At 55.1% G+C, this 57,671-nt stretch carries 50 protein-coding genes (2 of these 50 only partly in view); 25 read left to right on the top strand and 25 right to left on the bottom strand.

Translation table 11 applies throughout. The annotated features are described in order from the left end of the window. Positions 1–931, bottom strand: the 5' portion of a protein-coding gene (locus TH2_RS10225) for an ABC transporter substrate-binding protein (protein WP_008890348.1). The gene continues 158 nt to the left of window position 1, outside the view; 931 of the gene's 1,089 nt are visible here — the first part of the coding sequence; it begins with the start codon at positions 929–931; the stop codon falls past the left edge of the window. A gap of 141 nt (positions 932–1,072) precedes the next feature. Between TH2_RS10225 and TH2_RS10220 the strand changes: the two genes are divergently transcribed. Further along, entirely contained in the window at positions 1,073–1,696 is a 624-nt protein-coding gene (locus tag TH2_RS10220; protein ID WP_008890347.1) for a TetR/AcrR family transcriptional regulator, read from the top strand. A 16-nt stretch (positions 1,697–1,712) separates the two neighbouring features. On the opposite strand, the gene TH2_RS10215 is transcribed toward TH2_RS10220, so the two are convergent. After that, a complete protein-coding gene (locus tag TH2_RS10215; RefSeq protein ID WP_008890346.1) occupies positions 1,713–2,432 on the bottom strand; it encodes a hypothetical protein in 720 nt (239 codons plus the stop codon). A gap of 216 nt (positions 2,433–2,648) precedes the next feature. Here TH2_RS10215 and TH2_RS10210 point away from each other — a divergent pair, with 216 nt between their 5' ends. The 6 genes from TH2_RS10210 (at position 2,649) to TH2_RS10185 (ending at position 8,726) form a co-directional block, all read left to right on the top strand. Then, positions 2,649–3,644 (top strand): helix-turn-helix domain-containing protein, encoded by a 996-nt coding sequence (locus tag TH2_RS10210; RefSeq protein ID WP_008890345.1) that lies wholly within the window; start codon positions 2,649–2,651, stop codon positions 3,642–3,644. An 82-nt stretch (positions 3,645–3,726) separates the two neighbouring features. After that, positions 3,727–4,575 (top strand): AAA family ATPase, encoded by an 849-nt coding sequence (locus TH2_RS10205; protein ID WP_008890344.1) that lies wholly within the window; start codon positions 3,727–3,729, stop codon positions 4,573–4,575. Between the two features lie 5 nt (positions 4,576–4,580). Beyond that, positions 4,581–5,768 carry a vWA domain-containing protein gene (locus tag TH2_RS10200; protein WP_008890343.1) on the top strand — a complete coding sequence of 396 codons (1,188 nt, stop codon included), beginning with the start codon at positions 4,581–4,583 and terminating at the stop codon, positions 5,766–5,768. Between the two features lie 124 nt (positions 5,769–5,892). Beyond that, entirely contained in the window at positions 5,893–6,963 is a 1,071-nt protein-coding gene (glpQ, locus tag TH2_RS10195) for a glycerophosphodiester phosphodiesterase (RefSeq protein WP_008890342.1), read from the top strand. Between the two features lie 120 nt (positions 6,964–7,083). Next, entirely contained in the window at positions 7,084–7,686 is a 603-nt protein-coding gene (wrbA, locus tag TH2_RS10190) for an NAD(P)H:quinone oxidoreductase (protein ID WP_008890341.1), read from the top strand. Positions 7,687–7,862: 176 nt separating this feature from the next. Then, the gene (locus TH2_RS10185) at positions 7,863–8,726 is read left to right on the top strand and encodes a pirin family protein (protein WP_008890340.1); all 864 of its coding nucleotides are present in this window, start codon (positions 7,863–7,865) and stop codon (positions 8,724–8,726) included. A 113-nt stretch (positions 8,727–8,839) separates the two neighbouring features. On the opposite strand, the gene TH2_RS10180 is transcribed toward TH2_RS10185, so the two are convergent. The 7 genes from TH2_RS10180 to TH2_RS10150 form a co-directional block, all read right to left on the bottom strand. Beyond that, the gene (locus TH2_RS10180; RefSeq protein WP_157194012.1) at positions 8,840–11,455 is read right to left on the bottom strand and encodes a tectonin domain-containing protein; all 2,616 of its coding nucleotides are present in this window, start codon (positions 11,453–11,455) and stop codon (positions 8,840–8,842) included. 22 nt (positions 11,456–11,477) lie between these two features. Next, complete coding sequence (locus tag TH2_RS10175) at positions 11,478–13,394, bottom strand: type II and III secretion system protein (protein ID WP_040823378.1); 1,917 nt, start codon at positions 13,392–13,394, stop codon at positions 11,478–11,480. A 107-nt stretch (positions 13,395–13,501) separates the two neighbouring features. Continuing rightward, on the bottom strand, positions 13,502–15,997 hold the full coding sequence (locus tag TH2_RS10170) for a tectonin domain-containing protein (protein ID WP_157194010.1): 2,496 nt from the start codon (positions 15,995–15,997) through the stop codon (positions 13,502–13,504). 468 nt (positions 15,998–16,465) lie between these two features. Then, positions 16,466–17,446 (bottom strand): AraC family transcriptional regulator, encoded by a 981-nt coding sequence (locus tag TH2_RS20555; RefSeq protein ID WP_051007616.1) that lies wholly within the window; start codon positions 17,444–17,446, stop codon positions 16,466–16,468. Between the two features lie 270 nt (positions 17,447–17,716). After that, positions 17,717–18,367 (bottom strand): TapB family protein, encoded by a 651-nt coding sequence (locus TH2_RS10160; RefSeq protein WP_008890335.1) that lies wholly within the window; start codon positions 18,365–18,367, stop codon positions 17,717–17,719. 97 nt (positions 18,368–18,464) lie between these two features. Beyond that, positions 18,465–19,250: a zf-HC2 domain-containing protein gene (locus tag TH2_RS10155; RefSeq protein WP_008890334.1), complete on the bottom strand. Its 786-nt coding sequence runs from the start codon at positions 19,248–19,250 to the stop codon at positions 18,465–18,467. Next, on the bottom strand, positions 19,247–19,771 hold the full coding sequence (locus TH2_RS10150) for a sigma-70 family RNA polymerase sigma factor (RefSeq protein WP_040823515.1): 525 nt from the start codon (positions 19,769–19,771) through the stop codon (positions 19,247–19,249). Before TH2_RS10150 ends, TH2_RS10155 begins: the two co-directional genes overlap by 4 nt. A 200-nt stretch (positions 19,772–19,971) precedes the next feature. Between TH2_RS10150 and TH2_RS21490 the strand changes: the two genes are divergently transcribed. Then, on the top strand, positions 19,972–20,829 hold the full coding sequence (locus TH2_RS21490) for a hypothetical protein (protein WP_008890332.1): 858 nt from the start codon (positions 19,972–19,974) through the stop codon (positions 20,827–20,829). 196 nt (positions 20,830–21,025) lie between these two features. On the opposite strand, the gene TH2_RS10135 is transcribed toward TH2_RS21490, so the two are convergent. Further along, entirely contained in the window at positions 21,026–22,240 is a 1,215-nt protein-coding gene (locus TH2_RS10135; RefSeq protein WP_008890331.1) for an NADP-dependent isocitrate dehydrogenase, read from the bottom strand. 426 nt (positions 22,241–22,666) lie between these two features. On the opposite strand from TH2_RS10135, the gene TH2_RS21485 reads away from it, so the two are divergent. Next, positions 22,667–22,837, top strand: coding sequence for a hypothetical protein (locus TH2_RS21485; protein ID WP_167549073.1), 171 nt, complete (start codon positions 22,667–22,669; stop codon positions 22,835–22,837). Positions 22,838–22,914: 77 nt separating this feature from the next. On the opposite strand, the gene TH2_RS10130 is transcribed toward TH2_RS21485, so the two are convergent. Next, the gene (locus tag TH2_RS10130; protein ID WP_008890330.1) at positions 22,915–23,556 is read right to left on the bottom strand and encodes a TetR/AcrR family transcriptional regulator; all 642 of its coding nucleotides are present in this window, start codon (positions 23,554–23,556) and stop codon (positions 22,915–22,917) included. A 94-nt stretch (positions 23,557–23,650) separates the two neighbouring features. Here TH2_RS10130 and TH2_RS10125 point away from each other — a divergent pair, with 94 nt between their 5' ends. The 8 genes from TH2_RS10125 to TH2_RS10100 all read left to right on the top strand — a co-directional run bounded on the left by TH2_RS10125 (position 23,651) and on the right by TH2_RS10100 (position 32,223). Continuing rightward, positions 23,651–24,754 (top strand): HlyD family secretion protein, encoded by a 1,104-nt coding sequence (locus TH2_RS10125; protein ID WP_008890329.1) that lies wholly within the window; start codon positions 23,651–23,653, stop codon positions 24,752–24,754. Further along, a complete protein-coding gene (locus tag TH2_RS10120) occupies positions 24,754–26,334 on the top strand; it encodes a DHA2 family efflux MFS transporter permease subunit (protein WP_008890328.1) in 1,581 nt (526 codons plus the stop codon). Before TH2_RS10125 ends, TH2_RS10120 begins: the two co-directional genes overlap by 1 nt. A 313-nt stretch (positions 26,335–26,647) precedes the next feature. After that, positions 26,648–28,060, top strand: coding sequence for a sulfatase-like hydrolase/transferase (locus TH2_RS10115; RefSeq protein ID WP_202949007.1), 1,413 nt, complete (start codon positions 26,648–26,650; stop codon positions 28,058–28,060). Beyond that, positions 27,942–28,235 carry a hypothetical protein gene (locus tag TH2_RS21610; protein ID WP_238538684.1) on the top strand — a complete coding sequence of 98 codons (294 nt, stop codon included), beginning with the start codon at positions 27,942–27,944 and terminating at the stop codon, positions 28,233–28,235. The genes TH2_RS10115 and TH2_RS21610 overlap by 119 nt, the downstream gene beginning before the upstream one ends. Before the next feature lie 148 nt (positions 28,236–28,383). Continuing rightward, the gene (locus tag TH2_RS21605) at positions 28,384–28,857 is read left to right on the top strand and encodes an SUMF1/EgtB/PvdO family nonheme iron enzyme (RefSeq protein ID WP_202949006.1); all 474 of its coding nucleotides are present in this window, start codon (positions 28,384–28,386) and stop codon (positions 28,855–28,857) included. Next, entirely contained in the window at positions 28,739–29,251 is a 513-nt protein-coding gene (locus tag TH2_RS21600; RefSeq protein WP_202949005.1) for a formylglycine-generating enzyme family protein, read from the top strand. Before TH2_RS21605 ends, TH2_RS21600 begins: the two co-directional genes overlap by 119 nt. Before the next feature lie 178 nt (positions 29,252–29,429). Continuing rightward, positions 29,430–30,191, top strand: coding sequence for a transporter (locus TH2_RS10105; protein WP_202949004.1), 762 nt, complete (start codon positions 29,430–29,432; stop codon positions 30,189–30,191). Positions 30,192–30,312: 121 nt separating this feature from the next. Further along, positions 30,313–32,223: an autotransporter outer membrane beta-barrel domain-containing protein gene (locus tag TH2_RS10100; protein ID WP_008890324.1), complete on the top strand. Its 1,911-nt coding sequence runs from the start codon at positions 30,313–30,315 to the stop codon at positions 32,221–32,223. Between the two features lie 77 nt (positions 32,224–32,300). Here the strand turns inward: TH2_RS10100 and TH2_RS10095 are convergent, their stop codons facing one another. The 3 genes from TH2_RS10095 to TH2_RS10085 form a co-directional block, all read right to left on the bottom strand. Further along, positions 32,301–33,371, bottom strand: coding sequence for a cytochrome-c peroxidase (locus tag TH2_RS10095; RefSeq protein WP_008890323.1), 1,071 nt, complete (start codon positions 33,369–33,371; stop codon positions 32,301–32,303). A 326-nt stretch (positions 33,372–33,697) separates the two neighbouring features. Continuing rightward, on the bottom strand, positions 33,698–34,675 hold the full coding sequence (locus TH2_RS10090) for an EamA family transporter (RefSeq protein WP_008890322.1): 978 nt from the start codon (positions 34,673–34,675) through the stop codon (positions 33,698–33,700). Between the two features lie 151 nt (positions 34,676–34,826). Next, positions 34,827–36,491, bottom strand: coding sequence for a GMC family oxidoreductase (locus TH2_RS10085; RefSeq protein WP_008890321.1), 1,665 nt, complete (start codon positions 36,489–36,491; stop codon positions 34,827–34,829). A 215-nt stretch (positions 36,492–36,706) separates the two neighbouring features. On the opposite strand from TH2_RS10085, the gene TH2_RS10080 reads away from it, so the two are divergent. Next, the gene (locus TH2_RS10080; protein WP_008890320.1) at positions 36,707–37,618 is read left to right on the top strand and encodes a LysR family transcriptional regulator; all 912 of its coding nucleotides are present in this window, start codon (positions 36,707–36,709) and stop codon (positions 37,616–37,618) included. 18 nt (positions 37,619–37,636) lie between these two features. Here TH2_RS10080 and TH2_RS10075 read toward each other — a convergent pair whose 3' ends face one another. From TH2_RS10075 to TH2_RS10045, 6 genes are all read right to left on the bottom strand, one after another. Then, positions 37,637–38,485, bottom strand: coding sequence for a carbohydrate ABC transporter permease (locus TH2_RS10075; RefSeq protein WP_008890319.1), 849 nt, complete (start codon positions 38,483–38,485; stop codon positions 37,637–37,639). Continuing rightward, positions 38,482–39,375 carry a carbohydrate ABC transporter permease gene (locus TH2_RS10070; RefSeq protein ID WP_008890318.1) on the bottom strand — a complete coding sequence of 298 codons (894 nt, stop codon included), beginning with the start codon at positions 39,373–39,375 and terminating at the stop codon, positions 38,482–38,484. Before TH2_RS10070 ends, TH2_RS10075 begins: the two co-directional genes overlap by 4 nt. A 97-nt stretch (positions 39,376–39,472) precedes the next feature. Continuing rightward, entirely contained in the window at positions 39,473–40,738 is a 1,266-nt protein-coding gene (locus TH2_RS10065; RefSeq protein WP_008890317.1) for an ABC transporter substrate-binding protein, read from the bottom strand. 16 nt (positions 40,739–40,754) lie between these two features. Continuing rightward, a complete protein-coding gene (locus tag TH2_RS10060) occupies positions 40,755–41,879 on the bottom strand; it encodes an ABC transporter ATP-binding protein (protein WP_040823375.1) in 1,125 nt (374 codons plus the stop codon). Continuing rightward, positions 41,876–42,661: a DeoR/GlpR family DNA-binding transcription regulator gene (locus tag TH2_RS10055; RefSeq protein ID WP_008890315.1), complete on the bottom strand. Its 786-nt coding sequence runs from the start codon at positions 42,659–42,661 to the stop codon at positions 41,876–41,878. Before TH2_RS10055 ends, TH2_RS10060 begins: the two co-directional genes overlap by 4 nt. A 262-nt stretch (positions 42,662–42,923) precedes the next feature. Continuing rightward, the gene (locus TH2_RS10045; RefSeq protein ID WP_008890313.1) at positions 42,924–43,886 is read right to left on the bottom strand and encodes an NAD(P)/FAD-dependent oxidoreductase; all 963 of its coding nucleotides are present in this window, start codon (positions 43,884–43,886) and stop codon (positions 42,924–42,926) included. Positions 43,887–44,037: 151 nt separating this feature from the next. Between TH2_RS10045 and TH2_RS10040 the strand changes: the two genes are divergently transcribed. Continuing rightward, on the top strand, positions 44,038–44,496 hold the full coding sequence (locus TH2_RS10040) for an Rrf2 family transcriptional regulator (RefSeq protein WP_008890312.1): 459 nt from the start codon (positions 44,038–44,040) through the stop codon (positions 44,494–44,496). A 104-nt stretch (positions 44,497–44,600) separates the two neighbouring features. Here TH2_RS10040 and TH2_RS10035 read toward each other — a convergent pair whose 3' ends face one another. Then, a complete protein-coding gene (locus TH2_RS10035) occupies positions 44,601–45,185 on the bottom strand; it encodes an LOG family protein (RefSeq protein ID WP_008890311.1) in 585 nt (194 codons plus the stop codon). 339 nt (positions 45,186–45,524) lie between these two features. Here TH2_RS10035 and TH2_RS10030 point away from each other — a divergent pair, with 339 nt between their 5' ends. The 4 genes from TH2_RS10030 to pssA all read left to right on the top strand — a co-directional run bounded on the left by TH2_RS10030 (position 45,525) and on the right by pssA (position 49,583). Next, on the top strand, positions 45,525–46,502 hold the full coding sequence (locus tag TH2_RS10030; protein ID WP_008890310.1) for a hypothetical protein: 978 nt from the start codon (positions 45,525–45,527) through the stop codon (positions 46,500–46,502). Positions 46,503–46,721: 219 nt separating this feature from the next. Then, positions 46,722–47,846: an Ig-like domain-containing protein gene (locus tag TH2_RS10025; protein ID WP_008890309.1), complete on the top strand. Its 1,125-nt coding sequence runs from the start codon at positions 46,722–46,724 to the stop codon at positions 47,844–47,846. A 154-nt stretch (positions 47,847–48,000) separates the two neighbouring features. Then, positions 48,001–48,723 (top strand): phosphatidylserine decarboxylase, encoded by a 723-nt coding sequence (locus TH2_RS10020; RefSeq protein ID WP_008890308.1) that lies wholly within the window; start codon positions 48,001–48,003, stop codon positions 48,721–48,723. Next, entirely contained in the window at positions 48,723–49,583 is an 861-nt protein-coding gene (gene pssA / locus TH2_RS10015; protein ID WP_008890307.1) for a CDP-diacylglycerol--serine O-phosphatidyltransferase, read from the top strand. The genes TH2_RS10020 and pssA overlap by 1 nt, the downstream gene beginning before the upstream one ends. Positions 49,584–49,637: 54 nt before the next feature. Here pssA and TH2_RS10010 read toward each other — a convergent pair whose 3' ends face one another. The 4 genes from TH2_RS10010 to TH2_RS09995 all read right to left on the bottom strand — a co-directional run bounded on the left by TH2_RS10010 (position 49,638) and on the right by TH2_RS09995 (position 55,908). Continuing rightward, positions 49,638–50,573: a TIGR02285 family protein gene (locus TH2_RS10010; protein WP_008890306.1), complete on the bottom strand. Its 936-nt coding sequence runs from the start codon at positions 50,571–50,573 to the stop codon at positions 49,638–49,640. A gap of 259 nt (positions 50,574–50,832) precedes the next feature. Beyond that, positions 50,833–54,027, bottom strand: a complete 3,195-nt coding sequence (locus tag TH2_RS10005; protein WP_008890305.1) for an efflux RND transporter permease subunit — start codon at positions 54,025–54,027, stop codon at positions 50,833–50,835. Between the two features lie 24 nt (positions 54,028–54,051). Next, positions 54,052–55,239, bottom strand: coding sequence for an efflux RND transporter periplasmic adaptor subunit (locus TH2_RS10000; RefSeq protein WP_008890304.1), 1,188 nt, complete (start codon positions 55,237–55,239; stop codon positions 54,052–54,054). An 84-nt stretch (positions 55,240–55,323) separates the two neighbouring features. Continuing rightward, a complete protein-coding gene (locus TH2_RS09995; protein WP_008890303.1) occupies positions 55,324–55,908 on the bottom strand; it encodes a PadR family transcriptional regulator in 585 nt (194 codons plus the stop codon). Between the two features lie 398 nt (positions 55,909–56,306). On the opposite strand from TH2_RS09995, the gene TH2_RS09990 reads away from it, so the two are divergent. Beyond that, positions 56,307–57,602 carry a helix-turn-helix domain-containing protein gene (locus TH2_RS09990; RefSeq protein ID WP_008890302.1) on the top strand — a complete coding sequence of 432 codons (1,296 nt, stop codon included), beginning with the start codon at positions 56,307–56,309 and terminating at the stop codon, positions 57,600–57,602. A gap of 39 nt (positions 57,603–57,641) precedes the next feature. Next, positions 57,642–57,671 carry the 5' end (the start) of a methyltransferase family protein gene (locus tag TH2_RS09985; RefSeq protein ID WP_008890301.1) on the top strand. 642 nt of this gene lie beyond the right edge of the window, so only the first 30 of its 672 coding nucleotides appear in the window; its start codon is at positions 57,642–57,644; its stop codon lies beyond the right edge, outside the window.

The following is a 57,671-nucleotide window of genomic DNA, read 5'->3' as shown; positions in this document are numbered from 1 at the left end:
TGGCCGGCATCCCCCAATAACAAGACGAGGTCGCAAGACGCGCCTGGCCTTCGGGGCTCATGATGTATTGAACGAATTTAAGCGCAAGGTCAGGCTTTTCAGAATCCTTCATCACACCGATTGACTGTGCCCAGCGCAGGCCACCCTGTTTGGGGATGATCCAATCGAGGTTCGGCTTTTCTTCGGAAAGAACCGCCGTAATCCATTCACCGCCACCAACAAGGATATCGACCTCGCCGGTTGCTAGCGCAGTCTGGGAAGACACAACTTCACCAACCTGTTTGGAGACCTTTTTCATCGCAAACAGCTTTTCCTTGATCGCGGGCATGTCGTCCGCGCCAAGATCAGCCGTATCAATGCCAAGACCCAGCCCCACAAGGCCGATCACCGGCAGGTAATAGTCATAAACCGCGATGCGGCCAGCATATTTGTCCGACCAGATCACCGACATGTCTTCCATGTCCTTGGGATCAACCTTGGTCTTGTCAAACGAAATGGTGTTGTAGCCGAACTTCTCGGTGACGGCATAGGTTTTGCCATCCACCACATTGTTTTCGGCCATCACGACTTCGGGGAAGATATCGGACGTCGGCAGGGCGTCGGCGGGGATTTCGGCCAGAACGCCCATTTCAACCGCGCGATGGACATCAACACCATCAATTACAAACACATCCCAGTCGCCCGGACGGGATTGCTCAATGATAGAAAGACCGGCACCGGTGCCTTCGTACTCCTTGAGATTGACTTTGACGTCGTATTCTCTCTCAAACGGCTCGATCAAGGCCGGATCGGTATGGTCGCACCAGACCAAAGCATTCAATTCTTCGGTTGCTTGTGCGGTTTGCGCCATGGCAACAGCGCCCAGAATAAAGGTCGCAGTGCTACTCAGAAACTTGTTGCGGGTCTTCCCCGTAGAGACGTGACGAGACATAGGCTCTCCCTGATTTCATAGTTGAGGCCTCCCTTGAATTGGGTTTTTCGGCGCTTATCCGGCACCGTTGAAAAAATATTGAACGCGTTCATTTTTTGAGTCAATGTTAATTTTGAACCCGTTCAGTTTTCCGGAGTGACGATGTCAGGACTGCGCGCCCAAAAGAAAGCCGATAAAAACCGCCGTATTCTCGAGGCGGCGACGACGCTGTTTCGCAAAGTCGGATATGACAGTGCGCGCATCGAAGACATTGCCGAAATGGCCGGTGTGTCTGTCGGGACGTTTTATAACTACTTCAAAAACAAGGGCGATATGCTGATGGCCACGGTCTCGATGGAAGTCGAGGAAGTGCTGACAGCAGGGGATGCCATCATCGCGCGCGAGCATGAAGATGTCGCCACGGCCTTGTTTGAATTGATCGGGAAATATTACGACCACTCCCTGACATACCTGTCCAAGGAGATGTGGCGCACGGCGATGTCACTCTCGATTGCGCAGCCCGAAACACCGTTTTCCCAACGCTACACAGCGCTTGATCATCGGCTGTCCAAACAGGTCTGCGATCTGATTCGCGCCTTGCAGGATCGCGGTGTCGTGCGCAAGGATGTCGACTGCGATGCCACAGGCGAGCTTGTCTTTAACAACGTCAACATGATGTTCATCGAGTTTGTCAAAGACGAGGAAATGGACGTCGATGGCCTGAAGGCCAGCGTGGCACGGCAGAATGCCCCGCTGGCTTCCCTGATGTCGGTAAAGACCGACTGATCTTTCAGATAACCAGCTAGTCAAGAAACGTTTTCTCGATCCGGTCTGCATTTGCTGTTGCCCAACGGACCACAGCATCAACGTTTTCTATCTTTTCTTCTGGGAAGAATTTGCGGGTAAGAGAAACATCCTGACCTTTGGCATAGCCGGGCAGCATTTCTTCCGCGCTTTCGCGGTAATCAAAGCCATACTCGACATATAGGAACTTGTTCCTGCGTGTGATCCTGAATGCCGCACTAAGCATGTCGTAAGGGCGATCCACGTTCATCGCTCGTGCATTTGTCATTGCAACTTTTATATAGTCGGCAAAGTTGTCAAATGAACTGATGGTCTTCTTCTTGATGCCAAAGCAGCTTTGCCGCCCAAGATCAACATTGGCATTTGTTTTATGATAGAGCAGGTTGGGTTGCGGGTCACAAAATGAAGACGAATAAAATGAATATCCAAGTCCGACGTCCAGCGGTGTAGACACTGTCACCAGTCCCCGAAGATAGCCATCGCTGTCAATGTGGCCAAGGGCGACGGAACCGAACGTGTGATAAGTGTTGTTTTGGCCGGTGTCTGTCGCAAGAACTTTCCACTCTCCTTCGGGCAAGATGACGTCACCTTGCGGCAGTTCAACCTTCTCGCGGAATACTTTTCCGATTGGAAATTGGGTTTGAAATTGACCGCCAGATGTCGCCACACAGCCGGTCAGAAACAATAGTGCGCTGAAACTCAGTAAAAATTTGCTCATGACTGCCCCTAGTTTTTTATCAGAGTAGAATAGCTTCTAAATTCGAAATAAATACTGTCCAAACGTGCAGGTTTGCGAAGAGGGTCAAAAGGCGCTTGGCATCGGGACGACCACATGCAAGTGTTGGACGCAATAACAACAAAAACAAAGGACTATCGGTGATTTCGGCAGATAGGCCAATCAAAGCGCAGGCAAAAATAGTGGAACGGGCAGAGTATGCAGGAGACCGGTCAGAGCGCGGACGACGCGTTTGATATGTTTTCGGATCGGGACAACGCAGGCGGTATCGGTGAACTGAGGCTTGCCGATGGTGAACTGTTTGAATTGCCCGGTGTGACCGGGCGTCTGGAACGGATCGATTTCGGCAACGGCATCTGTTTGCACCGTGCGGAATTGAATGTCCGTGAGGATTCCAGATTTGATGTTCAAAACGCTTTGCCGCCGGGCTGGCTTGCCGGATCTGTCAATATTCTCGGCGACCTTGATTTTGATTGCCCGGATGGCGGCAAACATACCATGTCGCCCGAGATTGGTTTGATGATGCGCGTCGACCGACCCGGTACACGCTATTTTTTGCCCGGTGGACAAATGATCCGCCATGCGGGCGTTACCATCGGGCTTGATGCGCTGCGTGCCAAGTTTGGCGATGATCTGCCAGCACCACTTGATCCCTATCTGTCCGATGATCAAAGCGTGATTGAAGTCAGGGCGCTTGGGCTTAACAACAAGATCAGAAGCATCGTCAGTGCGATGTTCTCCGCCCAAGCGACCGGCGTTGGGCGCAAGTTCAAGCTTGAAGGTTTATCAACCCTGTTTCTGGCCGAGATGATTGATGCCTATTGCCTGCTGCATCACGATGGCGAAAAGACGCCGGAACCAAGCGTTCTTGAAAAGACGGTAATCGAAGACACGATTGCCAAAATCACTTGCGATCTGGCGGCCGCGGTCTCGGTTGCGCAGTTGGCAGATGCGGGCGGCATGACCGAAAGCCGCCTTAACAGCCTATTCAAGCTTGAGACGGGCAAAAGCTGTGCGGACTTTATCCGCTCCAAGCGGATGGAGCGGGCCCGGGAATTGCTGGCATCGCGTGATTTCACCGTCAAACAGGTCGCAGCAGCGGTTGGCTTTAACCATGTCAGCAACTTTTCACGGTCCTATCGCGACTGGTATGGCGAAAGTCCGGCTCAGGCACTCAAGCGCAACAACGCATAAGCTGTGCGGTGTTTGTGCCCTTGCTCAAATCAGTTGGACGCCCTAGGTTAACGCAAACGTCAACTTGTGTTGCAGGGCAAAAATGAAGTTTCAGGGTACGGAAAATTACGTCGCGACCGAAGATCTGATGGTGGCGGTCAATGCCGCGATCACGTTGCAGCGACCGCTTCTGGTCAAGGGTGAACCGGGCACGGGCAAGACGGTGCTGGCCGAAGAAATCGCAAAATCGCTGGGCAAGAAACTGATCACGTGGTCGATCAAATCCACAACGCGCGCCCAACAGGGCCTTTATGAATATGACGCGGTGTCGCGCCTGCGTGATAGTCAGTTGGGCGACGAGCGTGTCCATGACATCGGCAATTACATCGTCAAGGGCAAGCTGTGGGAGGCGTTTGAAGCCGACGGCGAAGCGCCCGTCCTTCTGATTGACGAGATCGACAAGGCCGATATCGAGTTCCCCAATGACCTGCTTCAGGAACTCGATCGCATGGAGTTCTTTGTTTACGAGACCCAGCAGATGGTCAAAGCCACCAACCGGCCGATTGTAATCATCACCTCAAACAATGAAAAGGAACTGCCAGACGCGTTCCTACGTCGTTGTTTCTTCCATTACATCCGCTTCCCGGATGCAGACACCATGGCCGAAATCATCGAGGTGCATTACCCCGGCATCCAGAAACGTCTGGTGGCTGAGGCATTGAACCTGTTTTACGACATGCGTGATGTGTCGGGGCTCAAGAAAAAGCCGTCAACCTCCGAGCTTCTTGATTGGTTGAAGCTTTTGATGGCCGAAGACCTGCCGCCCGAGGCGCTTCGCGCCAAGGATGCCAAAACCGCCGTGCCCCCGATGCATGGGGCGCTTTTGAAAAACGAGCAGGATGTGCATCTGTTCGAGCGGCTTGCCTTCATGGCACGGCGCGAAGGGCGTTAATCCCGATGTTCACCGGCTTTTTCTATAAGCTGAAAGATGCGCGCGTGCCGGTCAGTTTGCGCGAATATTTGACATTGCTTGAGGCGGTGGAAAAGGGACTGGCCGGATATTCGGTGGAGGATTTCTATTATCTGGCGCGGTCTGCGCTGGTGAAGGATGAACGCCACCTTGATAAGTTCGACCGCGTGTTTTCCGAACATTTCAAGGGCGTGATCGACCTTGCCGAGGGAATGGACGAGGTCGAGAAGACTGAAATCCCTGAAGAGTGGCTGAAAAAGCTTGCCGAGAAATTCCTGACCGATGAAGAAAAGGCCGAGATCGAAGCCCTTGGCGGTTGGGAAAAACTGATGGAGACGCTTAAACAGCGTCTGGAAGAGCAAAAGGGCCGTCATCAGGGCGGCAATAAATGGATCGGTACGGCCGGGACATCGCCGTTTGGCGCTTATGGCTATAACCCCGAAGGGGTGCGGATCGGGCAGGATAAATCCCGCCATCGCCGAGCGGTCAAGGTCTGGGACAAGCGAGAATTCAAGAACCTTGATGACAGTGTCGAAATCGGCACGCGCAATATCAAGGTCGCCTTGCGACGTTTGCGCAAATGGGCAAGGACCGGGGCGGCAGACGAGCTTGACCTGCCCGGAACAATCACATCAACCGCACGCCAAGGCTGGCTTGATGTTCAGATGCGCCCCGAACGCCACAACGCGGTCAAGGTCTTGATGCTGTTTGATGTTGGTGGATCGATGGATGATCACATCAAGGTCTGTGAAGAACTGTTTTCCGCGGTCAAAACCGAATTCAAGCATCTTGAATATTACTACTTCCACAACTGCCCCTATGAAGGGCTTTGGAAAGATAACGCGCGGCGCTGGAACGAACAGGTGTCGACCTGGGATGTGATCAATACCTATGGCGCGGACTATAAATTGGTGATTGTCGGCGATGCCACCATGAGCCCCTATGAAATCACCTATCCGGGCGGGGCGGTGGAATATTGGAATGCTGAGGCAGGGGCGGTTTGGATGGGCCGATTGCTGGATCATTTCGAACATGCCGCCTGGATCAATCCGCAACCGGAAAACTGGTGGCGGCACCATCAATCAATTCAGATCATGCACAAGCTGATGGAAGGCCGGATGTTTCCCCTGACCCTTGATGGTCTTGATCGCATGACCGGGGAACTTAACCGCTAGGTCCGCGTTCATTGCTGTAACAGTTTCATGAAGATTGCATCCAAGACGCGCTGACGCGTTTTTGTGCTGCCAATCCGCGCCTATAGTCCTTTGCTTAAAAGGACACTGGATAAGGATACCCTTGATGCTGATACGCAAAATGATCAAGTCGACATTGCTGGCTGTTTGCGGACTTGCCGCAGCCACATTGATGCCTGTTACAGGTGCAATCAATTCGGCCCATGCACAGGCGCTTGATCAGGAAATGGTGGTGATCGCCCATCGCGGGGCATCGGGGTATTTGCCTGAACATACCCTGCCAGCCAAGGCATTGGCCTATGGCATGGGGGCAGATTACATCGAACAGGATGTTGTTCTGTCCAGGGACGGTGTGCCCGTCGTCCTGCATGACATCCACATCGATACCACCACCGACGTTGCGCAAAAATTCCCGGATCGCAAACGTGAAGACGGGCGTTATTACGCGATTGATTTTACACTGGCCGAACTCAAGACACTGAGCGTGACGGAACGGTTCAAGGCCGATACCGGCAAGCAGGTTTATGCCGATCGCTTTCCGGCTGAGTTTGCCATCTTCAAGATCCCGACCCTTGAAGAAGAGATTAAACTGATCCGCGGACTGAACCACTCCACTGGGCGTAATGTTGGCATCTATCCGGAAATCAAGGACCCGGCATTTCATCGTGCGGAAGGCCAGGACATTGCCAAAACCGTGATCGCGGTGATGGAGACGTGGGGGTATAATAACCCGGACTCAAATGCCTTTGTGCAGTGCTTTGACTGGTCTGAAACCAAGCGTATCCGCCAAGAGCTTAACTATCAGGGCAAGCTGGTGCAGCTTATCGGTGAAAACCGCTGGGGCGCGCCAGAGGGAACCGATTACGATTATCTGAAATCTGACGACGGCATCACCGAGATGGCCAGTGTTGTTGATGGTATCGGGCCGTGGTTGCCGCAAGTTATTGAAGGCCTGAGCGAAAACGGCACTGCGATCATGACACCGACCCTGATTGCCGCCCAGCGTGCGCAATTGAAGGTTCATCCCTATACCCTGCGCGCCGATCAGTTGCCGAAATGGGCGGGGGATATGCAGATCGCGCTCAAGGCCATTTTTGATGATGCCGGAATTGATGGCATTTTCACCGACTTCCCCGATCAGGTCGTGCAGTATCTGGCCCGGAATCCCGACGCTTGATCCTGATGCCTGATCGGGCTCGCATCCGATAACGAACAGACTGTTTCCAAGCTGGCCGTTATCAGGGGTGCATTCTTAAGTCACTATGCAAGCCGACGAAGTTCAACCAAGGAGGATGACGTGGCGAAAGTACTGGTACTTTATTATTCGATGTATGGTCATATCGAAACCATGGCCAACGCCGTTGCCGAGGGCGCACGCGGTGTTTCCGGGACGCATGTTGATGTCAAACGTGTTCCTGAAACCATGCCCGAAGATGTCGCAAAGGGCGCAGGTGCCAAGCTTGATCAGGCTGCCCCGGTTGCCGAGGTTTCCGATCTTCCGGAATATGACGCGATCATCTTTGGTGTGCCGACCCGTTTTGGCAACATGCCAGGCCAGATGCGCACCTTCCTTGACCAGACCGGTGGTCTTTGGGCCGAAGGCAAATTGATCGGCAAGATCGGTTCTGTCTTCACCTCGACCGGCACCCAGCATGGTGGTCATGAAACCACCATCACCTCGACCCATACCACCTTGCTTCATCAGGGCATGGTGATTGTCGGTGTGCCTTACAGCTGTGCTGGCCTGACCAATATGGACGAAATCACCGGTGGTTCGCCTTATGGTGCCGGTACGCTTGCGGGTGCCGATGGTTCACGTACCCCCTCCCAGAACGAGCTTGATGTCGCCAAATTCCAGGGCAAGCACGTGGCAGAACTTGCCGCCAAACTTGCAGGCTGATTTTCAAGTCGTCTGATCTGATCAAGGCAGTGCAGGGTTCCTGCGCTGCCTTTTTTGTTGCGATTTGATAAACAATCAGGTGCCTGATTGGGCCTTGTTTGGCGACAGTTTTGTGCGACCATGCGGGGTATGAAATGTTGTCTGGCAAGAATGCCAACAGGCAGAGGAGTTTTGAAATGTCTGAGTCTGTGAAAAACGCACGCGGTGTTGAACGTATCTTGCGCGCGATGGATACATCTGATGGTGCGGGCGTGTCGCTGCGACGGTCGATTGGGACGCCGCAGCTTGATATGCTTGACCCGTTCCTGATGCTTGATTCACTTTCGACCGACAACCCGGACGAATATATCGCAGGCTTCCCGGAACATCCCCATCGCGGCTTTGAAACCGTGACCTATATGGTCGAAGGGGCGATGCGCCATCAGGACAGCATGGGCAATGAGGGCATTTTGCGTTCGGGGGGTGGACAGTGGATGACCGCCGGTAGCGGGATTGTGCATTCCGAAACGCCTGAGCAGGAAAACGGCCTTTTGCAGGGCTTTCAGCTTTGGATCAATCTGCCGGCCAAGGACAAGATGATCGATCCGCGCTACCAGAATATGGAGCCCGATGAACTGCCGGAAATCTCCCCGGTGGATGGGGCGCAGCTGCGCCTTCTGGCCGGATCGATGCATGGCGCAACCGGCCCGATCAACGGTATTTCGACCGATCCGGTCTTTGTTGATGCCAAACTTGATGCCGGTGCGGAAATCACCGTCCCGCTGCCCGAAGGGCACACCGCGGTGGTGTATGTCTTTATCGGCGATGCGGTTGTTGGCGGCAAAGATGTCCCGACCCATCATCTGGCAATTTTGAAAGACGGTGATGGTGTGACCCTTAAAGGCGGTGCCGAGGGGGGCCGGATGCTGGTGATTGCCGCACGTCCGATCCATGAAGAGGTCGTGCGCTATGGCCCGTTTGTCATGAGCAGCAAACAGGAATTGATGCAGGCGTTTGAAGATTACCAGCGTGGCAATTTTGTCCGCAAGGCTGCGTCCTGACGCCAGAGACCTGATAAAATACGATCTGGACGATCTGGCAAAACGCCCTGAGCCACATGAATGGTCAGGGCGTTTTTCATTTCACTTCGTGATGAATGCGAAGCGAATGAAACCTAGTCCTTGGCGCGTTTAACGTCGGTACTGGAACTGGTATTCGTGATCCAGGGACGGCCATCTGACAACACATCCACCCTGTCGGCAGTTACGTTGTTAACCTTGTCAAACGAGCCGTTTGTCGCATTCCATTTTTTCAAAACGTACGCATTGTTTTCATACAGGGTGACATAGACACTGCCATCCGTCCCGGCACCTATGTCTTCGACAGTTACACTTTGACCCAAAGGGCGGTTTTCAAACCTTGTGCCGGTGTACTGCTGAACAATGTTATTGTTGTCCGCGATCCACAAATCACCTGCACGGCCAATAGCCACCTTGCGCACGTCGTCATTGCTGAATTTGGTAAAGGCATTGGTTCCGGGTTTAAGGTGATAAAGCTTGCCGCTGATGACGACATAAACCGTGCCATCCGGACCAATCGATATATTTTGAATGTTGCCCGACGTTACCGAATAGGTCCGCTGGATCGTTCCCGTTGATGACAGCTTATAGATCGAGTTCGAACTGTTTCCGTTCGTCCAGATGCTGCCATCAGTCGCAACATCAAACTTCTCGACATTCTGGTTAAAGGACAGGGTGACTTGTTCGAGCTTCTTGGTCTTGGTGTTGAACTTCTGGAACTGGTTTGCTCCCTGATTTAAGGGTGCGCCATACAGGTAGAAAACATCATCTTGTCCGACGGCAATTTCATCAATCGTATTGAGGTCCGCGGTGAATGTTTCAAAAGTTATGTTTTTTGAAAACGTAAAGGCGCTTGGGGATGTAACATCCACAACAGCCGCGGTATCGCCACTGCCGGTGGTATCCCCGACGGTTGAGGCCGCAACAAGGCGATCATTCTGTTCGTCACGCTCAAAGAACTTTGATGCAAGCACAACAGTGTCAGTTGTAACAACCCAGGGATAGCCATTGGGGCCGACCGCGACACTTTCCGCGATGTGACCCGGCGTTTGAACGACTTCAAAGGTTTTGCCATCCGCGCCCAAACGCATCAGGAATTGATTGGCGGAAACGACATAAACGCTGCCATCCGGACCGATCGAGATACTTTTGGCCTTTTGCGATAAAACCTCACACGGTGATTGTTCGCACTGCTGGACAAGGTTGTCAGACCGAATTGTCCATGGGGTTCCGTCCGGGGCGACTGCAACCAAGATGCCCTGACCGGGAATGCGATCAAACCGTGTCATGGCCTCATTAAGCTTGGATAGGCTTCCGCTGGCATCGGCAATGACAACCGATCCGTCCCCGCCAATCGCAATGTCTGAACCGGTTGCACCGGGGATTTGCTTCCACAGTTTTCCGGTATGACGAAATACCCGGCCCAAGGTGGAAATTCCCCAAGGGTCGCCATTTGCATCGACTGCCAAACGCACCAGTGTTCCCGGAAAATCTTCAAAGCTTTTGCGGCTGTTGGACCAGCGGAAAACACTTCCGGCCGCGTTCAAAGCAAACACACTTCCATCCCGACCGATTGCCAAAGCCGTGGCGTTCTCGCGGGTGTTGGTAAAGGTAATGTCCTCAGTCGTTGTTACGGTCGTCGGATCAAGACCGGGATCGTCCCCGGTTGACGGGGCCACGGTTCGGCTAGTGCCTTGCGCACCTGCACCTGCAGTTGGTGTCACGGGTGACGCGGAGGCGCCAGTTGCTACCGCGACTGGTGCCGTTGATGGTGCTGCTTGTGCTGCGGGTGGTGCAACAGCTGCTGCTGGGGGCAGGGGCGGGGCTGTGACATCCGGGGCAATTGCCGCGGGCGCACTATCAACAGGGGCGACGGCATCGGGCGCGCGAATTTCCGGTGCCCGGCCTTCTTCGGTTTTGATTTTTTCCGGTGCAACCAGCAATGTCGTTGCCATGATGGCACCACCGGCGACAACCGCCCACGGCCCACCATCGGGTGTGGCGGCGGTGGCTGTCGCACCAGTGACACCGGCGACAATACGCCAACTGCGTTGTGTTGCATTCCAGGTCCTGATCTGACCTTCGGCATCGACAATTACAACCGTACCGTTACCGGCAATCGCAATGTCGAGGGCACGACCGGGCATGGTGGTCCAGGTCTTACCGTCATAGGACCGAATGCCGCCATCGCGCGCCACCGCCCATGGATTTCCCGTCCTGTCGAGTGCAATGCGATACGCACTGCCGTCGATCGGCCGCCATTCACTGCGCAAGGGGTACCATTTTTTGATTTCGCCACTGACTTTGGCAATAAAGACATTGCCTTGCGTATCGGCGGCAACATCGGCAACGTCGGTGTCCTTGTTTTCCCACCACAGCCCGTTATAGCGATAAACTACGCCGTCGGCGCTGATTGCCCAGGGGCGATTTCCCTCGGCTGCGGAAATACGCACAAAATTGCCCGACATTTTGCGCCAACGCTGTTCTATCGCATCCCAGCGCCACGGCGTGCCATCCGGGGCAACGGCATAGGCCTGCCCGTCACTGTTGATCGAGATATCAACAGCCGTGCCGGGCAAACGGGTCCAGTTTGATGATGGGGCGCTATCTTGCGCGTGTGCGCCGGTGATCGGATGAACTGTCGTAAAGGCAACACAGTACAAAACCAGACAGAACCGCATGATGAGCGGTGTCATTGGACGATTTCGCATCGCAGTCTCCGAATACAAAAAGCTATAGACCAAGCAACCGGTCACGCACCATCGCGATATGTTGCTGGCCGTTCTCGTCGTTCTGCCAAGACTGAATTTTCACATCTCCATTCCTGAACTCTTCGAAGAATTCGCGCCCCTGAAGCTTTTCAATGACTTCGCTGAAGGTTGCACGCGGCGTAAACCAATCCTTGTGACGGTTTTCCAGACGTTCGATGTCCCGTTCAAGATCCGACATTTCTTCGATCATGACGTCACGGTCTTCCTGAGCCCGACGGGCATAAAGCGGACGGCGTGGCGTCATCAGGATCAATACAGATCGTTCGAACTGGCGTTCAATGCGCTGTGAGAACAACAAATTGACAATCGGTATATCCATCAAGCCCGGTACGCCATCGGCTGATTTGGATGTTTCGCGTTCGCTGAGGCCACCCAAAACAAGCGTCTCGCCAAACTTCATGGTGACGGTCGAATTGACATTGGTTTTGGTGGTATCGAGACGGAATTCAAACACAACCGAATTGGACGGGTCGGTCAGGAAGGTACGTTCCGCAACCACGTGCAATCGGATCATGTCATCGGGCAGTATTTCCGGCGTGACGGCCAGTTTGACGCCAACCTCTTTTTGTACCGAAACACTGTCGCCATTGCCGCCGGAAACGGCAGCGGCCAGAATTTCCGTGCCTGAGAAGAACTCCGACGTTTGCCCGGTCTGGGCCACCAAGCTCGGTTTGGCCAGAACCTGATTGTCGGCATCGGCGGAGTTGGCAATATTGAGCGAGTACGTCACAGCAGGAATACTGATGGCCCGGGTAATTGTTTGCGTACTTTGTTCCAGCCCGGTGTTCAGATAATCCTTGGTCCGTGTTGATTCATAGCCAAATCCGGACGTTCCGCTGAGCGGGTCGCCGAACTGCAACTGCAACCCGTTCAACAGGTTGATGCCGCGCGAATTACGGACATCTTCCTGTGTGCCGATCAGGACCACATCCACGACCACCATGCCGGTATCTGCAAAGCCCTGTTGTGCAGGGTTTGCCGCACCATATGGATCTTGCTGCTGAGCGGCATAGGGATCCGGCGCTGCTGCTGCGCCGTAAGGATTGCTGGAACCGTAAGGATCTTGGGCGCCGTATGGATTTGCCGAGCCATAAGGATCGGTGCTGCCATAGGGATCATTTCCATACTGCGCCAACATGACCTTGGCGTCACTGTCATAAAACGACTGCCACCCTTGAACGCGACGTTCGAGATATTCGATGTTTTCCGGTCCCAGAACCGCCTTGCGATAGGCTGCCAAAAATGCCGACGCGCCTGTTCGGTCGTCCATTGCTGCCAAAGACAATGCCGCAGCTTTGAGCACTTCGGGCTGTTGTTTGGCCTCGGGTGCCACATCCATCAAACGTTTTAACGCGGCTTCCGCGGTTAGGGGATCACGCGCGTAGTATGACGCCGAAGCCAGACTATACAGTACCGCCGGGTCATCACCGCGATGAAGGGCGACCGCGGCAAAATAGGCCTGCGCAAGGCCATAGCGCCGTTGGTCCATATACAAAAGGCCCAACTGGTAACTGGCCGACAGGTTACCCGGATCGAATTTAAGCGCCTGTTTGTAGCCTTGCTCTGCCAGATCAAACTTGCTGGCGTCGCCCTGCACCCCCATCAGGTGGTAGGTCAAGCCATTGAGAAACTGCAAATCCGGATTGGTAACATCAAGCTTCAAGGCCAGATTGATCAGGCGTGATGCTTCATCCATTTTCCGGGCTTCCAGGGCCAGATTGCTTGCGTGCACCAGTTCCGAAACAGCATCCGCCTCGACCCCGGAATTAACAACAAACTGATTGTCCGTTCTGGTTGGTGTGTTGTTTAAAGACAGTGTTTGGCACCCTGCCAAAGTCACCAAGGCACAAACCGCAACCGTGCTGCGAAGAGACGTCATAAACAACCGCATCAAATACCTATTCCTGATGTTTCTTGTGCACGCTAGGTGCATAAATTCGGCGTGCGGGCGGGTTGGGGCCCCGATGAGCCCCAACCCGTGACCGGCTACTGCATTTGATAGATTTTATTGTTTTTGGTCAGCCGCCATACCTGACCATCGCCAGCACCAATCGCACGAGAGTCCGTTTCGTCTACAATCGGATCCCAGTCTTGCTTGGCGGCATTAAACAGGTAGGTTTTGCCGTCCGTGCCAATGATCAACGCCGCACCCGGGATATCGACCGCGATATCAACAGCCGCGCCCGGAAGCTTTTGCCACTTCTTGTTGTTGTCATGGACAAAGATATCGCCATTTTTGTTTACGACCCACGGTCGACCATTCTGATCAATGTCGATCCGTGTTGCCGTTCCCGGAAGTTTTTGCCAGCGGTTCCCATTCCGGACATGGATGGTGTTGTCAACGGCGGTAATCCAAACCCCGTTGGCACTGGCGCCAATATCTTGTGCCGCCGGGCCGGGGATTTGCCGCCATTTTGTTCCTGATTGGGCGAATATCAGGCCCGCATCGTTGACGACCCATGCGTCTTTATCTGAAACAGCGATACGGACTGCCGCACCGGCCATTTTGATCCATCTTTTTGCCGTCTTGGCGCGCTTGAAGATTTCATAGCCGCCACCGGCTTTGCTTACACCGATGACATAGGTGGTTCCATCCGTGCCGATCGCAACATCGGTGGCGTCCCCCGGGATCAAGTCCCAATTCGTTGCACGACCAGCAGCGCCGGCTGTACCGGTCGATTCAATCTGGCTTAACGTGATCGTATCATTATTCGTATTATTTTGGCCGCCATCGACAACACTATCGGTTTCGAAGTTCCCGACAACAACATTGCCGTTGTCCAACGTCACGCTGTAATCGTCGGTACCCGTTGCCTTTTCAGCCGGCATCAATTGTGCCCAGATCCGTGTGTTCGGCTTGACGGGCTCCTGGGTCATCAGGGCCCAGTTGCCTGCGACTTCGTTTCGGCCATCATCCGTTTTGAGCAGACGGGCGAGATTGACCGGACGCTGTGCGACCGCGACTGCGTCTTTGACGATTGCTTCTTGTTTGTTCTGTTCCAGCGCAATTTCGGTTGCGAAAGACGCAATGACAGAAGCGGCGGTCAAAACCACCAGTGGCGCGACTGCAGCGCCAGCGAACCCAGCGCTACTCACAACGACGCCTTGCGAAATCTCCTTGAAACGATAAGGCAGGATTTGCAGAGCAATTCGGGACGCAGCCTGGGCAAATGCTGGGGACACTGCCTCAGCTGTAAAGCCAGCAAGATAGATCAAACCGATACCCGCAGCGGGCCCGAGGTGCATTACTTCCTTGGCTGCCAAGGTAGTATCTGGCGGTTTTACACCGGTATCATATGCCGAAGCCAAATTGGTTCCGCGCGATTTTCGCCAGGCCTCTCTGCCGCGCTGCCAGCTCTCCCAGACATTGCTCATCTCTGACGCCGTTAGCTTGCGGGAGTCTTGAACATAGGTTGCCAGATAGTTGACCATGTCTTGTTCGGGCTTGGTTTTGGCGCCGCGTTTGATGACGTCATACAGGTAATTGTAAACCGCGCCTTTGAGCTCCAGTGAAGCTTCTGGCTCGTTTTTAATCTGTTTCCAAACGCCGACGCGATACTCCTCGGCGTCGTTGTTGTTCATCTTGGAGTCTGTGATGAACTTTTCGATCGTGGCTTCAATTCTAGTGCGTTCGGTGATGACTTGGGCGACAATTTCGTGCGCACCAGGCAAGCCAAACAGTCCGTTTGGCGTCCGTTTGGCCGACTCCCAACGCATATTTGTGTATTCGCAGGCTTTATTCGTTTTGACGCTGTGAACAGATCTTACAGACCCATCCGGACATGACCAGCAAGTGCCGCCATCGACAAAGTCGAAATGTTCGCCAGCTTTACAGGTCAGCGCAGTTATTTTTTCTGCAGCCACCAGGCTTTCATTGCGGAAACAGGCATTGTGCGCGCTGACCGCAGCCGCCGTACGGCGATATCCGTCAGGGCAGGTATAACAACTGCCATTCAGATCCGGGAACGAACCTTCTGGGCAAACCCGGTCAATGAATTCGGCCCGACGTGCTGATTCAAAGATTTTACCGCAAGCATCCCATTCATTCACGGCTGACAAGGTACGGCCAAATCCGGCTGGGCATGACCAGCATTCACCGCCATTACGAAGATCTTTGAAAGATCCTCTCGGGCAGGATTTGTGTGCGCCGACGCGGGTTGCGCGTTTATATTCTGCTGAAACCTGCTTTGAACATGCCTTCGGCGTGTCCACCGCAAAACCGGTTCGATTGTAACCACTTGGGCATGAGAAACAGGACCAGGTGCCGATATCGAAGAAGGATCCCCGCGGGCATTCACCAACAGCCTTGCCTGTTTTCGTTGCCGATGCAAAGCCGCAAGCCCCCAAAAGGGTGTTTGTGCGCAAATCCATTGCGCCACAAAGAGCGCGCCCTGTTCCTGTAAAGGCAGCTTGCGTCTGCTGCGCCTTTACCTCTGAAGTGCTTGCCAGAATACTGACGAACCCTGCAATCAGGACGATCAACGCCCGCCAGAGTATGCAGCCAGACTTAATACGGCTTCCCATCGATCTTTCCTCAACCAAACAACGCTTGTTATGTAAATTTTCCGCCCGCCGGCCATTCAGCAGGCAGGTTCACTGGGCACATCCCATGAGGTGTGCCGCGTGGACTGCGTTGGGGATGAGAAGAAGTATGGAAATCGTAACCGCTTACCTTGCAGCCGATCAATCAGCGACACACCAAGTCTCTTCGGAGCAAGGTCATCGCTTTGATTGTCGTTGGGTGGACAGTCCTGACCAATTTCAGGACTGTCCTGTTATCAGAGTGTTCCCCCACTCTCCGTCATGTCTGAAAACAAAGGCATGACGGCCCATTCCCCGCACGGAGAATTGAGCAGCGACGCCGATAAGGATACATGTAATTGGATGGTATGGTACGTTTGCTGCGCTTAGTGGATACTGAGGGCGCTTTTCGGATGTCGGGGGCGAATTTCAGCCGTGTTTGCGGATTGTCTCAGACGGAAGTTCGCCGAATTCCCGATGATAATCCTGCGCAAATCGGCCCATATGGGTGAAGCCCCATTGCCTTGCGATTTCAGAGACGGTTTTTCCGTATGGTTCCGCCATCAAAATGGCCCGGACGCGTTTCAAACGCACAACACGTAAATAAGCCATCGGCGTGATGCCAAAGGCGTCCATGAAACCTTTTTGCAGCCCGCGATAGCCGCATCCGGCCGCAGCCGAAATATCGGCAAGTCCCAGTTTCTTGTCCGCATGGGCGTGAATGTAATCACGTGCACGTTTAATGTAATAGGGCACAACTTCGGTGACGGTGCGGCCATTCACAATGTCCTGATAACTGTTGGGCAACAGGCTCAGACATTGTGCGACCAGGATGTCTTTCATCTGGGTCGTGACGATCGGGTTATGCAATTCACGCAAAGGCCCGTCGAGCGCTTCGGCGACATAGTGGACTGTATTGCAGAAAACGTTCCAGCCCGGTGTGGTGGGATCAATCACAGGGTCGAACCGCAATCCATTTAATTCAACATCTTCGCCAACCACCGAACGGGTATAGTTTTTGAGTTTGTCTTTCGATAAACGAAGGACAAAGGCGCTAAAGTTATCTTCTGTGGCGCTGACTGGTGCGGCCAAATCACGCATGAACCCCGCATTGGGGAAGAATTCCAATTCTTGCCCGCAATGCTGCGCCACACCCGCACCAGACGTGACAATATATAACAGCAGGCCATCATCATCTTCTTCGGAGGATTCGACCGTCAGTCTTGAATTTCCGAATGCGACATGCATCAGACTGATGTCATCACACTCCACGGCGGCGACGCGGGCGTTAAACTCTGCGTTGTGCCCTTTGACATCCAGATCGTGTCGTGACGCAAGGTTTTTGATCGACTCCCGGACCTCATCAAGGTCGCCCGAAGATAGTATCGTGTGATTTTGAAGATAGGTCATTGCCGTCCCCCCGACGTGCATACCCGGAAAATTGTCCATTTAGCGGATCATGGAGCCCTGTGGGCGTCTGTTTCCGGCAAATGAAGACAAACAGATGATACGCGCTCGTTGTGGGATAATCTATTGCTGATTGAGATATCTGGCGGGCAGTGGGTCCTGGTGATCGTTCGGGACAAAATCAGCAAGTAAGAACAAAAATCCCCCGCCAAAATATGGGCGGGGGAATTCCGAGGTCGCAGTTTTGACTTTTATCCAGCGGACTGGTTCACGTCATTGCGTGGCCAGATCCGGTACATCATCCTCAAGTACCCAGCCATCATTTGTGCGGCAGGCCGATTTGATTTGGCTGCTGGTACGGTTGCGTGCGGTGAGTTCCTGACGATAGGTCCTGCACCAGACGCCTTTATCCGTCTGCACGGTTTTGAGCGGGGTCACCGCGATATCAAGTGCACCGATGGATGCTGTTTTCGCATCGCCGGAATTATTGGTTTCAAGCGATTGCTGAACAGTTCTTGCCAAAAGGTCCTGTGCGGATTTTGCAATTTTTGCCGGGGCAGGGCCATATGTCACCAGTTCCTCGCTATGGTCCTCGCCGGAATTCCATGAACGGTCACGTTTGACATAAAAGCCGATTTCCGGCGCGTACCACCATTTGGTTGTCTGCATCCACCACTGTTTGTAATAGCGTGAACACTCGATAACGTAGGTGTCAAACGTGCCTGCGGGCACCTCGACCGTTTCGGTTGCGGGTACCGTGCAGGTCAGCCATTGGTCATATTCGTTTACTTCACCGGTGACAGGATCCGTATTGGATGACCGGGTCGAAATACGAACGTGGTCGCCATATTCCAACGGCCAGATATCTTCCGAGCCAGCCTTGAGCGTCGTAGAACCCGATCGTTTCTGATCCTGCTTATTCATTTTGTCAGGTCGTTAACGTCCTGGTTCTTATCGCTTGGTTGTTGCGGTTAAAAAAACACCGACAGCGACGAGGAGCCCCTCATCGCTGTCGATTTACTCAAAGCTTTTGTTTGGGCAGTGTGTCATCAGAGCTGCCAAGGTCCGGCAGATCGACACCCGGGATCAGCCGGTAAACTGTTTCCCACTGGCCATCCTCTGTGCGGCAAGCCCGGCCAAAGAACCCGTCCGGGCCACTTTCAAGGCGGTCAGCCGGGAACGTGACATGATATTCCCGGCAGAAACGCGTCCCCTGACGGAAGGTTCTGAGCGGTTCAATCTTGATGGTGCCGGCACTGTTCTCCGCTGCCCCCAGCGAGACTTGGCGAATATCGCCGCTCAGCGTTTCTTCCAGCGTCATGCTGATTTGTTCATCAAGCAAAGGGTTGTTGACCGGCGAATAGGAAAACATCTGTGCATCGTTTGATGCCAGGGTGCCAACAGCCGCATCACGGACATTTTCGTTAAACCAGTTGCCGCCAACAAACGCCAGCAGCACAGCAGCCGCCGCACCAATTCCAGTCCAGATCGGTGTATTGTTGTTTGCAACGGTGCGCGGCCGTGCATCGACGTCGCTTTTGGGAACGAAGTGTTTTGTCGGTGTCTTTTTCTGATCAAGGATATCTTCGATGTCCTGGGACAGCTGCGGATAAACCCGATCGGCCAGAAGGCGCTCAGATTGATTGCGCAAAACGACCGATTGTCCCGCCATGATGTTGAACTGACGGGTCATGGCCGGGCATTTGGCAATTCTGTCTTCCAGCTCGCGACATTCCGTCGGGGCCAGTTCGCCATCAATATAGGCAGACAGCAAAACGTAGTCGCGATCTTCAAGTTGTTTGCTCATGACGAACCTCTGTAAATGCTGTCCTTGTTTATTGTCTCGCCGTCATCATCGTGCAGAGCGGCAAGTGTTCTTCTGGCTCTGGCGACGCGGCTCATGACCGTGCCATCAGGAATGCCCAAAATGTCGCCGGCTTCGCGATAGCTGTATCCTTCGATCAGGACCAGCGTCAGGGCGGCCCGCTGTTCCTCGGCAAGGGACGCAAGTGCTGCCTGCAAGAACATCCTGTCGGTGCCACCGTGATTTATGCCCGGAACGGCACTGTCACGTGCATCTTCAAACGAAACCACATTTCCCTGGCGTTGATCGCGGCGTTTTTCGTCGATCCAGCTTGTCTGGATGATCCGGTACAGCCAGCTATCAAGCCTTGTGCCTTGCTCGAACTGTTCGATCCGTTCAACCGCCTTTGCATATGCCGTTTGCACCAGATCCTCTGCCGCGACAGCATCGCGCGTCAGCGATCGCGCAAACCGCAATGCGCGTGGCAGAAGATCTGCAAGCTCTTGTCTTAAAGCAGTGTCCAAACCAGACGTCCCATTCATGATCGCAGGCGCAATTTTTCAGTCTTGTTGAACATATAACGACGGGGCCTTCTTGTTTCTTCCCTCGGCCCCGAAAAAAATATTGTGAAAAATAATTTCGACAGCCGGGAAGAAAATTCGAACTCCGTGCGTTGTCCTGTCAAATGAACGCGAAATTCACTGCTAAGGAAGTGGAGCTGACAATGTTGACCATTAATAAGAAAAGTCTGCGCAGCAGGATTACGACAGCGGGCATTCTCGGGTTTGGCGCCTTTGCGTTGGTGGTAACGCCCCTCTCGCTTGACCTTTCCCAGTTTGACGTCGCAGGCAAAAGTGCCTTTGCGCAAGGTCAAGGTAATGGCGGCGGCAACGGTGGTGGTAACGGCGGCGGCAACGGTGGCGGCAACGGTGGCGGCAATGGCGGCCCCGGTGGCGGTGGCGGTAACGGAAATGATGGCCCTGGCGGCGGTAACGGTGGCGGCAATGGCGGCGGAAATGGCCGCAGCGGCCCGGACGGCCCGGGGAACAGTGGTAACGCCGGTGGTGGTAATGGCGGCGGCAAAGGTAATGGTGCCGAAGCACAAGGCAAAGGTGCCGCCGCGCGTTCCAATGCCAAGGGTCTGGGTATGCAGGCCGGGGGCGTTGGACGTGGTGCATCCTCTGCAAGAGAAGGTGTAACTGGTGAAAAAGGCATGCCGCCGGGTATTGCAAATGCACCGGGGCTTGCAGGTGCTTTGCCGCCGGGGATCCAGCGGGTGTTTGGCGCGCCGACCGGTCCGGATGTCGATCCGGATGTCGAACGCGACATCATTACCAAGGGCTGGAAAGAGCTGACCGGGCCTGGCGCAGGTGATGACAGTGATACGCCAGATGATGGCGAGCCGGATACCGGTGATACCGGTGGTGACACCGGGGATACAGGTGATACCGGAGACACTGGAGACACCGGCGACACCACGGGTGAAACAGGTGACGCCGGAGATACAGGTGACACGGGTGGTGACACCGGTGACGGAGCAGATAGTGGTGACACCGCCGATACTGGTGACACTGCTGCTTAAGACATCCCAGTTCAAAGCAGCTGATCCTGCTTTGACCGCCGCGGCCTGAGCCTGGGCCGTAGCAACTTGCAGCCCCGCCTGGCCCCCCGCCGGCGGGGTTCTTTTTGTCCGGATTTCAGTATTGATAAAAGAAAACCCCTGTCGGTTTCCCGACAGGGGTTTTCCTGATTGGCAAACTGCCGCTTGATCAGATGGATCAGGCCATTGCAGCTTTCAGACCTTCGTCCAGTTTGTCGAGGAACTGGTTGGTGGTCAGCCATTTCTGGTTCGGGCCGATCAGCAGTGCCAGATCCTTGGTCATGAAGCCGGCTTCGACAGTGTCGACGCAGACTTTCTCAAGGGTTTCAGCAAACTTGACGACTTCCGGGGTATCGTCGAATTCACCACGGTACTTAAGGCCCTGGGACCAAGCAAAGATCGACGCAATCGGGTTGGTCGAGGTTTCTTTGCCCTGCTGGTGCTGACGATAGTGACGGGTCACGGTGCCGTGTGCCGCTTCTGCTTCGACGGTCTGCCCATCCGGGGTCATCAGAACAGAGGTCATCAGACCGAGCGAGCCAAAGCCCTGTGCCACGGTGTCGGACTGAACGTCGCCGTCATAGTTCTTACAAGCCCAAACGAAACCACCATTCCATTTCATCGCACATGCAACCATGTCGTCGATCAGACGGTGTTCGTAGGTGATGCCAGCTGCTTCGAACTTGTCTTTGAATTCTTCCTGGAAGACTTCTTCGAACAGGTCCTTAAAGCGGCCGTCATAGGCTTTCATGATGGTGTTCTTGGTCGACAGGTAAACCGGCCAACCGAGCGACAGACCATAGTTCATGCAAGCACGTGCGAAGCCCTTGATGCTGTCATCAAGGTTGTACATCGACATCGCAACGCCCGAAGACGGGAAGTCGAAGACTTCGTGTTCGATGGGCTCGCCGCCGTCTGCCGGCTGGAACTTGATGGTCAGCTTGCCTGCGCCCGGAACCTTGAAGTCGGTCGCACGGTACTGGTCACCAAATGCGTGACGGCCGATAACGATCGGCTGGGTCCAACCCGGAACCAGACGCGGAACGTTCGAGCAGATGATCGGCTGACGGAAAACGGTACCGCCAATGATGTTACGGATGGTGCCGTTCGGCGACTTCCACATCTTTTTCAGGCCGAATTCTTCAACGCGTTGCTCATCCGGGGTGATGGTCGCGCATTTAACACCGACGCGGTGTTCCTTGATGGCATTTGCTGCATCAATGGTGATCTGGTCGTCGGTCTCGTCACGTTTCTGAACCGAAAGATCGTAATATTTCAGGTCAATGTCGAGATACGGCAGGATCAGTTTGTTTTTGATGAAGTCCCAGATGATCCGGGTCATCTCATCGCCGTCAAGTTCGACGATCGGATTCTTAACTTGAATCTTGCTCATAGAATACTCCCTTGCTGGCCGCGGCCGATATACAGCGCGGCTGCCATTCAAGATGGTTAAATCTCTGTCTTCCGGCGCGCGAGGGAGCGCCCTGGCCGCGTCGGGAGTGCGCAACATACAGTAAGCCACCCAAAAATCAAAGAGGGCTGGGATACAACAATGTGATGAGGGGCACGAAACCCGGAAAACCGCGCCTTCCAATCGCCTGGTCGGGCGATTTTTGTTGCCAAAAAGATCAATAATCCTGATCGTTTAGACAAATTCGACGAAAAGTTCGAAAAAACGTCCTACTGGCTTTGCGGGGTTGATTTTTCTGATCCGGATCAATGACCGGACGGTCAGTTAACCGATATCGTGATGCTATTGCCGGTGCACAGGGGGAGACTCCGGTCACCGGAACTCCATCAAAGGGGAACTGTCATGGACATGACGACGACTGAAAACATCGCTGTTCTGGTGATCTGTGTGATTGGCTTTTGCCTGCTTGGGTTTGGCTTTACCAACCGTGATCGCAACTGGGGCGTGGTGATGATGTGGATCGGCATTCTGACCATGCTTGGTCCGATTGCCTGGCGGTTGCTGACCCTGTTTAATTAACGGGCGTTGCAAAGGCACGGAAACGGGGTCGGGGGACCATGTTTTGTGCCGATATTTGCCCGCGATTTACAAGAAAATCAGGACGTCATCTTTGCGGGATCAAACCCGTAACCCCGTAAAAACATGTCGACAGCCGCAATAACATGTTCATGCAGGTCACTGGCCTGCGGTTCCCAGCCAACATAGGTCATCTGACGAAAATCGTAATCGGCCTTAAGTAGGCTTGTGAAAAATACCGCTGCCTGGGCGGCATTGCCCTTGGGGAAATTGCCCAACGCCATCTGGTGTTCGAAATAATCGGTAATGATCCGCCGCCCGGTCATCAGGCCGCTTTCATAAAAGACTTTCCCCAGATGCGGAAAACGCGGCACTTCCGAAAGATACAGACGCAAATAGCGAATGGTTTCAGACGTCGTCAGCATCGTCATCAGGGTTTCACCAAACTCGATCAGGGCATCGCGCAACGGCTTTTGCGCCAGATCGAGATCGGCCAGCATGGATGTGACTCGGCCCGTGCAATCGCGGATGACCGCTTCAAACACCCCGTCCTTGTTGCCAAACAGCTCGTAAATCGTGCGGCGCGATCCGCCGGCCTCGGCCGTGATCATTTCCAGTGTCGTGCCCGCAAGCCCATGTTCGCAAAACAATTCGCGCGCCGCTTCGATCATGGCTTCGCGACGTTTCAGGGTTCTGGGATCAATCTTTTTACTGTCTGCCACAGGGGTTTTCCGATTCCGGACTTGACGTTTGGTACTGGTTAGTACCATAAGTTCGTAAATGGTACTGATCAATACCAAAAGGAAAAATCAGGCAATGAGTGTGAAGAAGATCATCCTGCCCCTGATCGCAGCGGCGATTATCGGTGGCGGTGGATATTACGGGTACTACTGGATGACCGAAGGTCAGTACCATGAAAGTACCGATAACGCCTATCTGCAGGCCGATGAGGTCGCCGTATCGCCCAAGGTATCAGGCTATGTCGGGGATTTGCGGGTGGCGGAAAACCAGCCGGTGCGCAAGGGTGATTTGCTTTTGACCATCAAGGATGCGGATTTCCGCCTTGAATTGGCTGAGGCCAATGCCGCCCTTGAGGCGCGCCGGTCTGCAGTTCGCACCATGGAAGAACAAATCGCGCTTCAGGATGCCGCGATCCAACAGGCGGCTGCCAATGTCGATATTGCGCGCGTCGAACTGGAACGCACCAGCGATGACTTCAATCGTTATGACGATCTGGTCAAAAAGGGTGCGGCCAGCCGTCAGAGATTTGATTATGCCAAGGCAGATCGCGAGAGCGCACAGGCACAGGTGGCCGCGGCCAACGCCACTTTGGCGGTTGAGAAAGGCCGCCTTGGGGTGTTGCAGGCCCAGAAAATCGAGGCCGAGCGTGCTGTAAGGCAGGCCGAAGCGGCACGCGATCTGGCACAGCAGGCGCTTGATGACACCCGCATTTACGCGCCGTTTGATGGTGTTGTCGGCAACCGTTCGGTCCAGACCGGTGCCTTGGTCCAGCCGGGCGAGCAGCTTCTGGTGCTGGTGCCGCTGCCGGGCACCTATATCGTTGCCAATTTCAAGGAAACCCAGATCAGCCACATGGCACCGGGCCAGAAGGTCGCGGTTGAGGTCGATGCCTTCCCCGATGCCGAGATCATCGGTCATATCGCAAGTTTTGCCCCGGCAACGGGCGCGCAGTTCAGCCTGTTGCCACCGGAAAATGCCACCGGGAACTTCACCAAAATCACCCAGCGTGTCCCGGTTCGGATTGAACTTGATGACAGCAAATGGACCAAGGCATTGCGACCGGGCCTGTCGGTGGTGGTCAATGTGGATACCCGCAATGCCAATGGCGAGGAAGAAACCGCCGGTGTTGGTCTTGCGCAAGGGATCGTCCCGACGGCGGAACTTTCGGAGCTTAATTGATGGCAACCGCCAACCCGGCATCACCGACCCAATCTGAAACACGTCCGATGGAAACCGCCCAGTTTGTTGGCTGGGTGGCGATGGTTGTCGGCATGTTTCTGGCGATCCTTGATATTCAGATTGTCGCCAGTTCGCTTGAAAACATTCAGGCGGGATTATCGGCAAGCCCCGATGAGATCGGCTGGGTTCAGACCAGTTATCTGATTGCCGAAGTGGTAATGATCCCGCTGTCGGGGTTCCTGTCGCGCCTGATGTCAACGCGCTGGCTGTTCGTGATTTCTGCAATTGGCTTTACCGTGATGTCGGTGGCGTCCGCCTTTGCCTGGTCGATTGAAAGCATGATCTGGTTTCGCGCCATGCAGGGCTTTTTGGGCGGGGCGATGATCCCGACCGTGTTTGCCACGACCTACATCATTTTCCCGCCTGACAAACGCAATGCCGCCTCGGTGATGACCGGGTTGATTGCGACCATGGCACCAACCATCGGCCCGACCCTTGGCGGGTTTTTGACCCAGTCGCTGTCCTGGCACTGGCTGTTTTTGATCAACGTTATTCCCGGACTGATGATTGCCGCCGTTGTTGCCATGACACTGCGCGTGGATCGCGGTGATATCGGCCTGCTTAAGGGATTTGATCTGCGCGGTCTTTTGTCGATGGCGGTGTTTTTGGGCAGTCTTGAATATGTCCTTGATGAAGGGCCCAAGGATGACTGGTTTGACGAAACCGCGATCATTTATGGCACCATCACATGCGCCCTTGCCGGGATCTATTTCTTCTGGCGGATGTTTACCTATGACAAGCCGATTGTGGATCTGAAATCCTTTGCTGATCGCAATTTCACCATGGGCTGCGTGTTCAGCTTTACGCTGGGCGTCGGGCTTTATGGCAGTGTTTATCTGATGCCGCTGATGCTGGGACGCGTTCGGGGCTATGACAGTCTTGAAATCGGGATTGTTATGGCCGTCACCGGCATTACCCAGTTCCTGTCCGCACCGATTGCCGGGAAGATGACGGCGAAATATCCACCGCGCGTGGTACTGGGCATCGGGCTTGCGTTGTTTGCCACTGGTCTTGCCATGCATGGTTTTAACACCAGCGAAGTTTCGTTTAACGAGCTGATCTGGCCGCAGGTCGTGCGTGGTGCAGCACTAATGTTTTGCATGTTGCCGGTGACCAATCTGGCGCTGGGCACCTTGCCACCCGAAAAGATCAAAAATGCCAGCGGGCTTTATAATCTAATGCGGAACCTTGGCGGGGCGATTGGCATGGCGGCGATCAATACGCTGCTTGATAAGCGGATCGATTATCATTTTTCGATCCTGTCAGATCATATCAACCCGGCCAGTACGGCGTTCAAGGATTATCTTGCCACACTTACCGCCCGGTTTGGCGAGATGGGCCTTGCCGATCCGCATGCCGCAGCAATGAAATTCATCGTCAATATCGTCAACCGTGAAGCCTCAATCATATCGTTCAACGATGTCTATCTGGCGATGGCGGCGGCCTTCCTGATTGCCTTCCTTTTACTGCCACTTGCCAAGCCGCCGCGGGCTGAGCCAGGCGTGGATGCCGCGCATTAAACGCTATTGAACAGGCGCGCCAAGGACACAAGAACAAGGTCGCACACAGTTCCCCCCGACCCCGGCAAGCATATGCTTGCGTGCGACCTTACCGGCCCCTATGCAGGGGCCGGTTCCTTATGGCGATGCGCATGTGTGTCCCATTTCACAAACAAGTTATTCAACCCAAAGTTTTTATGGGGTACTATCAGTACCTCAAAGCAAGCCTTACAGGTTTAAGCGCAACCCGGGTTTCGGCGACGTGACCTGATTGGATCCCCGGAAATTCTCTTGCCGACATTGCTTGTGAAAGCGCGAAGGATAGGAGCAGATAATGAAGACGTTTCTGGTTGCGGCGGTGGCGGCGATTTCCCTGAATTTCATCTGGTCTCCAGCATCTGCGCAGGACGCGGAAAGGCCCAATATCCTTGTGATCTGGGGCGATGACATCGGCTGGCAGAACCTGTCTTCCTATGGGCTTGGCACCATGGGGTACACGACCCCCAATATTGACCGGATCGCCAATGAAGGCATTCGGTTTACCGACCACTATGCACAACCGAGCTGCACGGCCGGGCGTGCAGCCTTTATCACCGGGCAATATCCGATCCGGTCGGGCATGACGACGGTCGGCCAGCCAGGCGCGGTCCTTGGCCTGCAAAAGGAAAGCCCAACACTGGCGGAGCTTCTGAAAGAAGAGGGCTATCGCACCGGGCAGTTTGGCAAAAACCATCTGGGCGACCGCAACGAACATTTGCCAACGGTCCATGGCTTTGACGAGTTCTTTGGCAATCTTTATCACCTCAACACGCAGGAAGAAGCCGAGCAGCGCGATTATCAGCGTTTTGCCGAACAGTTTGCCGGATCGCTTGAGGAATATGACGCCCGCTTTGGTACCCGCGGGGTGTTGCACAGCTTTGCCACCGAAGAAGACAACGGTACGGTGGATCCGCGCTTTGGCCGGGTTGGCAAACAGATCATTCAGGATACCGGTCCGCTCACCCAGGAACGGATGAAGGATTTTGACGGGGCGGAAATTATCCCGGCCGCGATCAATTTCATGACGGCTGCCAAGGACGCCAATGAGCCGTTCTTTGTCTGGCTTAATACCAGCCGCATGCACCTTTACACCCGCCTGAATGACCAGTGGCGTTACGCCGCCGAGGAATATACATCCGAGGCCGATTATCACGGCAGCGGCATGTTGCAGCATGACCACGATATCGGCGGTGTGCTTGACTGGCTTGATGCGCAGGGTTTGGCGGAAAACACCATCGTCTGGTATTCGACCGATAATGGGCCTGAGCATGCATCCTGGCCGCATGGTGCGACGACCCCGTTCCGCGGCGAGAAGATGACCACCTATGAAGGTGGCGTGCGGGTGCCGTCCATGATCCGCTGGCCGGGACATCTGCCCGAAGCCAAAACCCTGAACGGCATTCAGGGCCATCAGGACATGTTCACATCCCTTGCCGTTGCTGCCGGGATTGATGATCCTGCCGAACGCGTGATGGAAGAAAAAAAACCAGTATATCGATGGGGTGAACAACCTGCCTTACTGGCAGGGCGAAACCGACCAGTCGGCACGCGATCACATCTTCTATTATTTCGAAAGCCAGCTGACGGCTGTGCGCGTCGGACCCTGGAAACTGCACTTCGCGCTCAAGGAAGATTACTACGACAACATGACGCCGCGGAACTTCCCGATGATCTTCAATCTGCGGATGGATCCGTTCGAAAGTTATAGCAGCATCGATTCCTATGGCCACCTTGCCCAGAAGGTTTCATGGTTGATGCAGCCTGTCAGTGTGCTGATGACCCAGCATCTTCAAACGCTTGGCGAATATCCGCCTGTGCAGGGCGGGGCATCGTTTGACATGTCGAACATGGTGCAGGATTTCCTTGCCAAGGGACGCCAATAGGATGACGGGACTGACGGTCTTTGGGAGATATATTTGTCCGGGCAATCTCCCGATCCTGTCTTTGGCGGTTGCAGGCCTTTTTGCAGCACCCGCCGCCAGTGCTGCGAACCTGCCTGAGTTTGTCGAACTGTCGGGTGGAACCTTCCTGATGGGGGAAGACCGCATTTATCGGGAAGAAACCGAAATCCATCAGGTGACGGTTTCGCCCTTTGCGATCAGCCGAACCGAAATCACCAATGCGCAGTTTCGCGAATTTGTTGAGGAAACCGGATATGTGACGTCCGTGGAAAAGCCGCTTGATCCGGCGGACTATCCCGGTGTGCCCGAAGAACTGCTTCAACCCGGATCGATGGTTTTTGCCCAACCCGCAGGTGCTGTGGATATGGGGGATATCGGAAACTGGTGGCGGTATATCGCCGGGGCAAACTGGCAACATCCAACCGGACCCGAAAGCAACATCGATGGCCTGGATGATCATCCGGTAACACAGGTGTCCATCGAAGATGCGCGCGCGTGCCTATGCCAAATGGGCCGGTGGCAGGCTTGCGACCGAGGCCGAATGGGAATTCGCCGCGCGTGGCGGTCTGTCGCGCAAGGCCTATGTCTGGGGCGACACATATGACCCCGCCCAGGGCTGGAAAGCCAATAGTTGGCAAGGCCAGTTCCCGACGGACGACCTGGCCGATGACGGTTATCACGGAACTGCACCCGTTGGGCAATTTACGGCAAATGGGTATGGTCTTTACGACATGGCCGGAAATGTCTGGGAACATGTCAACGACTGGTGGGTGCCGGGCCATCCCGCCAGTGCCCAGACGGACCCAAGTGGCCCGCCGATGAAACTTGCCGTACGTTTTGCCAGCAGTGCAACCGGCCCGATGACCGTTGTTAAGGGTGGTTCATGGTTGTGCGCGCCAAATTTCTGCCTGCGGTATCGTCCGGCGGCCCGACAACCGGCCGAGGGGCATATCGGTTCCAACCATATCGGATTTCGCATCGTCAGGGATATCCAATGATCCTCCCTTTCGCCTGACGGCGGATTGGCTGTCAGGACATGCTGTTTGATCTGTGCATCGGTTGTCGCCGCGACATGCGCCCCATCAACTGAGAAAGGAACAGACCATGCTTTTCGTAAGATTTCTAAAATTTTGCGTCCGCCAGCGGGTCTTTGCCAGTACGTTCTGGGGTGCCATCTTGTTGATTCAGCTCCCGGCGGTTGCACAAAGTGACAATTCCGATCTTGCAAAACAACTTGCCAATCCGGTGGCCAATCTGATCAGCGTCCCGTTCCAGGGCAATTATGACAGCGGGTATGGATCGGCAGACGGGGAAAAATACCTGATCAATGTGCAGCCGGTCATGCCGATGCGCCTGAATGATGACTGGAACCTGATTTCGCGCACCATTCTGCCGTTGGTGCATCAGAACGATATCAACGGCAATAGTGGCACCGATACCGGCATTGGCGATACGGTTCAAAGCTTCTTCTTTTCGCCGGTTGAGCCTACCGAAAGTGGCCTGATCTGGGGTGTTGGTCCGGCATTGTTACTGCCAACTGCCAGTGAAAGCAGTCTTGGCGTTGATCAATGGGGTGCCGGGCCAACGGCTGTCGGTTTGTTCGCCGATGGCCCATGGACCTATGGCATGTTGACCAATCATATCTGGGGCGCGGACGAAGGGTCTGCTGCCTCGGCGACCAACGCCAGTTTTTTCCAGCCCTTTATCAATTACACCACGCCGAATGCCTGGACTTTCGCGCTGAATACCGAAAGCACCTATAACTGGACGGCCGAACAATGGTCGGTGCCGGTCAATGGTATCGTTTCCAAGCTGACCAGCATCGGCGATCAGAAAATCAGTGTCGGGGCGGGTGTACGTTATTGGGTCGATAGTCCGGATGCGGGGCCCGATGGGTGGGGCGCGCGACTGATTTTGACATTCCTGTTTCCGAAATAACCGGTGGATACAAACACAGCTTTGGGACCGCTTTGAACAGCATAAATGCTGTGGGGAAATAGTCGGATCAAACCGACAGGTGCTGCGCGTGCAACTTGGATACCATTATGGGGGGGCTGATATGGGACGGTCAGTTGTTGGCCAGTTTGCTGGTCATTGGGCGATTGCGGGTGTTGGGGCGTTATTTGCAACGGCGTCGCTGTCGGAGGCGCGGGCTGCCAATTGTGCCGCAGGTGGTGGGCTGATTTTTGTGGGGAAAACAGCCGATAATTCCAATTCAGTGTGGCTGTCAGGCACCAGTTCCGGGGCGTTTCGCCTTGATGCACAAGGGGCAACCAAGGATAGCTGGAATCAGGCGCGGCGCGGTTTGCATCTCACATTGTCGGATGTTGTGTCGACCGGCAATGGCGGCACGCACCATCTTTATGACAATAGCGGTGGGGGCTGTCTGCTTGATAGCCAGAACCAGAAAGGCGGGGTGAACCTGCCGCCCATCGGACGGTTGTTTCCTGATTTTCTGACACCCGAGGTGCCGACGGTTGTTGATCCGCCCGTGGCGATCAAGCCCCCGATCGGGATTTTGCCGCCCCAAACGATCACACCGGAAATCCCCATCGCCGTGATCCCGCCAATCGGTATCCTGCCGCCGACCGGCATCACGCCCGAGGTCCCGATTGCCGTCAAACCGCCCATCGGCATTTTGCCACCCGATCTGATTACGCCGGAACTCCCGATTGGTGTAACGCCGCCCATCGGCACCCTGCCGCCAACCGGGATCACCCCGGAACTTCCCATCGACACAAAACCGCCCATCGGTGTGTTGCCCCCGGAACCGATTACACCGGAACTGCCGATTGGTGTCACGCCCCCCATCGGCACCTTGCCGCCAACCGGGATTACCCCGGAACTTCCCATCGGCACAAAACCACCCATCGGGGTGCTGCCCCCGGAACCGATTACGCCAGAGGTTCCAGCCATCACCCCGCCATCGCCAAACGTGCCCGAAACAGTTGCCAATGCGCAGCTTTCAAAGCGCCCTGACGCATATCTTGCGGACAGTACCTGTGCGATCCTTGAAGGGAATGGGTATCTTTATCTCGATGAAAGCGGGGCGATTTTTACCGCGCCCTGCACCTTGGTCCGTCAGGGTGGGTATGAGGGGATCACGGTGGCATCCTTGCTTGAACAGTCGGACGTGCCATTGACGCCGGGGCGCGATTTCATTCGGGAACCGTTGTGGAACTTCTGGTCGGAAACGCGCGGATTTTATGCCCAGGATCGTCGCCATAATCTTGATACCGAAGGTTACAGCGGTTCGTTCCTGTTCGGGGTTGATCGCGAAATTGCCGAGGATACGGTTGCCGGTATTTCCGCATCATTTGAAACCAGCGGGTCTGATGGATATGACGGTGGGCTGGAAACTGCGGCCTATGGCTTTTCGGTCGGGCCGTATTTTGCCCATCGGCTGTCGCCACAATGGGCGGTGCAGGGATCGCTTGGCTATATGTTGTTGCAAAACGATCTTGAGGTTGTCGTGCTCGAAGGGAATTACTTTTCCCATCAACTTTCCGCTGCGGCCGCGATCAACGGGCAGTATCGCTATGAAGAATGGATCTTGCGCCCGCGCTTTGGCCTTTCCTATGCCGAAACCTTTGTCGAGGACTATGATCTGAGCGGTACGATCAACACCACGCCGGTGACAGTCAATATCGGCTCGGATCATTTTGGCTATGGTTCTGCGGAAATATCGGGCGAGGCCAGCCGGTATGTCGATCTTGGCGATGACCTTTTGGGAATGCCCTATGGCGAGCTTGGGCTGCATATCGCACTCGATCGTCCCAATGACGGCAAGATCCTGTCGGGTGATCTGCGACTTGAAGATACATCGCCTTTGACCGGCACCATCCGCGGCGGGATGCGGTTTTTCTATGAGGACCGGATCGCCTTTGACGTCGGGGCCGGGTATCTCAGTATCGGGCAGAACGGGCTTGATATCTGGGAGGCAAAGGCACGCGTATCCTTTGCCTTTTGACGGTGACAAAAAATGCCCGCCACCCAAGGCGGGGTGACGGGCACCGGATCAACTTGATATTGCGCGCGGATGCAATATCAGTTGGCAATCATCGCGGCCGGTTTTGGCGTGTCCGTGCTGCTGACCGGCAGGATCGGGTAGGTGACCTGCGGTTCCTGACCTGTCAGGGTTTGAAGGAATGCGGTGATCGCCTTAACTTCATCCTCAAACAGCTCAGTGCCCAGTTGTGAGCTGCTCATGATCGCAACTGCCTGTTCCAGATCCCAGACCTTGCCAGAATGGAAATATGGCGCGGTCAGCGCGATGTTGCGCAGCGGACCGGCACGGAACACATAGTCATCACTTGCGGTCTGGGTGACTGCAAAGCGACCCTTGTCATCAGGGGGCAGGACTTCAGAGCCCGGCTTTTCAACAACACCGAACGGATAATAACCCGTACCGCCGACATTCACCCCGTTGTGGCAGGATGCACAGCCGGTATCGATGAACAGTTCCAGACCGGTCATCTCGGTTTCGGTCATGATGGTGTCGTTGCCTTCAAGGAACTGGTCAAACCGGGAGGCCGGGGTGATCAGGGTGGCCTCGAATGCCTCGATCGCCTTTGCCATATTGTCAAAGGTCACCGGATCATCTTCGCCCGGGAATGCCGTCTTGAAATGGTCGACATATTCCGGGATGGATTTTAGTACGGTGACGACACGTTCCGGCGTGCTGGCCATTTCAACACCGGCCTGAACCGGGCCTTTGGCCTGTGCCTTAAGATCTTCGGCGCGACCATCCCAGAACTGGGCTTCGTTGAAGACGGCGTTCAGAACGGTTGGCGCGTTACGCGGGCCTTTCTGCCAGCCATGTCCGATGGAGGTTTCCAGATTGTCGTCCCCGCCCATGCCAAGGTTGTGGCAGGTGTTGCATGAAATGATTGCACTGGCCGACAGACGCGGTTCAAAGAACAGCATCTTGCCCAGTTCGACCTTTTCACGGGTGACGGCATTGCCTTCGATGGCGGGAACCATCGACGGAATGACTTCGAAATAGTCCAGCGCACTTTCACGAAGTTCGGCTGGTTCTGCCGCGATTGCCGCACCGCCAAGGGCACATGCCGCAACGGTGGACAGAAGGGCTTTGGAAAACAGGCGTCGGGATGTCATTTCTCTCTCCCATTTTTGGTGGTTCGGGTACTAGACCAAAAACGGGCTTGTAAAACTGTGACATACATCAACTTGTTAATTAAATAACGTTGTATATCAATGGTTTAAATTGAATTTCAATAATGAGAATTCGCAAATGCACCTTGGCGATCCGTGCGGGCACAAAGAAAACGCCCGGGTGGGAGGCCCGGGCGTTTCAGCCTTTCGGGGGGACACCGAAAGGCGCAAGATGCCGGGGGACATAGCGACCGGGGAAGGTCATATGTTCTCTCCGATGGAGGGGAGAGATGCATCCTGCAGGGAGATCGTGGTCTTATCTTCTTTGGTCAGGTCGTGCTTTGGGTTGCGGGCGTATTTGCCGTCGCAGCAATCCGTTTGGTTTTTGCAGCGTGGCGGTGTTTTGAAGCTGTTATCTGGATAATCCCGATCATCACCAAAAGGGAAGAGATCCAGAACACACTGTCATGAGTTGGCGTCGGTGTGAGGTCGAATTTGGCGGCCAGCATCTCAAGCCCCAAAAGGACAAAGGGCAGGATGCTTGTCGACAGGATGTATTTCTCAACCCCGGCAATCTTGATGGATCGAAGGGTTAAAACCATTGCCGGTCCACGGAACAGAATGCCGATCATAAGTCCGGCAATCAGGGTTTCGGTGCCAAACAGCCCATCGGTCGAGATATAGGGTATCGCAACCGGACTTATGAATTCGACCACTGGCGGGGCAATCAAAAAGACCGAGGCCGTAATCAACAACAACACCCCGGTAAAGCGCAGATGCGCCCACGTGTCCTTGACCTGATTATCGGGATGAAGTTCCGCCAGAACCGAGGACGAAATTGCCGTAACTTCGGATGCGAGCATCAAAAGCACGGCCGGGTTGGCAAACCCGCCGGGCAAATGCCAGGCCAGCCACAGGGCACCGGATATCAGGATTGCATGGCCAAACCATTCCGAACGCCCCGGTGCGCGCCCAAGGATGAAGGCCGCGGCAAGGGCTGCCATCGGCATGCCGGTTTGCGACAAAATGCCGCTTTCAGGTGCGCTGATATATAAAAGGGATGCGGTCCAACTGACCCCGGTCAACACGCGCAGGAACCCATAGGCCCAGTTGATTGGCAGGGCGAATTGCCGCCACGGAATGCGGCGCCCCGGTGCAAGAAGGACAAGTGCCATCCCGCCAAAGACAAGCTGCCAGCAGGTCATGGCATAGGCATCAACCGCAAAGCTGGTCAGCGCAATGCGGTTGCTGACCAACATCAGGGCCCAGACGAGTGTGGTGCTAAAAAGCAGGAGCAATACGGGCATATGAAGAATTTTTAAAAGTTATGATCTTCAGCCATGTTGCACTAAACACGACAAAAGCGCGACAGGAATTTCGGTATCAATATCTGAATTTATTTCATGAAAACAAAAGTGTGGTTCTCAGTTGTTCGGAAAGGCCGCGCCCAGATCGCACTTATTGGTCAGACAGGATCCATCCGGCGGCCTTTTCAGCAATCATCAGGGTCGGTGAATTGGTGTTGCCGCTGGTGATTTCGGGCATCACGGACGCATCGACAACGCGAAGGCCAGCAACACCCTTAAGGCGCAGATGCGGGTCTAGCACGGCTGATGTGTCATCCTTGCGGCCCATCTTGACGGTGCCGACCGGGTGGAAAATGGTCGTGGCGATGTCGCCGGCCAGCTTGGCGAGCTCTTCATCGCTTTGATATTGCACGCCCGGTTTGAATTCGTCGGGCTGGTATTTCGCCATGGCCGGTTGGGACATGATTTTGCGGACCTGTCGCAAACTGTCGGCGGCGACTTTGCGGTCTTCGTCGGTATCAAGGTAATTGGGCGCAATTTGCGGCGCGTCGCGGAAGTCCGTGGACTTGATCTGAATGCTTCCTCGGCTGGTCGGGTTCAGGTTACAGACCGACACCGTCACGGCAGGAAAGTCATGAAGATCACCGCCAAAGGCCTCAAGGCTCAGCGGCTGGACGTGATATTCAAGATTTGAATATTGCCGCGATGGATCCGACCGTGTGAAGGCGCCCAATTGGCTGGGGGCCATGCTCATCGGTCCGGAACGGCTGAGCAAATATTGCAGGCCGATTTGCGCCTTACCGATCAGGCTGTTGGCAAGGGTGTTGAGCGTGCGCGCGCCATGCACCTTATAGATCGCACGAATTTGCAGGTGGTCTTGCAGGTTCTGTCCGACGCCGGGCGCATCAAGCACGACGTCGATCCCATGCTGCTTAAGGAGTGCTGCCGGACCAATGCCAGACAGTTGCAGGATTTGCGGCGTGTTCACAGCCCCGGCAGACAGCACGACTTCCTTGCTGGCAGTGACGCCAATTGAGGTACCCGCCTTGTTGACGATTGCCCCGGTGCACACCGTTTGGCCATCTTTATTGGTCGCAAAGGTCAGTTTTTCGACCTGTGCTTCGGTCCAGACTGTCAGGTTCTGGCGCGACTTGATCGGGCGGATAAAGGCCTTTGACGTGTTCCAGCGCCAGCCGGACCGTTGGTTGACTTCAAAGTATCCGATGCCGGTATTATCACCATCGTTGAAATCATCGGTTGGCTCGATCCCGGTTTGACCAGCAGCCTCGATGAAGCTGTCAAGAATGTCCCAGCGAAGCCGTTGTTTTTCAATGCGCCATTCGCCGCCATGACCATGCATCTCGGAAAACGGTTTGCCACTTTGTGTGTCGGGGGTGTTGTCGTGATCAAGCTTGTAGTGATCTTCATGGCGCTTGAAATCGGCCAGGGAATGCTGCCAATCCCAGGCTTCTTCGCCGGTGATCCTGGCCCAGTTGTCATAGTCACGGGCCTGACCGCGCATATAGATCATGCCGTTGATCGATGAACACCCACCCAGTGCCTTGCCACGCGGATAGCGCAACACACGGCCGTTCAGGCCCTTGTCCGGTTCGGTCTGATACATCCAGTCCGTGCGCGGATTGCCAATGCAATAAAGATAGCCGACCGGGATATGGATCCATGCATAGTTATCTGCCTTGCCGGCCTCAAGCAGCAGCACCTTGTTCTTGGCATCAGCACTCAGCCGATTGGCAAGCAGACTACCGGCAGAACCGGCTCCGATGATCACATAGTCGAAGTTTTCTGTGGTTGTCATCGTTGTGACGCGCCTTCCCTGTTGGTTTCTATCGGTTTGGTCGTCGGCCCGAAGGGCCGCGCAACCAAAGGCCTACAAAGGCAATTCCGATGGCCGCTTGTTCTTTTGATCTGCAAGCGGTCTTCATTCGGTGCGAACACCGAATATGTATTAAGCGGGCAAGCGTCGCATAAATCTAATGACAAAATCCGAATAGCAATATTAGTGTTATTTATATGACTCGTTTTTCGAACATCAACATGTTGCTGGCTTTTGTCACCGTCGCACGCGAAGGAAGCGTTTCGCGTGCCGCATCGGTGCTTAACCTGACGCAACCGGCGATCAGTCACCAGATCAAGCGTCTTGGTGAGGAAACCGGCATTTCGCTGTTTAAGCGGACATCAACCGGTCTGCAAATCACGCCCGACGGGCAGGCGATGCTCAAGAAGGCCGAGCTTGTGCTGGATGCGATGGACGAGTTTCGCCGTAGTGCGCGCAAACGTGCCGGGCGTGTGGGGGGAAAGCTTCGGATCGGAACCATCGTTGATCCGGAATTTATCCGTCTTGGCCGGATGCTAAGCCAGATGCGCATTGATTACCCAGATATCGAAACCGAACTGGTCCATGGCGTCAGTGGGGAGATGCTGACACGCGTCTGTCGCAATCAGATCGATGCCGGGTTTTACCTGAGCGGGCCGGATGTCGATGGTGATATTGCCGCCATCTCGACCGAAGAAATCCACGCAATCAAACTTGCCGACTTTAATTATCGGGTGATTGCCCCGGTCGGTTGGGAAAAAGAAGTCGCGAATGCGGACTGGAAAACACTGGCAAAGCTTCCATGGATCGGCACGACGGACGCATCGGTGCATTCAAGGCTGCTGAGGCGGATTTTTGATCAGTATGATTGCACGCAAAATTGCGTCGCGCGCGTTGATCAGGAAGCCTCGATGCTCGAAATGGTCCGCTCCGGTGTGGGGTTAAGCTTGTGCCGTGATTCCATCGCACTGCATGAAAAGCAGACCTTTGGCCTTGCCGTGTGCAATACAGTTTCCATTCCGGCCTGCCTGAGCCTGATCACCACCGAACGGCGCAAGGAATTGCCTATGATATCGGCGCTGTTCGAGGTGCTTGAAGCAACCTGGTGAATTCCGGATTGCCGGTTTCTATCGAATGCCAGCGCGCAGAAACGCTTGAATGAATTGGCGTTGGAAGATCAGGAATGCCATCAAAAGCGGGGCGATGGTCATGATGGTTGCCGCACTGATGACCGAAATATCCACCCCGGTTTCCGGTGCGCCAAACAGCGACAATCCAACCGTCAGCGGCCGGGTTTCTGGCGAGTTGGTCACAATCAATGGCCAAAGGAAGTTGTTCCAGTGGGTCGCAATGGATACCAGCGCATAGGCCAGATAGACCGGCTTGGCCGCCGGCACATAGACCTTCCACAGAACGCCCATCCAACTGCATCCTTCAATCCGGGCGGCTTCTTCAAGCTCGATCGGTACGGATTTGAACGCCTGCCTCAACAGGAAAATGCCAAACGCACTGGCCATGTAAGGCAGACCGATGCCAAGGGCTGTATCAAACAGGCCAAGCTTGGACACGATGGCGTAGTTTTCGACAATCAACACTTCCGGCAGAATGAAAAGCTGCAAAAGGACGAGGATAAAGACCGTATCGCGGCCCTTGAACTCAAACCGGGCAAAGGCGAACCCGGCAAGGGTACAAAGCACCAGCTGCCCCGCAAGGATCAGGGTCACAAGCACCACGGTATTGGTAAAATACCCACCCCACGGCACGGCACCCCAGACATAGACAAAGTTCTCGAACGTCAGCGGATTGGAAAAATCCAGACCAAGGGCCGTGCCGGATGGTTGCAATGCCGCCCAGGCAGCAAACAGCAGCGGTGAAATCCAGACGATTGCGAGAACCCATGCGCCAAGCGCATCCAGCACCTTGTCGAGATCAGGCAGTTTGAGTGTGGTGTTGGCAGTGACGGTATCTGTTTTCATCGGTAGTGGGTCCGTTTTTCAACCAGTCGGAACTGCGCGACGGCAACAAGGCCAAGAGCCAGCAACACAAGAATGGTCATGGCGGCCGCATGCGGGCTGTCGAAATAGGCAAATGCCATTTCCCAGATCCAGTACAGGATCAGTTTGGACGCGTTGTTTGGCCCGCCCTTGGTCAGGATGAACAGATGGTCGATCAGTTTGACCGAATTGATCATCGCATTGACAAACACAAAGATCGTCGTCGGCATCAAAAGCGGCAGTAACACGCGGCGTGTATAGGTCCAGCGACCAGCACCTTCGATCCGGGCGGCTTCACGCAGATCCGGCGGGATGGTCTGAAGGGCTGCCAGATAAAAGATCATGAAGAACCCGGCTTCCTTCCAGATCGTCACGATAATGACGGATGCCAGGGCCGTTTCCGGCTGTCCCAGCCAGTTGGTTGGCGATGCACCAAAGAAGCCGGTAATCTGGTCAATCACCCCAAGATCGGGCGTATAGAAAAACAGCCACAAATTGGCCGCTGCAATCATCGGCAAAATGGTCGGCGTGAAATAGGCACTGCGCACGAATGACCGTGCCGGGATATGGGCATTGGCCCAAAGCGCCATGACGAGCGCAAAGATGATCGAAACCGGGATGGTGACCCCGGCATAAATCAGGTTGTTGGTCGCAACCGTCCAAAAGGTCGGATCAGCAAACAGATCGCCATAATTTTCAAACCCGGTAAACACCGACGGGCGGCGCGACGTGCCGCGGCTAAACAGGCTGTGCCAAAAGGTCGCAATGGCCGGATAAAAGGCAAACAAACTCATCAGCGCCAATGCCGGTGCGGCCAGCATCCAGCCATAAAGCGCAAGCCTGCGTTTTTGAAGTCGGGCCATTTCATTCATGGTCGGCACGTCCTGCGAAGAAATCAATTAATCAAAGTCATCAAACAAAGGTGCCGAAGCGGGGAATATCCCGCTTCGGCGTGCAGATCGGGCGTTCTTAGTGGAAGGCCCGCAGAAGACGTTCTGCTTCGGCTTGCGCATCGCCAAGGGCTTCTTCCGGGGTCTTTTCACCGGTCAGGGCCGCCTGAATGGCGTTGTTCAGACCTTCGCGGACACGGGCGGTGTCATAGGTGGAAAACTCGGCAACCGAGACTTCAAGCTGATCACGCGCGACCAGTGCTGGCGGGAAGTCCGCAACATAGGCCTTAAGCGCGTCGGTTTCGTAGGCATCCGGGGTGACACCAACATAACCGGTGGCAATCGACCATTCTGCGGCACGTTCTGGTGCGGTCATGTATTTGATCAGCGCCAGCGATGCTTCTTTCTGCTCATCGGTTGAGTCCTTGAACAGATAGAAGTTGCCACCACCGGTCGGCGAGCCCGGCTGCTTGTGTTTCGGCAGCATGGCAACGCCGAAATCAAACTGTGCTTCGCGCTTGACCGCCGACAGGTTGCCTGTCGAATGCCACATCATGGCTGTCTGGCCCTGAACGAAGGCCTGACGCAGGGTTCCCCATTCAATGGTGCCTTCCGGCATGATTTTTTCTTCGGTCGCAAGGCCGCGCCAGAATTCAAGCGCCTCGACAACAGCCGGATCGTTGAAATAGGTCTCGGTGCCATCGGCACTCATCAGTTCCTTGCCATTCTGGATGGCAAAGCACTGGAACATCCAGTACGGATAACCGGTCGAGGGCACCATCAGGCCCCATTTGCCGTCTTTCGAAAGTGCCTTGCCAGTCGTTACCAGTTCTTCCCAGGTTTGCGGCGGCATTTCCGGATCAAGACCGGCTTCGCGGAACATGTCCTTGTTGTAGTACATGACAATGGTCGAACGCTGGAACGGGATGCCCCAGGTTTTGCCATCGACTTCGCCATTGGCCATGAGCGCCGGGTAGAAGCCGTTCAGCCATTCCTTGTCTTCGGCGGTTTTGACGACATCATCAAACGGGACAATCAGGTCCTGTTCGATCAGGTCGTAAACGTCGATTGAAAACATCACGGAAAGCTGTGCCGGATCGCCGCTTTTGATTGCAGAAACCGCACGCAGACGGGTGTCGTCATAGTTGCCGGCATAGATGGCGTTGACTTTGACATCCGGGTTTTCGGCCTCAAAGCCTTCGATCATGCCGTCAATCACGCTGGTCAGCGGGCCGCCAACAGCGACGGGATAATACATGGTCAGTTCAGTGGCAGCAAAGGCCGGGCTCGCCGCCGTTGCCATCAGTCCGGCCGCGAATGCAGCACTGGTTACGATGTTACGCATGAACAAAAGTTCCCTGTTAAAGTGTCGAAGTTGCAGTGTCAGGTTGAGAGGTGATCTTGGTATCTTGCGCTGATGTGCCCGGTACCGTCGGTGTCAGACGATGACCGTGTTCGCCATCAAACCAGTGGGCCGCAGCGCCAACCCAACTGAGCGAGACTTCTGTCCCGGGCGAAATTTCAACGCGACCCGGCAGGCGGGCGGTGGCCCCATCCGTTCCCGGGATCGCAACAAATAGAAATGTCTCGGCCCCCAAAAACTCGCTGCCGGTAACGGTCGCCGGGATGCCCCATGGATGATCGTTCTGCCCGGTCGACAGGATCAGATCTTCGGGGCGGATGCCAAAGGTCAGATTGTTGGCATCAAACCCATCCGGGATGACTGAGGTTGGCAGGGCATTGGCCGGGATCAGGGTCATCGGCGGGCTTCCGACAAATCCGGCGGCAAAGGCGGTGGCGGGTTTCAGGTAAAGGTCGGCGGGGTTTCCGATCTGCTCGATCCGGCCGTCTTTCATCAGGATGACGATGTCGGCCATGCTCATGGCTTCGGTCTGATCATGGGTGACATAGACAACCGTGATGCCAAGGCGTTGTTGCAGGTCGCGGATATCCTTGCGCACCGCATGGCGCAGTTTGGCATCCAGGTTCGATAGCGGCTCATCCATCAGACACAGCGGATGACCGGCAACAATTGCGCGCGCCAATGCAACGCGCTGTCGCTGCCCACCGGAAAGCTGGGCGGGTTTGCGGTCTTCATATCCTTCAAGCCCGGTGACGCGCAGGGCATCGGCCAGACGGGTCTTGATTTCGTCCTTTTTGGTTTTGCGGACCTTAAGGCCAAAGACGATGTTTTCGGCAACACTCAGATGCGGGAACAGGGCATAGGACTGAAACACCATCGACAGGCTGCGTTTGGAGGGCGGCGCACTTGTGACATCCTTGCCATCAATTTCAATTGTCCCGTGATCGGCGATTTCAAGCCCGGCAATCAGGCGTAGCGTCGTCGATTTGCCGCAGCCCGATGGCCCCAGCAGAACGACAAAGCTTCCGCGCGGAATGTCGAGTGACAGGTCATGTACGCCGTTGCCGCCGTTAAACACGCGCGACACAGAACTGATGCGAATAAAGGGAGGCTGGCTAGTCATTCGTAACTTTCGCTTTTGGCAATTTGCAGACGCGCGCGAACGTCCTGACGGTCAAACAACGGATCGAAAACGCCGCCGGGCACGCCATCAACCACGATCAGGTCGGGGTCGGTAATGTGGCCGCCCTTGGCCGGGGCCGGGCGGCCGAATTTGGATTGGTCGGCAACAAGGATGGATCTGCGGCAATTGGCGGCAATTGCCTGACGGAGTGAAACTTCGCGATGGTCGAAATCGGTGAGCGTCCCGTCCGGCTCAACACCGCCGACGCCAAACAGGCCGTAATCGACCTTGTATTTGTTAAACATGGCCTCTGCTTCGGGACTGATGACGTCGCGATCGGGCAGGCGCAGCGTGCCACCCGGAATGACAATCCGGTTGCTGGTGTTGTTGCCCAGCGCCATGGCGGCATTCATGTTGTTGGTAATCACCGTCAGGTGGCGATGATCGACCAGATTAAGCGCAACCAGTTCAAGCGTGCTGCCAATCCCGATCAGGATCGATGCCCCGTCGGGGATCAGGCTTGCGACATGCAGCGATATGGCATGTTTGGCGGCGATATTGGTGACCTGACGACTGTCATAGGACAGGTTCATGCCCGGTTCGCCAGCATATTCAACCCCGCCATGGCGACGGCGCACCAGATTGGCGTCGCTGAGCATATTGACGTCGCGCCGCACGGTTTGCGGGGTAACGTCAAAATATTCGGCCAGTTTGTCGATTGAGACAAAGCTGTCACGGCGCAGGATGTCGATGATGTCGCGCTGTCGCGTAGAAATATTCATTTGATCGTTCAATTTGTTGTTTTGAACATTGAAGCGATCATACGCGGCTTCGTTGTCACTAAGATTTCAGAAGCGTGACATTCATATGAATATTCAGACGGTTACGAACCGCGCGGAAATTATGGGGTTTCCGGGCGATAATCAAATGAACACCGTTCCCGGATCATCCATTTTGCACGGGCGTGTAACAAAAGCACCGCCGCGCGGTATGCGTGGCGGTGCCTGTTCGGATATGATTGAAGTTTGTCCCTGGTTTACGATCTTATCGAAACACTAGCGATTGGTGCGCGCCAAACTCGGCCATGACACCGGCGGCCGACGCCAAGGTTGCATTGTGACGTGCAGTTGCGGCATCACCGGCGGCAAATACCCCCGGCACACTGGTTTCCTGACTGGGATCAACAGCAATGAACGGACCCTGTGGTCCTTCATCAAATCGGCATCCCAGCATCTCGGCAACCGGGTTTGGCATGGAAACGGTTGGACCGGCGAAAATGGTTTGGATATGCAAAGTGCGCCCGTCCGCCAACCGGACACCATCAATGACCGGTGCGTTGCCCAGAATTTCGACAATTGGCGAATGTTCGATGGTGATGCCACGATCACGCATGGCCAGTACCATGTCGTCATCGGGTATATGTTCAGACTGGCTGAAATAGGTGGTCGGACCCCAGTCAGGCAGCATCATGGCTTGATGGCTTGACGCTGGCATGGTCGCGATGACACCGATCTGGCTATCGCGCACTTCATAGCCATGGCAATATGGGCAATGCAAAACCGTTTTGCCCCAGCGTTCGGCAAGGCCGGGAATATCGGGCAGGCTATCGCGTACGCCGGTGGCCAGAATGATACGCCGGGCTTCAAGGGCCCCACCATCTGCAAGTTTCAGTCCAAACAGCGGATCGGATGCATCGCGAAGCGTGCAGGCCATGGCGTCGGTGACCAGCCCGCGACGAAAATCAACAGTTTCATAGCGACAAAGCTGATCAATGGCGGTAGTGCGAATTTCGGCCGGGGTTTTGCCGTCATGACCCAGAACTCCGTGGGCGGTGGTCGCAAAACGGTTACGGGGCTCTCCGGCATCAATCACACATATATCGCACCGGGCGCGCGCAAGCTGCATCGCTGCCGAAAGCCCGGCGAACCCGGCCCCGATAACGGCGACGTCATATTGTTTCTTGCCTGCCGTGGTTGATTGGGCAGCAGAAGGGACATTTGGTGACATTGCATTTCCTCGTCAAACATATGGATGTGCATAATGTAACTTCATAAGTATCGTGATATGAGCGAGTCAAAGGAATTCGAAACTTTTGTTGTTGCGAGATGTGCCAAGTGCTACGAATTGCTGGAAATCAAACCCGCATCAGGAGTTCGCAATGCGTCGTGACAGCCGACTTTCGCGCATGCTGCATGTTCTTATTCATATGGACCGGATAGACGGTGCTGCGACGTCTGATCAAATCGCGCAGATGCTTGGGACAAATCCGGTGGTGGTGCGACGAACCATGGCGGGGCTTCGCGATGATGGGTATGTGCATTCGGAAAAAGGTCACGGTGGTGGCTGGGTTTTGACCAGGCCCTTATCGGAAATCACAATGCTCGATATACATCGCGCCATTGGCAATCCCGCTTTCTTTGCCGTTGGAGTTGCCGTCGATCATCCGGAATGCCTTGTTGAACAGGCGGTTAACTCGGCACTTGGCAGTGCGTTCGAGGCTGCTGAAAAACTGCTGATCGAAAAATTTGCCTCTGTCACATTGGCCGATCTGGCCGATGAATTTGATCAGCGCATGGCAAAGATTGCCGATAAACCAACCTGCGAGCTTTCCCGTTAATCTTCATTCGAGCTGAAGTATCGGTTCTTCCAGTGGCGTGATTACCACAAAAAAGCCCGGTCAGGTGAGGCTGGCCGGGCTTTGGTCAGGCTATTTTGCCGAGATCAGAAAAGCTTTTCGCGCGGGTCAAAGCGCGGGGCCGGTTCGGCGGCAAGCTGTTCAAAGATTTCATCGAGCGTGTTGGCCACGGTATAGAGGTTCTTGTGGCTGGGGCGGGCAAAGCCTTCGTCGATGATGGCGTCAATCATGTCAAAGCACTTGTCCCAATAACCAAGCGCATTGAGGAACACCATCGGCTTGTCATGAATGCCAAGCTGGCGAAGTGTCATGGCTTCGAACGCCTCATCGAGGCTGCCAAGCCCACCGGCAAGGGTGACAAACGCGTCCGAGCGACGGAACATCTCGACCTTGCGTTCATGCATGGATTTGCAAACGATCAGTTCGGAAAGACCCGTATGGCCGACTTCGATATCGTCAAGATGGGCCGGGATGATGCCCACGACCGATCCGCCATTTTGCATAACGCCATCTGCCACGGCCCCCATCAGGCCGATCCGGCCGCCGCCATAAATCAGCGTGATGCCGCGTTCGGCCATCATTTTGCCAAAGGCGATGGCATTTTCCATGTGTTGCGGATTCTTGCCATCCGAAGCACCGCAAAAGACACAGATTGATTTTACTTTTGTCATGGCGACCTGCCTTGTGTTTCTTGTTTCGCAGGTAGCTGGGCGACGCATTTCTGAACGAAACCCCGTACGGAAGGGGACCTTAACCGATCCGATCGCATCTGTGGCAGTAATTTCCGCATAGCAGCATCTGAATTTTATCGATCGTGCCCTGATTTGTTCGCCTTTGGCCGTAATCTTGCCAATTGGCTATGGCATTGACGGCCAAGCTCTGGAAGGCCGAAGATCGCGCGCTTTTTGTCGCAGGGTTAACAAGTTCTGAACCTGATTGTGGGATGGGTAATTCTCACAGCAGGAAACTGCGCTAAGCATATTCATAAGAAGAAGGCAGGACCGCCCAACGTGTTTGTCGATAGTCCATTCATTCTCGCCATTGTGATATCGGGCATTATCGCCGCCGTTCTGATGCTGGCCTTGTGGCTGGGGTTGGAACGTTCCATCGCGCGTCGCCTTGTTCTGGGCGCGATCATTCCGGCGGTTGCCGTGGCCGTGCCCGCGGCCATTGGACTGCCCGAAACCGCGCGCGGTGGCGTGGGCGCAGCACTTTTGATGTTGGTGCTTGGCGGTGTCTGTGGTGCGATCATGGATATTTCGCGACTGTCGGAACGCATATCACTGGGCGTTGCCGGGCTGACCCTGCTTTTGGGCGGCTGGTTGGTGTTGGCTGCACCAATTCGGGGGCTGTCATACCATCCCGGCGCGATCCAGATTTTTGCATGGCTGGCGTTTTTGATTGTCGGCGGATGTTTCCTGTGGGTGACGCGCCCGGATTTCACTGAGGATGACGATGACGCGGCAAAACCCGCCAAGGGCAGGAAAGCCAAAAGTACCAAATCAAAATCCGGCAAATCGACGACAGATGCCAAAGGCGACGTGGAAACAATCGCAAAACCCGGGCCGATTGCGGTTTTAATGACCCTGGCCCTGGGGCAGGGGATCATCGTTCATCTGTTTGGCCTTGGCGATCATGTTGTGTTTCAGGCGGCCTTGACGGTGGCATTGTTTGTCGCGCTGATTTCTGAAAAGGCGGCCCCGCAATACCGTGTGGCGGTGTGGCTTGGCGTTGTTGGTGCGCTGATGTCGGGGGCGGCAAGTGCGATGATCATGGTGCCGGCGTCCTGCCTTGCCTTTGCGGTGTTGCTTCTGGTGGTTTCAGCACGTCAGGCCTCGGTCAGGCTGGCAGCGCATCTGCCCACCGATAACCCGGCACAGGCCGCACTTCTGGGTATGATGATCCGGGTCGGTGTTCTGGCCCTGCCACTGATCATGGCCGCGCTTGTAGCCTATGTCGGGGCGGAGATGGCGGCCAGAAGCCTTTGACCTCAAGGGTGTTTGCTGTGCGCAGTCTTGCTCTCTTCATCTTTGCCTAACGGTTGCGATGTATCGTTTGTAGGTTACGTTATGGAAACTGCACGTACAAAGTAGTACAAGTTTCTAATTAACGTGCTCGCACGGGTTGTTTGAGGGGAATATGGCAAGCAATTTCAGTGTCTTGAGCAGAAGAGTTATAAACATAAACATCGTTCAAGGATATTTCCGGTGAAGCGACCCTATATCCTCGTCATTGTCGGCGTTGTACTGATCATTGCAGCGATTGCGCTGAATTACATGCTGACCAAGAGTGCGGATGAAGAAACCGCACCGGCAGTAACACAGGCGCCTGCGGTTACCACCGAGACGACGCCAAACGAACCGGCGTCTGAACCGGCCACTGACGCACCTGCGATCACCAATCCAAGCTTTGATGTCGTGCGCATCGGCCCGGACGGAAATGCCGTCATTGCAGGCCGCGCCGAACCCAACAGCACTGTTCGCATCCGCGAGGGTGAAGAAGTGATTGGCGAAGCCACGGCCGACGAACGCGGTGAATGGGTCGTTCTGCCAAACAAACCCTTGGCCAGTGGTGATCGGGAATTGTCGCTTGAAGCCGAAGACGCCACCGGGAATGTTTCCAAGGCAGATGACAAGGTCGTTGTCCTGATCCCAGAGGAAAAGGCACCGGCAGCCACCAGTGAACAAAGCGGTGAAAATGGCGAGACGACAGGAACCGCCGGGGCCACCGACAGCGAACCGGCAAGCGAAAAGCAGCCTGTGATCGCGCTTAAGGTGCCATCTGATGGTGACGGTGCCGTTACCGTAATGCAGGGACCGGCACCCGAAGCCGCAGCGAAACAGGAAGAAGGTTCTGATACGCAAGACGCGACCCTTCCGCGTCTGTCGATTGATGTTGTCGACTACGATACCGAGGGCCGCGTTGCAATGTCGGGCAAGGCCGACCTTAATCACACAGTTCGGGTTTACCTTGATAACAACCATGTTGGCACTGCGCCGGCCGATGAAAACGGCAACTGGGCACTGACCACCGGACAGCCGATCGAGCCGGGTAATTACACGCTGCGCGCTGATCAGCTTGACAGTGCCGGCAAGGTGACCGCACGTGTTGAAATTCCGTTCGAACGTGCACGGCCAGACCAAATTCTTGAGCCGGGTTCACGCTATGTCGTTCAGCCGGGCAACAGCCTGTGGCGGATTGCGCGCAGTACTTATGGTGAAGGCCTGAAATACTGGGTGATCTATCATCAGAACCGCAACCAGATCCGCGATCCTGATCTGATTTATCCGGGGCAGATTTTCGCACTGCCGAACGAAGAAAATCAGCAATAAGCATCACTTTTCTTTGCGAGGTGCAAAGCACATGGTAAGTGTGTTTTGCCCCTTTTAAGTTTGGGGCCAAACAGTTTGACGCGGGTTGCGTTGCCCTTTGTCATCACTAGATGGTAGGAAAGCGCCCGCACGGTACCAAGGGTACCAAATTGATATGCCCAACCATGGCAACCAGGGAATTAAGACTTTGAAATCCGTTCTTGTGCCGATCAATCCGGAAGGCTGGAAATTCGTTGCGATCTTTGCAGCGATCACTGTGGGCTTGTTCCTGATTGCGGAACCGCTGGGCTGGATCGGTGTGATCCTGACACTTTGGTGCGCGTATTTCTTCCGCGACCCGGATCGTATTACCCCGACCGACGAAAATCTGGTGATTTCCCCGGCAGATGGCCGCGTTTGCATGATTTCGCAAGCACCACTGCCCAAGGAACTTGAACTTGACGACAAGACCCCGCGTACGCGTGTGTCGATCTTCATGAATGTGTTCAACGTCCATGTGAACCGTTGCCCGGTCAATGGCGAAATCGTTGGCGAGGCCTATGTGCCCGGCAAGTTCGTCAATGCCGAACTCGACAAGGCATCGGAAAACAACGAACGCCAGATCCTTCTTGTCCGTGACAAGGAAGGCCGCGAGTTCGGTGTTGTTCAGATCGCCGGTCTGGTTGCGCGCCGTATTCTGTGTGATGTCGGTACCGGTTCGCAGCTGAAAGCGGGTGAACGTTTCGGCCTGATCCGCTTTGGCTCGCGCGTGGATGTGTATCTGCCCGAAGGTGTCTCGCCGAACGTGATTGTCGGGCAAACGACGATTGCCGGTGAAACCGTCCTTGCTGATGTCTCAGCCAAGGGCAAGGACGCCGCAGTCGGGGAGATCCGATAATGGCAGGCGGCATCGATCCCGTTCGTCGTCCCCGTCGTTTCAAGGCGATGTCGCTGACGCGACTTGTGCCGAACGTTGCGACGATCATGGGGATGTGTGCCGGTCTGACCTCGATCCGCTTTGCGATGCAGGATCGTTGGGAGGCCGCCGTTGCCGCCATTTTGATTGCCGGGATCATTGACGGTCTTGATGGCCGTCTTGCCCGCATGCTCAACGCCTCCAGCCGCTTTGGCGGCGAACTCGACAGCTTGTCCGACTTTGTCTGCTTTGGCGTTGCACCGGCCATGATGCTGTATTTCTGGTCGCTGCATGAATTTGGTGGCATCGGCTGGGCATTGTCGCTTCTGTTTGCGGTTTGCATGATGCTGCGTCTGGCGCGCTTCAACACGCAGATGCTGGGCGAACCTGAACTGCCAACCTGGGCCTACCGGTTCTTTACCGGGGTTCCGGCCCCGGCTGCCGCGGCGCTAGCCATGTGGCCGATTGTTCTGACCTTCCAGTTTGGCGAAGGCATCTTTGACAGCCCCTATATCGTCGCACCCTATGGTGTGATCATTGCGGGCCTGATGGTGTCGCGCCTGCCGACATTCAGCTTCAAGAAGGTCAAGGTACCGCGCGCATGGGTATTGCCGTTGATGTTGGCATTTGGCGCATCGGTAGCGTTTCTGGTGTCGTCGCCGTGGCTGACCCTCTCGGCGATTGCCGCGATCTATTTCATCACCTTCCCGCTGTCTTATCGCTCCTATCGCCGCATGGGGGTTGAGAACCAGCAGCGTCAGGACAAGGAAGATGAAGAAGACGATGATGGTGAACCCGATGACGATCCCGAAGAGGGATTGAACCGCGTCCATCAGAACTGATCATCCGATCAGAAGACCAAAAGAAAAGCCGGCATATGCCGGCTTTTTTGATTTCTATTGCGCGGTCGAGGGGCTGTATTCCAGCCGGGTTTCGAAATGTTCGGCGTGGATGTATTGGTCGCGCGCGGCATTGAACCATTCGCGGTCATTGGGGCCTAGCCAGTTGGCATAAAACTCCGTCCAGGGCATGGTCGGGTTTTCATCGACAATGGCGTTGATTTCGGCAATTGCCTTTTGCCCAGCGGGCGTTTTCGCACAACCAATCGTGGCTTCAAGCAAGGTGGTGTTGCCGGCAATCGGCAGGGCCTTGATTTCAAGCTCGGGCGTTTGGGTGCGGCGGTAATATTCGGCTTCGGATGGGAAATAAAGCGTCCAGTCTATGCGTTTAAGGTCGAGCATCCGAACGAACTTGGTATCCTCGGCAACCTGCATGACCTGATGCGTATCGCGGAACCGGTTCAGGTGGCCATCGACGCGCGAACCATACGCCCGGCCGATGCGCACTGCCGTTGACAGGCTTTCGTCTGCAAGAAGCTGCTCCAGCTCCACATGACCTTCCTTATTCAGATAAGGCGTAAAGCGGTCTTCATCCTCGGCCCGAATGACAATCGAGATCGGCAGATGCAGCAGGATGGTTTTGGCAAAGGTAATATATTCGCGCCGCTCCGGGGTCGGGATCAGCGTTGTCGAGCAGCGCAATGCCCCTTCGCCGTTTTTCATTTCAGCCAGAAGGCGGGCAAGCGGCACATGAAGAACGTCGTGACGATACTGCGGCAGTTGGGCAGCAAACCAGTTCTGGGTATCGGCGGCATAGCCGGTCAGTTTGCCTTGCTTATGGATGAAGGCCGGGGCAAAGGCGGGAACCGCCCAGGTAAAGAATTGATCTTCCGAGCTATTCTGGGCCATCGCGCCATCAGACATCACTGCGCCAAGTGCACAGGCAATGCCAAAGACCTTTGGTCGCGCGTTATGCCAGAGAGCCGATACCATGCAGTTCCTTTGATTCCGGCGGAAATCAGTTGTGACGAATAATGATAAAATACTTCTAAAATCCTTAGGAAAGTGTGTATTCGCCACCTCCGCCCGATCATGTTCGAAGCGAAAAATCATATAGTTATAAAATAATGATATAGCAAGCGCGCTCCATTCACGTTGCAGTATTGCCGGGATAAAAAGTCACCGGCCCCCGGGGAAGGGGGCCGGTGTAACCGCGCGGCGGGGTCGGGGGAAAAAGCGCGCGGCTATGGGGTTAGCTGGTCTGGTCAGTCGGGCCTTTTGGCAGGCCTGCGCTGAACGGTTTTGCGAGGCGCGGCTTGATCTTTCGCATCAGCCCGCCCAGCTTGTGACGCGCCATCAGCGCACAGGGCGTGAAGACCAGCGTAAGTGCCGTGGCAAAGGCCAGACCAAACGCGATGGAGGTCGAAAGTTGCACCCACCATTGCGTGGAAGGTGCGCCAACCGATACATCGCGCGCAGCAAAGTCGATATTGATCTGCAGCACCATCGGCACCAGACCAAGAATGGTCGTCACCGTGGTCAGCATCACCGGACGCAAACGCTGTGCGCCGGTTTGCAGGATGGCTGCTTCGATGCTGCTGGCGGTGTGCTTGAGCCGGTCGAACGTATCGATCAGAACGATGTTGTTGTTCACGACAATCCCGGCCAGCGCGACAATGCCGATCCCGTTCATGACAATCGAAAAGGCCTGCCCGGTCAGCATCAATCCGAGGAACACGCCCGCCGTCGACATGATGATCGCGATCATGATCAGAAGCGAACTTGAGATGCTGTTAAACTGGGTGACCAGAATGATGAACATGATGAACAGTGCCACCGAAAAGGCGTTTTGCAGGAACTCGGCCGACTTCTTCTGTTCTTCATCCTGACCCTTGAACTCGACCGAAATGCGCGGATCGATCGCAAGGGTGCTCATCCATTCTTTGACCTCACCAAGCTTGGTATCGACCAGAACACCTTCCTGCACGTCTGCCTTGACGGTCAGGGTGCGGCGGCTGTCAACACGATGGAGTGTGCCGGTCTTGGGCATGGGCGTGCGTTTGATGAAGTTGGCCATCGGCACCAAACCCTTGTCCGTCACGATCTTGAGGTTTTGCAATTCCTCAAGCGAGCGATATTTTGCCGGGTAGCGTCCGACAATATCGATCTCCTCCGTCGAATCATCCGGGCGATAGGTCGAGAAATTGATGCCATTGGTCACCAGTTTGACGACATTGCCAATCTGTGTGATATCGGCCCCGAATTTCAGCGCCTGTGCACGGTCAACGCTATATTCCCAGTCAATGCCCGGGGGCGATTTGCCGTCTTCGAAGTTGTAAAGACCGCCCATATCCTGAAGGCCCGTCATCAGCATGGTCGCAGTCTGATCAAGCAGTTCCGGATAGAAGGACCGCAACTGGATTTGGATGTCCTTGCCTTGCGGCGGGCCTGCTTCCTGTGCGCGGACCTCGATCTGGATACCGGCCAGATCGGCGGTATCGGCCAGAATGCGCTTTTCGATCTCACTCGCCTTGGGGCGGGTCTGCCAATCGGCATATTCAAGCTGAACGACACCAATCACGTCTTCGGCAGCTTCGTTACCACCTGCACCGGACCCGGAACGGGCATAGACGGTATCAAACCAGTTCTCGCCTTCGTGATGGGTATCAAGGGCCAGAATGCGGTTTTCAACTTCGCGCAGCAGAGTGTCCTGCTGGTAATAGGACATGTTGCCGCGTGCGCGGACCTGAACAATGGCGACTTCGGGTTCAACAGACGGGAAGAACTCAACACCCTTGCCCAGTTGACCAAATGCCGCCCAGACAGAAATCAGAACCACAAAGGCCGCAGGCACAATCAGCCAGTAGAACCGCAGGCAGGTCTTTAGCATCCGGACATAAACGCCGGTGCCGCCTTTGACCTTTTCGATGTCATCGCCATGATCAGCTGCAATGGCTTCCAGGCTTTCATTGTTCTGGCTGCCCGGTTTGCCAAACCATGCGCCAACTGTGGGCACAAAGATCAATGCCATGGCAAGCGACGCGGTCAGGGTGAACAGCACCGTGATCGGCAGGAACTTCATGAATTCGCCAACCACATCCGGCCAGAATGCCAGCGGCAGGAAGGCGGCAAGCGTCGTCGCGGTCGATGCAATGATCGGAAGTGCCATGCGTTTGGCTGCAAGCGGATAGGCTTGTTTGCGATGCAGGCCTTCGATCATTTTGCGGTCGGCATATTCGGTGACCACAATCGCGCCATCAACCAGCATCCCGACGGCAAGAATAAGGCTGAACAGAACAACAATATTGACCGTCATCCCCAGCGCCCACAGCACAAGGATCGCGGTCAGGAACGATCCCGGAATGGCAAGACCGACCAAAAGGCCCGAACGCCAGCCAAGCGACCAGATCACGACCACCATCACCAGCAGGATCGCAAGGATCACGCTGTTTTGCAGATCGGTCAGCATGGTGCGGATGTCAGATGACTTGTCCTGCGAATAGCTGATCGTCAGGTTGGGCGGGAAGGCTTGTTGTGCCTCGGCCGTAGTGGCCTTGATGGCATCAATAACTTCGATGATGTTTTCGCCGACACGCTTGGAAACCTCGATCGCAATTGCCGGTTCCCCATTAAGGCGCGCAAAGCTTTCGGCATCCTTGAAGGTCCGGCGCACATCACCGATATCGCGGAAGCGGATAACGGAATCGCCATCGACCAGAAGCGGCATATCAAGGATATCATTCACGCTTTCAAAGAGGCCGGGGACCTTGATGTTAAAGCGGCCACTGCCGGTATCAACCGCGCCAGCCGCGACCAGCGCGTTGGAGTTCCGCACCAGGGTGACGATATCGACGCCATTGAGGCGATAGGCCTCGATCTTCATCGGATCAATGATGAATTCGACGAGTTCTTCACGCTCGCCCGCCAGATTGGCTTCCAGAACGGCAGGCAGGCCTTCAATCGCGTCTTTGAGGTCACGCGCCATGCGCAGCAGCGCGCGTTCGGGCACGTCCCCCGAAAGGGTCACGACCAGAACCGGGAACAGCGACAGGTTGACCTCGTGCACTTCGGGGTCATCGGTTTCATCGGGCAGTTCGGATTTGGCGATATCGACCCGTTCGCGAACATCTGCCAGCGCCTCGTCAATCTCGACATCGGAATAGAATTCAAGCGTGACCGATGCGCCGTCCTGATAGGCTTGCGATCGCATTTCCTTCACACCTTCGATGGAACGGAGTTCCTGTTCCATTGGGCGCAAAAGAAGGCGTTCGGCATCTTCGGGCGAGACGCCGTCATGATGCATGGTGACGTACAGAACCGGGATCTGAACGTCTGGGTCGGCTTCCTTCGGGATGGTGTTATAGCCAACCCAGCCTGTAACAAGTAGCAGGACCAGAACCAGAATGACGGTGCGCGAACGATTAAGCGCGTGATCAATCAGGGACATTTTTCATCTCCTCATGATACGCGCTTACTGCGCGGCATTTTCCGAAAGGGTGGTGGCAGTATCTTCAGCCCCGGGAACAGCCCCGGGGGCTTCGCTATCCTGCATGATCGGCAGGCCGTCCTTGTCGGTTTCCAGATGGACGACATCGACGGTCGCACCTTCCTTGACCCAGTCATGGCCGACCACGATCAGTTCGAACTCTTCGGGCAGACCGCCGATCCAGATGCGTTCACGTGTACCACCCTGAAGTTCAACGGGGAGGAAATCGACCTTGTTGTCATCAACGATCGAGCGAACACCAAGCTCGCCCGCGTCATTTAGCGTCAGGACAGAAGACGTCACCAGATGGGCACGCTTGGTGCCGACCGGGATTTCAAGCTCTGCCGTCATGCCATCGGGGATGCGCAGATCGGCGTTATCGATCTCCACCTCAACCCGGAAGGTGCGGGTGTCGTTATCTGAAACGCGCGCGGTATAGCGCACGATGCCGTCATGGGTGCTGCCATCAAACAGGGTGACATTGGCAAGCTGGCCAAGATCAATCGCACGGATCGAATGTTCCGGCACCTGGGCCACAACCAGCATCGGGTCACCCTGAATAAGGGTCGCGACCGGATCACCAATGGATAAAAGGTCACCGACCTCGGCCGGGCGTTCTTCGACAATGCCATCAAACGGCGCGCGGATTTCGGTATTGCCGAGCTCCGTGCGTGCGATGGTCAGGTCGGCGCGTGCTTCTTCGAGAAGGGCAAGCGCCTCGGCAACGCCGGTTTTGGAGCGGTAATTTTTCTCAGCCAGGCTTTCAGCCGCCGAATGTTCGAGTTCACGCTGCGCGACAAGGGCGCGGGCCTTGGCAACGCGGGCCTGACGGTCCCCGACTTCAAGGCGGGCAATCAGATCACCCTTTTGGACTGCCTGACCCTTGATCGCGCCGATTTCAATCACGCGCGCTTCGGTTTCAGCACGGATATCAACAGAAATGACCGCCTCGGTGCGCCCGGTAATGCGCAGATGATCGACGTGATCGACCGCGCGGCTGGTAATCGTGCGCACGCTGGCATGCGGTTTCTCCGCCGCACTTTCGTTTGCCGGGTTTGCGGCCGCGCTTTGTTCGTTTTGCGCAGGCGCATCCTCGCCGGTCAAATAGGCACTGCCGATCCATATAACGGTCCCAACGACCAGTAGAATGGCGATCAGGCGTGAAGCATTCATTGTTCTGTTCCCTCAAATCTTCCGCTATCGGAATGCGTCAGTGGCTCTGTTGGGCACGTCTTGCGCACAGCGTTCGGTTTCGTCCTAGGACTTGTTGGTCTTGCGCGCCTTTAACTCATCAAGCAGGCCCTGCTTGTTTTCGCGAATAAACTTCAGCGTCGCATTGCGCATGGCCTGCCCCAGTCCGGCAACGAAACAGCATCCCGGTCTGAGTTCGCCGTTTTCATCGCGGGCATTTGATTTTTGATGCGCCGGTTTGTCGGTGTTTTCCGGATCAATCTGTTGGCTCATCAATTCATGACGGGCAGCAAATTCATCAATCAGCGCCTCGGTCAGTTCAATCGGCATTTCTTCGGCAAAGGTCAGCATGAACAAAATGTCGGAACGATAACGATCCTCGGCCGGTCTGGTCTGCAACAACGTGCGCAGGAATGTGCGACGTCCTTCGGATGTCAGTTGATAGATCTTCTTGTCCGGTCTGTTTTCCTGTTCATGTTCAACAAATGTCACCAGACCGTCCTGAGTCAGTTTGGTCAGGGCCGGATAGATCGAACCAAGGGACGCGATTTGAAAATGGCTGAATGTGCCATCTTCAAACATCTTGCGGATTTCATATCCTGTTGCCTCGCCGCCCATCAGGGCACCCAGACATAAAGTACGTACGTCCATCTTGTGTTCTGTATCCTTATTTACGCATCCGGGACTGAGTATGCCGCGGCGGGGGAAGGTGCCAAAACGACTATATCAATCCGATATATATCGAAATATCATATATCAATTCGATATAGTCAAATAAATATGATGGAACCTTTTGTGACAGCCCTTCAATCTGGACGAAGCATGTTTGGTTCGTGTTACAACATGATTGTTGTGATGATCGGCCACGGGGTCGGGGTATCTGTGGCCATCGGGTGATCACTTTCGCAAACTCGATCCTGGGCGGCGTCCGCCTGTGCATAATCGGACGCCGATAGTGTCCGATTGGGTCTATTGAAACGATATAGTCGATTGGGCCGAACATAGTTCGCCGTCTGAAGAGCCATCTGAAAAATCAGGAGTACGCCGGAATGACCGGTTGGACGCATTATGTAAGTGTTGTGGTCGCAGCCGTTGGCGTGGTGCAGGCGGTGTTCCTGTGTCTGATCCTGCGGTCCGAAGGTTCGCGTGCCTTTGGGGCCAACCGATGGATGATGCTGTTTATTGCCGGTGTTGCGCTTAACCTGATCGAAGATGTCGCCGATCCGCTTGTGTCGGCCGATTTTAACGGCTTCTTTGAGTTGCTTTTCAAACCAATCAATTTCGCCATTGGGCCGGCAATCTATCTGTATTTCCGCGAGATTTCCGGCAATCCGTCCCGCCGTCCGTGGGGGCATTTTGTTTTGCTGCTGGTGGTGTTTAACCTGACTGCTTGGGTTGTGATCCATGGCGGCGGCGGCGCGGTTCTTGGCAGCGGCGCATATACCACAGGTGAACTGGTCGAAGCTTTTTGCTGGGTGGCGATCTTTGTGCAGATCGCGATTTATCTGGTGCTGTTGTGGCGCATTGCATGGCGCTATCAGCGGCAAGCCGAAGAACAGCTTGGCGCCGATCGCAAGGTCATGCAGCGCTGGATCTGTGTTGTGCTGGGCGGGCTGACATTCGTTTTCATCACGGTTGCGGTTGGAAAGATCGTTGGTCTTTACCTGCCAGAAAACCCGGAACTATTTGGCAGCGAGATCGCCCTGGTATTGGTTCTGTTCGCCATGAGCTATGAAATAGCAACGCAGCCGGCGCTGTTTGTGATGCCCGATTGGCCATCAGACGATATGTCCGATGACGTGGATGAAGCAGATGAGTTGCAGAGCGAACGCGCCCCTTCAACAAGTGGAAATTTGCCCCCGAATGCACCTGTGGCCGATGATGGCGCGCCTGATGCTGTTGCCCCGCGTCCGTTGCTTGATCCCGATGGTGTCGACCGGGCGTTGGCGCGCCTTAAAGACATTCAGGCGCGAGGGGATATTCTTCTCGATCCGCTGGTGTCCTTGCCGAAACTGGCGCGTGCGGTTGGCATAACACCCAATCAGCTGTCCTATGTGCTTAATCATCATGTCGGCAAAAGCTTCTTTGATTTCGTCAATGCCGCGCGTATCCGTGAAGCGCGGTCGGTTCTGGTGCTTGAGCCTGATCGTACCATTCTTGATATCGCGCTAAGTGTCGGGTTCAATTCGAAATCGACCTTTAATCTGGCCTTCAAGAAAATCACGGGTGAAACCCCAAGTGCGGTGCGCGAGGCAGCAAGGCGGGAAGTGTTGTCCGCGTCGGTGACGTCCGAACCGCCAATTGCAGGACCGGATCAACAGCATTGGACGCCAAAGATCGGGTGATCGCAGATGCTGTGGCCTCTTTTTCCCAAGGGGGCATACATGCTGCAACCACGCTTTATCATTCAACCC

This window comes from Thalassospira profundimaris WP0211, assembly GCF_000300275.1.
GTDB lineage: Bacteria > Pseudomonadota > Alphaproteobacteria > Rhodospirillales > Thalassospiraceae > Thalassospira > Thalassospira profundimaris.
This window is presented reverse-complemented; position numbering and strand designations above follow the sequence as displayed.

Bases quoted from the DNA above. Each gene is read 5' to 3' on its own strand.
- TH2_RS10060 (WP_040823375.1), bottom strand. From the start codon at position 41,879: ATGACTAGCCAGCCTCCCTTTATTCGCATCAGTTCTGTGTCGCGCGTG.
- TH2_RS10215 (WP_008890346.1), bottom strand. From the start codon at position 2,432: ATGAGCAAATTTTTACTGAGTTTCAGCGCACTATTGTTTCTGACCGGC.
- TH2_RS10205 (WP_008890344.1), top strand. From the start codon at position 3,727: ATGAAGTTTCAGGGTACGGAAAATTACGTCGCGACCGAAGATCTGATG.
- TH2_RS10095 (WP_008890323.1), bottom strand. From the start codon at position 33,371: ATGACATCCCGACGCCTGTTTTCCAAAGCCCTTCTGTCCACCGTTGCG.
- TH2_RS10055 (WP_008890315.1), bottom strand. From the start codon at position 42,661: ATGAATATTTCTACGCGACAGCGCGACATCATCGACATCCTGCGCCGT.
- TH2_RS10185 (WP_008890340.1), top strand. From the start codon at position 7,863: ATGTCTGAGTCTGTGAAAAACGCACGCGGTGTTGAACGTATCTTGCGC.
- TH2_RS09990 (WP_008890302.1), top strand. From the start codon at position 56,307: ATGACCGGTTGGACGCATTATGTAAGTGTTGTGGTCGCAGCCGTTGGC.
- TH2_RS10180 (WP_157194012.1), bottom strand. From the start codon at position 11,455: ATGCGAAATCGTCCAATGACACCGCTCATCATGCGGTTCTGTCTGGTT.
- TH2_RS10075 (WP_008890319.1), bottom strand. From the start codon at position 38,485: ATGAAAACAGATACCGTCACTGCCAACACCACACTCAAACTGCCTGAT.
- TH2_RS10210 (WP_008890345.1), top strand. From the start codon at position 2,649: ATGCAGGAGACCGGTCAGAGCGCGGACGACGCGTTTGATATGTTTTCG.
- TH2_RS10160 (WP_008890335.1), bottom strand. From the start codon at position 18,367: ATGAATAAGCAGGATCAGAAACGATCGGGTTCTACGACGCTCAAGGCT.
- TH2_RS10135 (WP_008890331.1), bottom strand. From the start codon at position 22,240: ATGAGCAAGATTCAAGTTAAGAATCCGATCGTCGAACTTGACGGCGAT.
- TH2_RS10120 (WP_008890328.1), top strand. From the start codon at position 24,754: ATGGCAACCGCCAACCCGGCATCACCGACCCAATCTGAAACACGTCCG.
- TH2_RS10000 (WP_008890304.1), bottom strand. From the start codon at position 55,239: ATGAATGCTTCACGCCTGATCGCCATTCTACTGGTCGTTGGGACCGTT.
- TH2_RS10090 (WP_008890322.1), bottom strand. From the start codon at position 34,675: ATGCCCGTATTGCTCCTGCTTTTTAGCACCACACTCGTCTGGGCCCTG.
- TH2_RS21600 (WP_202949005.1), top strand. From the start codon at position 28,739: ATGCGCGCGCGTGCCTATGCCAAATGGGCCGGTGGCAGGCTTGCGACC.
- TH2_RS10005 (WP_008890305.1), bottom strand. From the start codon at position 54,027: ATGTCCCTGATTGATCACGCGCTTAATCGTTCGCGCACCGTCATTCTG.
- TH2_RS09995 (WP_008890303.1), bottom strand. From the start codon at position 55,908: ATGGACGTACGTACTTTATGTCTGGGTGCCCTGATGGGCGGCGAGGCA.
- TH2_RS10200 (WP_008890343.1), top strand. From the start codon at position 4,581: ATGTTCACCGGCTTTTTCTATAAGCTGAAAGATGCGCGCGTGCCGGTC.
- TH2_RS10220 (WP_008890347.1), top strand. From the start codon at position 1,073: ATGTCAGGACTGCGCGCCCAAAAGAAAGCCGATAAAAACCGCCGTATT.
- TH2_RS10045 (WP_008890313.1), bottom strand. From the start codon at position 43,886: ATGTCACCAAATGTCCCTTCTGCTGCCCAATCAACCACGGCAGGCAAG.
- TH2_RS10080 (WP_008890320.1), top strand. From the start codon at position 36,707: ATGACTCGTTTTTCGAACATCAACATGTTGCTGGCTTTTGTCACCGTC.
- TH2_RS10100 (WP_008890324.1), top strand. From the start codon at position 30,313: ATGGGACGGTCAGTTGTTGGCCAGTTTGCTGGTCATTGGGCGATTGCG.
- TH2_RS10175 (WP_040823378.1), bottom strand. From the start codon at position 13,394: ATGACGTCTCTTCGCAGCACGGTTGCGGTTTGTGCCTTGGTGACTTTG.
- TH2_RS21485 (WP_167549073.1), top strand. From the start codon at position 22,667: ATGACGACGACTGAAAACATCGCTGTTCTGGTGATCTGTGTGATTGGC.
- TH2_RS10155 (WP_008890334.1), bottom strand. From the start codon at position 19,250: ATGAGCAAACAACTTGAAGATCGCGACTACGTTTTGCTGTCTGCCTAT.
- TH2_RS10125 (WP_008890329.1), top strand. From the start codon at position 23,651: ATGAGTGTGAAGAAGATCATCCTGCCCCTGATCGCAGCGGCGATTATC.
- TH2_RS20555 (WP_051007616.1), bottom strand. From the start codon at position 17,446: ATGACCTATCTTCAAAATCACACGATACTATCTTCGGGCGACCTTGAT.
- TH2_RS10040 (WP_008890312.1), top strand. From the start codon at position 44,038: ATGCGTCGTGACAGCCGACTTTCGCGCATGCTGCATGTTCTTATTCAT.
- TH2_RS10010 (WP_008890306.1), bottom strand. From the start codon at position 50,573: ATGGTATCGGCTCTCTGGCATAACGCGCGACCAAAGGTCTTTGGCATT.
- TH2_RS10085 (WP_008890321.1), bottom strand. From the start codon at position 36,491: ATGACAACCACAGAAAACTTCGACTATGTGATCATCGGAGCCGGTTCT.
- glpQ (WP_008890342.1), top strand. From the start codon at position 5,893: ATGCTGATACGCAAAATGATCAAGTCGACATTGCTGGCTGTTTGCGGA.
- TH2_RS10020 (WP_008890308.1), top strand. From the start codon at position 48,001: ATGCCCAACCATGGCAACCAGGGAATTAAGACTTTGAAATCCGTTCTT.
- pssA (WP_008890307.1), top strand. From the start codon at position 48,723: ATGGCAGGCGGCATCGATCCCGTTCGTCGTCCCCGTCGTTTCAAGGCG.
- TH2_RS10065 (WP_008890317.1), bottom strand. From the start codon at position 40,738: ATGCGTAACATCGTAACCAGTGCTGCATTCGCGGCCGGACTGATGGCA.
- TH2_RS10070 (WP_008890318.1), bottom strand. From the start codon at position 39,375: ATGAATGAAATGGCCCGACTTCAAAAACGCAGGCTTGCGCTTTATGGC.
- TH2_RS21605 (WP_202949006.1), top strand. From the start codon at position 28,384: ATGGGGGAAGACCGCATTTATCGGGAAGAAACCGAAATCCATCAGGTG.
- TH2_RS10115 (WP_202949007.1), top strand. From the start codon at position 26,648: ATGAAGACGTTTCTGGTTGCGGCGGTGGCGGCGATTTCCCTGAATTTC.
- TH2_RS10035 (WP_008890311.1), bottom strand. From the start codon at position 45,185: ATGACAAAAGTAAAATCAATCTGTGTCTTTTGCGGTGCTTCGGATGGC.
- TH2_RS21490 (WP_008890332.1), top strand. From the start codon at position 19,972: ATGTTGACCATTAATAAGAAAAGTCTGCGCAGCAGGATTACGACAGCG.